Source organism: Nocardia sp. (genome assembly GCF_025465275.1).
Classification (GTDB): Bacteria; Actinomycetota; Actinomycetes; order Mycobacteriales; family Mycobacteriaceae; genus Nocardia.
This window is the reverse complement of sequence record NZ_JAODNK010000125.1, coordinates 1-47,159: the sequence shown is the minus strand read 5'-3', so window position 1 is coordinate 47,159 and position 47,159 is coordinate 1. Positions and strand designations below refer to the sequence as shown.

43 protein-coding genes and 2 pseudogenes are annotated in these 47,159 nt (G+C 66.0%); 27 read left to right on the top strand and 18 right to left on the bottom strand.

All coding sequences use genetic code 11. From position 1 onward, the window contains the following. Positions 1–499, bottom strand: a 499-nt coding sequence (locus tag JWN03_RS27365; RefSeq protein WP_441343064.1) for a gamma-glutamyltransferase, incomplete at its 3' end; no start/stop codon positions are given. Between the two features lie 173 nt (positions 500–672). On the opposite strand from JWN03_RS27365, the gene JWN03_RS27360 reads away from it, so the two are divergent. Next, positions 673–2,145 (top strand): amino acid permease, encoded by a 1,473-nt coding sequence (locus tag JWN03_RS27360; RefSeq protein WP_297621048.1) that lies wholly within the window; start codon positions 673–675, stop codon positions 2,143–2,145. 240 nt (positions 2,146–2,385) lie between these two features. After that, the gene (locus JWN03_RS27355) at positions 2,386–2,895 is read left to right on the top strand and encodes a hypothetical protein (protein ID WP_297621046.1); all 510 of its coding nucleotides are present in this window, start codon (positions 2,386–2,388) and stop codon (positions 2,893–2,895) included. A 156-nt stretch (positions 2,896–3,051) separates the two neighbouring features. On the opposite strand, the gene JWN03_RS27350 is transcribed toward JWN03_RS27355, so the two are convergent. Further along, the gene (locus JWN03_RS27350) at positions 3,052–4,716 is read right to left on the bottom strand and encodes an FAD-binding dehydrogenase (RefSeq protein ID WP_297621044.1); all 1,665 of its coding nucleotides are present in this window, start codon (positions 4,714–4,716) and stop codon (positions 3,052–3,054) included. 101 nt (positions 4,717–4,817) lie between these two features. On the opposite strand from JWN03_RS27350, the gene JWN03_RS27345 reads away from it, so the two are divergent. Continuing rightward, positions 4,818–6,053 (top strand): winged helix-turn-helix domain-containing protein, encoded by a 1,236-nt coding sequence (locus tag JWN03_RS27345; protein WP_297621052.1) that lies wholly within the window; start codon positions 4,818–4,820, stop codon positions 6,051–6,053. 13 nt (positions 6,054–6,066) lie between these two features. Here the strand turns inward: JWN03_RS27345 and JWN03_RS27340 are convergent, their stop codons facing one another. Together JWN03_RS27340 and JWN03_RS27335 are read right to left on the bottom strand one after the other, a co-directional pair. Next, a complete protein-coding gene (locus JWN03_RS27340; RefSeq protein WP_297621042.1) occupies positions 6,067–6,402 on the bottom strand; it encodes a hypothetical protein in 336 nt (111 codons plus the stop codon). A 110-nt stretch (positions 6,403–6,512) separates the two neighbouring features. Further along, the gene (locus tag JWN03_RS27335) at positions 6,513–6,725 is read right to left on the bottom strand and encodes a hypothetical protein (RefSeq protein WP_297621040.1); all 213 of its coding nucleotides are present in this window, start codon (positions 6,723–6,725) and stop codon (positions 6,513–6,515) included. A 186-nt stretch (positions 6,726–6,911) separates the two neighbouring features. Here JWN03_RS27335 and uvrC point away from each other — a divergent pair, with 186 nt between their 5' ends. From uvrC to JWN03_RS27290, 9 genes and pseudogenes are all read left to right on the top strand, one after another. Next, a complete protein-coding gene (uvrC, locus tag JWN03_RS27330) occupies positions 6,912–8,918 on the top strand; it encodes an excinuclease ABC subunit UvrC (protein ID WP_297621038.1) in 2,007 nt (668 codons plus the stop codon). 170 nt (positions 8,919–9,088) lie between these two features. Beyond that, on the top strand, positions 9,089–10,015 hold the full coding sequence (gene rapZ, locus JWN03_RS27325; protein ID WP_297621036.1) for an RNase adapter RapZ: 927 nt from the start codon (positions 9,089–9,091) through the stop codon (positions 10,013–10,015). Next, positions 10,012–11,082: a gluconeogenesis factor YvcK family protein gene (locus JWN03_RS27320; RefSeq protein WP_297621034.1), complete on the top strand. Its 1,071-nt coding sequence runs from the start codon at positions 10,012–10,014 to the stop codon at positions 11,080–11,082. Before rapZ ends, JWN03_RS27320 begins: the two co-directional genes overlap by 4 nt. Then, positions 11,073–12,056, top strand: a complete 984-nt coding sequence (whiA, locus tag JWN03_RS27315) for a DNA-binding protein WhiA (protein WP_067564519.1) — start codon at positions 11,073–11,075, stop codon at positions 12,054–12,056. Before JWN03_RS27320 ends, whiA begins: the two co-directional genes overlap by 10 nt. A 173-nt stretch (positions 12,057–12,229) precedes the next feature. Then, positions 12,230–13,246: a type I glyceraldehyde-3-phosphate dehydrogenase gene (gap, locus tag JWN03_RS27310; protein ID WP_297621029.1), complete on the top strand. Its 1,017-nt coding sequence runs from the start codon at positions 12,230–12,232 to the stop codon at positions 13,244–13,246. A gap of 5 nt (positions 13,247–13,251) precedes the next feature. Further along, complete coding sequence (locus tag JWN03_RS27305) at positions 13,252–14,499, top strand: phosphoglycerate kinase (RefSeq protein WP_297621026.1); 1,248 nt, start codon at positions 13,252–13,254, stop codon at positions 14,497–14,499. A gap of 3 nt (positions 14,500–14,502) precedes the next feature. After that, positions 14,503–15,288, top strand: coding sequence for a triose-phosphate isomerase (tpiA, locus tag JWN03_RS27300; protein ID WP_297621023.1), 786 nt, complete (start codon positions 14,503–14,505; stop codon positions 15,286–15,288). 96 nt (positions 15,289–15,384) lie between these two features. Next, positions 15,385–15,603 (top strand): annotated as a pseudogene (locus JWN03_RS27295) (hypothetical protein); the annotation flags it as partial. A 150-nt stretch (positions 15,604–15,753) separates the two neighbouring features. Further along, entirely contained in the window at positions 15,754–15,879 is a 126-nt protein-coding gene (locus JWN03_RS27290; RefSeq protein WP_297621020.1) for a hypothetical protein, read from the top strand. Positions 15,880–15,906: 27 nt separating this feature from the next. On the opposite strand, the gene JWN03_RS27285 is transcribed toward JWN03_RS27290, so the two are convergent. Next, a complete protein-coding gene (locus JWN03_RS27285) occupies positions 15,907–16,896 on the bottom strand; it encodes a dimethylarginine dimethylaminohydrolase family protein (protein WP_297621017.1) in 990 nt (329 codons plus the stop codon). 120 nt (positions 16,897–17,016) lie between these two features. Between JWN03_RS27285 and JWN03_RS27280 the strand changes: the two genes are divergently transcribed. The 3 genes from JWN03_RS27280 to JWN03_RS27270 all read left to right on the top strand — a co-directional run bounded on the left by JWN03_RS27280 (position 17,017) and on the right by JWN03_RS27270 (position 19,111). Next, on the top strand, positions 17,017–17,175 hold the full coding sequence (locus tag JWN03_RS27280; RefSeq protein ID WP_297621015.1) for a hypothetical protein: 159 nt from the start codon (positions 17,017–17,019) through the stop codon (positions 17,173–17,175). An 87-nt stretch (positions 17,176–17,262) separates the two neighbouring features. Continuing rightward, a complete protein-coding gene (locus tag JWN03_RS27275; RefSeq protein WP_297621013.1) occupies positions 17,263–17,952 on the top strand; it encodes a histidine phosphatase family protein in 690 nt (229 codons plus the stop codon). Positions 17,953–18,010: 58 nt separating this feature from the next. Further along, positions 18,011–19,111 (top strand): DUF5685 family protein, encoded by a 1,101-nt coding sequence (locus tag JWN03_RS27270; RefSeq protein ID WP_297621011.1) that lies wholly within the window; start codon positions 18,011–18,013, stop codon positions 19,109–19,111. Positions 19,112–19,121: 10 nt separating this feature from the next. On the opposite strand, the gene JWN03_RS27265 is transcribed toward JWN03_RS27270, so the two are convergent. Next, entirely contained in the window at positions 19,122–19,736 is a 615-nt protein-coding gene (locus JWN03_RS27265; protein ID WP_297621009.1) for a methyltransferase family protein, read from the bottom strand. A gap of 170 nt (positions 19,737–19,906) precedes the next feature. Further along, on the bottom strand, positions 19,907–20,284 hold the full coding sequence (locus JWN03_RS27260) for a hypothetical protein (protein ID WP_297621006.1): 378 nt from the start codon (positions 20,282–20,284) through the stop codon (positions 19,907–19,909). 136 nt (positions 20,285–20,420) lie between these two features. Between JWN03_RS27260 and JWN03_RS27255 the strand changes: the two genes are divergently transcribed. Both JWN03_RS27255 and JWN03_RS27250 read left to right on the top strand, forming a co-directional pair. Continuing rightward, the gene (locus tag JWN03_RS27255) at positions 20,421–22,757 is read left to right on the top strand and encodes a galactose oxidase-like domain-containing protein (RefSeq protein ID WP_297621003.1); all 2,337 of its coding nucleotides are present in this window, start codon (positions 20,421–20,423) and stop codon (positions 22,755–22,757) included. Positions 22,758–22,890: 133 nt separating this feature from the next. After that, positions 22,891–24,789 (top strand): potassium transporter Kup, encoded by a 1,899-nt coding sequence (locus tag JWN03_RS27250; protein WP_297621050.1) that lies wholly within the window; start codon positions 22,891–22,893, stop codon positions 24,787–24,789. Between the two features lie 15 nt (positions 24,790–24,804). Here JWN03_RS27250 and JWN03_RS27245 read toward each other — a convergent pair whose 3' ends face one another. Beyond that, a complete protein-coding gene (locus tag JWN03_RS27245; RefSeq protein ID WP_297621000.1) occupies positions 24,805–25,632 on the bottom strand; it encodes a TIGR02452 family protein in 828 nt (275 codons plus the stop codon). Positions 25,633–25,766: 134 nt separating this feature from the next. Here JWN03_RS27245 and JWN03_RS27240 point away from each other — a divergent pair, with 134 nt between their 5' ends. The 5 genes from JWN03_RS27240 to JWN03_RS27220 all read left to right on the top strand — a co-directional run bounded on the left by JWN03_RS27240 (position 25,767) and on the right by JWN03_RS27220 (position 28,906). After that, on the top strand, positions 25,767–26,255 hold the full coding sequence (locus tag JWN03_RS27240) for a hypothetical protein (protein ID WP_297620997.1): 489 nt from the start codon (positions 25,767–25,769) through the stop codon (positions 26,253–26,255). Positions 26,256–26,260: 5 nt separating this feature from the next. Beyond that, complete coding sequence (locus JWN03_RS27235) at positions 26,261–27,406, top strand: sensor histidine kinase (RefSeq protein ID WP_297620994.1); 1,146 nt, start codon at positions 26,261–26,263, stop codon at positions 27,404–27,406. Beyond that, on the top strand, positions 27,373–28,029 hold the full coding sequence (locus JWN03_RS27230; RefSeq protein WP_297620991.1) for a response regulator transcription factor: 657 nt from the start codon (positions 27,373–27,375) through the stop codon (positions 28,027–28,029). The genes JWN03_RS27235 and JWN03_RS27230 overlap by 34 nt, the downstream gene beginning before the upstream one ends. A gap of 31 nt (positions 28,030–28,060) precedes the next feature. Continuing rightward, complete coding sequence (locus tag JWN03_RS27225) at positions 28,061–28,426, top strand: ACT domain-containing protein (RefSeq protein ID WP_297620988.1); 366 nt, start codon at positions 28,061–28,063, stop codon at positions 28,424–28,426. Between the two features lie 105 nt (positions 28,427–28,531). Then, entirely contained in the window at positions 28,532–28,906 is a 375-nt protein-coding gene (locus JWN03_RS27220) for a BlaI/MecI/CopY family transcriptional regulator (protein WP_297620985.1), read from the top strand. Between the two features lie 199 nt (positions 28,907–29,105). On the opposite strand, the gene JWN03_RS27215 is transcribed toward JWN03_RS27220, so the two are convergent. The 5 genes from JWN03_RS27215 to JWN03_RS27195 all read right to left on the bottom strand — a co-directional run bounded on the left by JWN03_RS27215 (position 29,106) and on the right by JWN03_RS27195 (position 35,563). Beyond that, positions 29,106–30,071 carry a M56 family metallopeptidase gene (locus JWN03_RS27215; RefSeq protein WP_297620982.1) on the bottom strand — a complete coding sequence of 322 codons (966 nt, stop codon included), beginning with the start codon at positions 30,069–30,071 and terminating at the stop codon, positions 29,106–29,108. A 267-nt stretch (positions 30,072–30,338) separates the two neighbouring features. Beyond that, the gene (locus JWN03_RS27210) at positions 30,339–32,585 is read right to left on the bottom strand and encodes a thiamine pyrophosphate-dependent enzyme (RefSeq protein ID WP_297620979.1); all 2,247 of its coding nucleotides are present in this window, start codon (positions 32,583–32,585) and stop codon (positions 30,339–30,341) included. A gap of 152 nt (positions 32,586–32,737) precedes the next feature. Further along, positions 32,738–33,292, bottom strand: coding sequence for a 3'-5' exonuclease (locus JWN03_RS27205; protein WP_297620976.1), 555 nt, complete (start codon positions 33,290–33,292; stop codon positions 32,738–32,740). Positions 33,293–33,351: 59 nt separating this feature from the next. Continuing rightward, complete coding sequence (locus tag JWN03_RS27200) at positions 33,352–34,140, bottom strand: META domain-containing protein (RefSeq protein WP_297620973.1); 789 nt, start codon at positions 34,138–34,140, stop codon at positions 33,352–33,354. A 19-nt stretch (positions 34,141–34,159) separates the two neighbouring features. Next, positions 34,160–35,563, bottom strand: a complete 1,404-nt coding sequence (locus tag JWN03_RS27195) for a lipase family protein (RefSeq protein WP_297620970.1) — start codon at positions 35,561–35,563, stop codon at positions 34,160–34,162. 172 nt (positions 35,564–35,735) lie between these two features. On the opposite strand from JWN03_RS27195, the gene JWN03_RS27190 reads away from it, so the two are divergent. Together JWN03_RS27190 and JWN03_RS27185 are read left to right on the top strand one after the other, a co-directional pair. After that, positions 35,736–36,377, top strand: a complete 642-nt coding sequence (locus tag JWN03_RS27190; protein ID WP_297620967.1) for a TetR/AcrR family transcriptional regulator — start codon at positions 35,736–35,738, stop codon at positions 36,375–36,377. A gap of 678 nt (positions 36,378–37,055) precedes the next feature. After that, a complete protein-coding gene (locus tag JWN03_RS27185; protein WP_297620964.1) occupies positions 37,056–38,660 on the top strand; it encodes an MFS transporter in 1,605 nt (534 codons plus the stop codon). Between the two features lie 10 nt (positions 38,661–38,670). Here the strand turns inward: JWN03_RS27185 and JWN03_RS27180 are convergent, their stop codons facing one another. The 4 genes from JWN03_RS27180 to JWN03_RS27165 form a co-directional block, all read right to left on the bottom strand. Further along, complete coding sequence (locus tag JWN03_RS27180) at positions 38,671–39,315, bottom strand: response regulator transcription factor (protein ID WP_297620961.1); 645 nt, start codon at positions 39,313–39,315, stop codon at positions 38,671–38,673. 11 nt (positions 39,316–39,326) lie between these two features. Beyond that, positions 39,327–40,574: a sensor histidine kinase gene (locus tag JWN03_RS27175; RefSeq protein WP_297620958.1), complete on the bottom strand. Its 1,248-nt coding sequence runs from the start codon at positions 40,572–40,574 to the stop codon at positions 39,327–39,329. Between the two features lie 86 nt (positions 40,575–40,660). After that, positions 40,661–42,007 (bottom strand): erythromycin esterase family protein, encoded by a 1,347-nt coding sequence (locus JWN03_RS27170; protein WP_297620955.1) that lies wholly within the window; start codon positions 42,005–42,007, stop codon positions 40,661–40,663. Between the two features lie 162 nt (positions 42,008–42,169). Beyond that, positions 42,170–42,511 carry a hypothetical protein gene (locus JWN03_RS27165; protein ID WP_297620952.1) on the bottom strand — a complete coding sequence of 114 codons (342 nt, stop codon included), beginning with the start codon at positions 42,509–42,511 and terminating at the stop codon, positions 42,170–42,172. 473 nt (positions 42,512–42,984) lie between these two features. On the opposite strand from JWN03_RS27165, the gene JWN03_RS27160 reads away from it, so the two are divergent. Beyond that, positions 42,985–44,352 carry a transposase gene (locus JWN03_RS27160; RefSeq protein ID WP_297620949.1) on the top strand — a complete coding sequence of 456 codons (1,368 nt, stop codon included), beginning with the start codon at positions 42,985–42,987 and terminating at the stop codon, positions 44,350–44,352. A 584-nt stretch (positions 44,353–44,936) separates the two neighbouring features. Next, positions 44,937–45,425, top strand: coding sequence for a DinB family protein (locus tag JWN03_RS27155; protein ID WP_297620947.1), 489 nt, complete (start codon positions 44,937–44,939; stop codon positions 45,423–45,425). Positions 45,426–45,589: 164 nt separating this feature from the next. Here JWN03_RS27155 and JWN03_RS27150 read toward each other — a convergent pair whose 3' ends face one another. Continuing rightward, positions 45,590–46,114: a cytochrome C5 gene (locus tag JWN03_RS27150; protein WP_297620944.1), complete on the bottom strand. Its 525-nt coding sequence runs from the start codon at positions 46,112–46,114 to the stop codon at positions 45,590–45,592. Positions 46,115–46,516: 402 nt separating this feature from the next. Here JWN03_RS27150 and JWN03_RS27145 point away from each other — a divergent pair. Further along, a pseudogene (locus JWN03_RS27145) lies at positions 46,517–47,159 on the top strand (acetyl-CoA C-acyltransferase); the annotation flags it as partial.

The following is a 47,159-nucleotide window of genomic DNA, read 5'->3' as shown; positions in this document are numbered from 1 at the left end:
GGTCGGTGGCGCTGATCCAGTGCAGATAGTCCGGCGTGGCGGCGGCCGGCGCGGTTTCGCGGCCGTCATAGGCGTCGATCTGCTTGGTCGTGGCGTCGTAGTAGAGCATGAACGCGCCGCCGCCGATCCCGGTGGCCTGCGGCTCCACCAATCCGAGCACGGTCTGCGCCACGATGAGCGCGTCCGCAGCCGTTCCGCCGTTCTCCAGCACCTTGCAGGCCGCCTCGGTGGAGACCGGGTTCGCGGTGGAGACCGCGAAGGTATTGGTGTGCACGGGTTTCATCCCCGTGCGATAGCCGGTCGCTATCTCGGGGTTCAGGCTCAGATTAGTGCTGGTGGGGCCGCTACCCGTGGATGCGCTGAGCGGAGTGCCGTTGGGGGAGGTGGCACAGGTCGCCTGCTGCGAGTCCGAATCGGACGAGCAGGAGGTGGCCAGGCCGAGTAGCAGTAGCAGCGCGGCGCCGACGCCGCTCCAGGAATGCCTTCGCATGCGCCTCATGGACGGACTTTAACGCCGAGGCCCGGGCGGGTAGGGGTTTGGAACCCCAGTGGTGGGAGTGTTCGGTCGAGTGAACAGTTGTTTTCCCAGCTCGGAGCGGCGTTGTGGCTCCCAGCTAATGGCAAGGTACTCTCGGACGGCCCAATACACGATTGCGGAGGGTTAACCGGCGTATGACCGAGATCCGGACACAGGCCACAACAAATCTCACTGCCGAAGACAGCGGCTATCACAAGGCCCTCAAGCCGCGGCAGTTGCAGATGATCGCCATCGGTGGCGCCATCGGAACCGGCCTGTTCCTCGGTGCGGGCGGACGCCTGAACACCGCGGGACCGACATTGTTCCTGGTGTATCTGATCTGTGGCGTTTTCGTCTTCTTCATCCTGCGCGCGCTGGGCGAACTGGTGCTGCACCGCCCGTCCTCGGGCTCGTTCGTCTCCTATGCGCGCGAATTCTTCGGGGAGAAGGCAGCTTTCGTCGCAGGCTGGATGTACTTCCTGAACTGGTCCATGACCGGCATTGTCGATACCACCGCTGTCGCAACGTATCTGCACTACTGGGGGCCGTTCGAGCCTGTCGCACAGTGGATTCTGGCACTGGGCGCGCTGATCATCGTGCTGGGCATCAACCTGGCCTCGGTGAAGTGGTTCGGCGAGATGGAATTCTGGGCCGCCATGATCAAGGTGCTCGCCCTGGCCACCTTCCTGGTGGTGGGCACCGTCTTCCTGGCGGGTCGCTTCCAGGTCGAAGGCCAGAGCACCGGCTTCCGCATGGTGAGCGAGGCCGGCGGCTGGTTCCCCACGGGCATCCTGCCGATCATCACCGTCACCTCGGGTGTGGTGTTCGCTTATGCCGCAGTCGAAATGGTCGGTATCGCCGCCGGTGAGACCGAGAATCCGGCGAAGATCATGCCGCGGGCCATCAACTCGGTGATCGTGCGTATCGCGGTCTTCTACTGCGGTTCGGTGATTCTGCTGGCGCTGCTGCTGCCCTACACCGCGTACAAATCCGGCGAGAGCCCATTTGTCACCTTCTTCAGCAAAGTCGGTGTGGCACACATGGGTTCGATTATGAACTTCGTCGTGCTGACCGCCGCGCTCTCCAGCCTCAACGCGGGTCTCTACTCCACGGGACGCATTCTGCGCTCGATGGCGATGAACGGCAGCGCGCCGAAGTTCACCGCCCGCATGTCCAGCGCCGGTGTGCCCTACGGCGGCATCCTGCTCACCAGCGCCATCGCGCTCTGCGGTGTGGGGCTCAATTACGTTGTGCCCGACGAAGCCTTCGAGATCGTGCTGAATGTGGCTTCGCTGGGCATTCTGGCGTCATGGGCCACCATCGTGGCCTGCCAGCTGAAGCTGTGGTGGTGGTGGAAGCAGGGCACCGCGGAGCGTCCGGCGTTCCGCATGTGGGGCGCTCCCTACACGGGCATCGCGACCCTCGTGTTCCTGTTCGCCGTGCTGGTGCTCATGGCCTTCGATCACCCGGTCGGCAGCTGGACCGTCGGCAGCCTCGTACTCATCGTGCCCGCCTTGATGATCGGGTGGAAGTTCGCCGCGCCGCGGGTGCTGGCCATCGCCGAGGAGCGGGCCGGCTACACCGGTGAATTCCCGGTGATTCCGCCGATTCCGATGGACGACAAGTAGTTTCCAGCTTTCGGCGGTAGACTGAGATTTACTGACTCACCTGCACTTACAGCGGCCGCACACGGAAATCGTGTGCGGCCGTTATGTGTTCGAGATCACTGTTTGCGCTGCTTGCTATGCGCTGTGGCCATGGTCATAACTTCGCGAACTCGATTGTCCAGCACTGAAACATTTGGTTAGCGTCTGAATCTGTGCGTTCGCAGGGGGCGCGCAACCAGGGGTTACTCGATGAGGAGTGCTGTGAGTTCGCATTCGGCTGTGGTCGACGAGAGGGAAATCTCTCCGGCCCATGCGGGGAACGGTGTTCCTGTCACGATTTTCAATCGATTTATCGGTGTGGTCCGGAATATTCGCCGTAATAACTCCGAGATCGCCTTGCCCGTGAAGGTGCGGGAAACGCGGTACGCCGCGCTGGCCACAACGGGATTCGCGTTCATGCAGGGCCTGCTGGCGCTGCCGGACGGCGTCGACGGTGTGCTGGGGAGCGCCGGCCATTTCCTCGCCGCCTGGCTGACCGGCGGTGTGGCACTGCTTTTCGGGCTGCGCGCACCGTGGGTGTGGGTCGCGGCGCTGGGATTGGCCAGCCTGCAGGCATTCTTCGGCGTGTTCACGCTGGTATCGGCCGAAATGCCCACGGGGGTAAGCCCGTTCGGTGTGCTAATCGGCATCATGGCATCCGGCACCGTGCTGGCGCTCTTGCTCCGCAAGGACTGCTACGGCTGGTTCAATTCCGCCTCTCCGGAACTCTAGCGCGCGGCTCAGAGCCGTTGCCGGTCGCGGACGCGTAGTGGCGGTCAGGTGCCGAACCGATTTTGGGGGTACCCCGGAGTTACCCGGACCGCACGAAATCAGTTGTCGCCCACCGCCCGTTCCGATATCCGGGCGGCGGCGACCGAACTGATCCGGTTATTTCAGGGTGCGGCCAAGCGCCCGGCCGGCGGCCCGGCCGGAGAAGATGCAGCCGCCCAGGAACGTGCCCTCCAGGGCGTTGTAGCCGTGTACGCCGCCGCCACCGAAGCCGGCGACCTCGCCGGCCGCGTACAGGCCCTCGAAGGCGCTGCCGTCCGGGCGGATCACCTGCGAGTCGAGGTTGGTCTGCAAGCCGCCCAGGGTCTTTCGGGTCAGGATATTGAGCCGGACCGCGATGAGCGGGCCGTGCGCCGGATCCAGGATCTTGTGCGGGGTCGCGACGCGGCCCAGCTTGTCACCGAGGTAGCGCCGCGCATTGCCGATGGCCATGAGTTGGCCGTCCTTGCTGAACTTGTGCTCGGTATCGCGGTCGCGGGCGACGACCTGGCGCTCGATATCGGCGAAGTCCAGATGCGGTCCGCGGGAGATCTTGTTCATGCCCGCAACAAGATCCGCGAGAGTGTCCGCGACCACGAAGTCGACGCCGTGCTTCTTGAACGCCTCCACCGGGCCCGGCGCACCCTTGGCGACCCGGCTCTTGAGCGTGAGTTTCAGGTCCTTACCGGTGATGTCGGGGTTCTGCTCGGAGCCGGAGAGCGCGAACTCCTTCTCGATGATCGACTGATCCAGGATGAACCACGAGTAGTCGTAACCGGTGGACAGGATCTGCTTCATGGTGGCATTGGTGTCGAAACCAGGGAAACACGGTGCGGGCATACGCTTTCCATTGGCGTCGAACCACAGCGAGGACGGTCCGGGAATGATGCGGATGGCGTGATCGGGCCAGACCGGATTCCAGTTGTGGATGCCTTCGGTGTAGTGCCACATGCGATCCCGGTTCACGATGCGCCCGCCCGCGGCCTCGGTAATGCCGAGCATGCGACCGTCCACATGGGCGGGTACACCCGAAATCATGTACTCCGGGCAGGGTCCCAGCCGATCCACCGGCCAGTTGGCGCGAATCAGGTCGTGATTGTGGCCGATGCCACCGGAGGTGACGATGACCGCCTGGGCCGCGATCTCGAACTCGCTCACGATATTCCGGGACGAGGCCACACCGCGTTCGGCATCGGAGGGCTCCAGGATGCTGCCGCGCACGCCGGTCACGACGTCATCGGTGACCACGAGTTCGTCGACGCGATGCCGGAATGCGAATCCGACCTGCCCGCGCTTCTCGGCGGCGAGCACCGGCTCCAGGAAGACGCGCACCACTTCGGGCCCGGTGCCCCAGGTGAGGTGGAAGCGCGGTACGGAATTGCCGTGGCCGTCGGCGAACTCACCGCCGCGCTCGGCCCAGCCGACCAGCGGTGTCACCCGCAGCCCGAGGTCGTACAGGTACTGCCGCTTCTCGCCGGCGGCGAATTCGACATAGGCCTTGGCCCACTGGCGACCCCAGTGGTCCTCGTCCTCGCGGTCGAAGCCCGCCGAGCCCAGCCAGTCCTGCATGGCCAGCTCGAGGGAGTCCTTCACGCCCAATCGCCGCTGCTCGGGACTGTCCACGAAGAACAGGCCGCCCAGCGACCAGAACGCCTGCCCGCCCAGATTGGCGCGGTTCTCCTGATCCACCACCAGCACCCGGCGACCCGCCTTGACCAGTTCGTGCGTGGCGACGAGACCGGCCAGACCGGCGCCGACGACGATGACATCCGGGTTCTCGATCATGCCTGTTCCCTAGGGTTGTAGAAACTCGATACACGACTGTATCGAATAATCTTGTCGGTCGGACATGGCATGGTCTGAGTGTGCCGACTTCTCCGAGTGGGATCCCGACCCTGACCGTCGCTGCGGCGCGTCGCACTGCCCTGGCTGCCCAGGGGTTCGCCGCCGCCAAGCCCAGCGGTCCGGCGACGCGGCGGACGGTGTGGAAAGCGCTGGAGAGCACAAAGCTATTGCAGCTGGATTCGGTGTCGGCGGTGGTGCGGGCGCACTACGCGCCGGTGTTCAGCCGGATCGGCGCGTATGACACCGCGCTGCTGGACGAGGCGGCCTGGAGCGATACCGCTCGCCGCCCGCGCAAGCTGGTCGAGTACTGGGCGCACGAGGCGGCGCTGATTCCGGTGCAGGATTGGGCGCTCATGCGCTGGCGCATGGTGGAGTACCGGCACGGGCGCTGGAACGGTATGCGCCAAGTGGCGCAGCGTAATCCGGGGCTGGCCGATGATGTGAAGGGTGTGCTGAAGGAGTTCGGTGCGAGCACCGCCGGTGAGGTGGAGCGGCATCTCGAGCTGGATCGTCCACGGTCCAAGGATCATTGGGGCTGGAACTACAGCGATACCAAGGTGGTGTGCGAGGCGCTCTTCGCGGCGGGGGAGCTGTCGGCACCCAAACGTGTTGGCTTCCAACGGCATTACGACCTGACCGAGCGCGTCATTCCGCCCGAGGTGTTCGCGCGCGAGGTCGGCGAGGCCGACGCCGTCCGGGAACTGGTCCGCCGGGCCGCGGCCGCGCACGGGATCGGCACCGAAACCGATCTGCGTGACTACTACCGGTTGAACCGCCGTCAGACCGAGCCCGCCATCGCGGATCTGCTCGACGCGGGTGAGCTCACACAGGTCACCGTGGCGGGCTGGGACAAACCGGCCTACCTGCATGCCGAGGCGCGCACCCCGCGCAGCATCACCGGGTCCGCGCTGCTCTGCCCCTTCGATCCGCTGATCTTCTTCCGCGCCCGCACCGAGCGTCTCTTCGATTTCCACTACCGCATCGAGATCTACACGCCGGAACACAAACGCGTGCACGGCTATTACGTCTTCCCGTTCCTGCTCGACGGTGAACTGGTGGGCCGGGTCGACCTACGCGCGGACCGTAATTCCGGCGTGCTGCGGGTGCCCGGCGCCTTCGCCGAACCCGGCCGTGGCACTGCCCGGGTCGTGGCGGAACTTGCTGGGGCACTACGGGAAATGGCCGATTGGCTCGGGCTGGACACCTTCGAGGTGGGGGAGCGCGGCGAGCTGGCGGCCGCGTTGAGGCGCGAGCTGAGCCCGCGCCTGCGCGTCTAGCCGGGATACAGCGTCAGAACGGGCCGTCGGTGTAGGCGTTGAGCACAATGCCCTTGCGGCCGTCGCCGGTGCACTCGATGGTCATGGGCATGAGCGGCCGCGGCGAGTCACCCACGATGTAGGTCGGGGCCTGCTGGCCGTTGCCGACCTCCCGCGTGCCCAGGCACTGCACCACAGCGGCATACCAGTGCCCGTCGGCGGGACAGGTGTAGGTGGCGGTATCCAGCGTCCGGTCGATGCGGCACGCCTCCTCGGCCTGCGAGGCCGGGGCGACAATCGTGACCAGGGCCGCGGCTCCGAGACCCAGGGCCGAGCCGACCGCGAGCGATCGGCGGTAAGGACGGTTCATCTTCAACTCTCTCCTTGTGCGTGGATAGATCGTCCGATGACAGTGCGGCCCCCATAGTGGCCTCATGCGCCGCTCCGGCGTGGGAGTACACGCGCACAGACCTGCGGCGGCTACGCGACGAGGAGCTGCTCCGGCGCGGCGGCCACCGGCCCGGCGCACACCAGTGTGTTCGATGTGTGCCGGAGGTAGTCCCCGGACACGACGGTCGACGCGTCCTGCGATTCCGCGGTGGCCGGCATGGACACGGCCACCAGCGCGGCGGCCGCCAAGGTCACTGCGGCTCCGATCGCGAGCCACCGGCGGCGAAGGCGAAGGCGGATCATGTCACTGCTCCCATCTGTCAGCTGATCTTGTCGATACCTTCGTCACCGCGCCCCTCCCGGATGCACTCCCCGGCGCGCCGCCGATCCCGGCCGTGTCGCAAGGAGATTCCCGCCGCGCGGCTCGTGCGCGGCGCCGGAGGGAGCCGGTGCCGCCGGGCTGTCGGAGGGGCTGGTTAACCTGTGGGCGTGGCAGATCCCGCGACGTACCGGCCCGCGCCGGGGACGATTCCTGTTGAACCCGGTGTGTACAAGTTTCGCGATGTGCACAGCCGGGTCATCTACGTCGGTAAGGCGAAAAGTCTGCGGAGCAGACTGAACTCGTACTTTGCGGACATCACATCGCTGCATCCGCGCACCCGGCAGATGGTGACCACGGCGGCCAGCGTGGAGTGGACCGTGGTGTCCACCGAGGTGGAGGCGCTGCAGCTCGAGTACAACTGGATCAAGGAGTTCGATCCGCGATTCAATGTGCGGTATCGGGACGACAAGTCCTATCCGGTGCTGGCGGTCAGCCTCAATGAGGAGTACCCGCGAGTCTTCGTCTACCGGGGTCCGCGCAAGAAGGGGGTTCGGTACTTCGGGCCGTACGCGCACGCCTGGGCCATTCGCGAGACGCTGGATCTGCTGCTGCGGGTATTCCCGGTGCGCACCTGCTCCGCGGGAGTCTTCAAGCGGCACAACCAGATCGGCCGTCCGTGCCTGCTGGGGTACATCGACAAATGTTCCGCACCGTGCGTCGGCCGGGTGAATGCCGACGAGCATCGGCAGATCGTCGAGGATTTCTGCGACTTCCTCTCGGGTAAGACCGACCGGCTGGTCAAGGAGCTGGAGCGGAAGATGCATTCCGCCTCCGAGGAACTCGAGTTCGAGACCGCAGCCCGGCTGCGCGACGACGTCCAGGCGCTGCGCCGGGCCCTCGAAAAGCAGGCGGTGGTGCTGGGCACCGGTACCGATGCCGATGTGGTCGAGTTCGCGATCGATGAATTGGAAGTCGCGGTGCAGATCTTCCACGTCCGCGACGGCCGGGTGCGCGGTCAGCGCGGCTGGGTGGTCGACAAATCCGGTGACGCCATCGACGAGGTCGAATCGGGCGGTGAGCTGCCGGTTCTGGTCGAACAGTTCCTGACCCAGTTCTACGGCGAGCAGTCGACCCTCGCGGCGCAGGCCGGTGAGGAACAGCCCGGTGCGGTGGTGCCGCGCGAGGTGCTGGTGCCGGCGCTGCCCCGGGATGCCGAACAGGTGCAGCAGTGGCTGGCCGGTATCCGCGGCTCCGGCGTGCAGCTGCGGGTGCCGCAGCGTGGCGACAAGAAGGCCCTCGCCGAGACCGTGCAGCGCAATGCGCAGGAGTCGCTGCAACAGCACAAGCTAAGGCGCGCAGGCGATCTCACCGCGCGCTCGGCCGCCCTGCAGGGCATTCAGGATGCACTCGATCTGGACAGCGCGCCGCTGCGCATTGAATGTGTGGATATCAGCCATGTGCAGGGCACCGATGTGGTGGCCTCCCTGGTGGTCTTCGAGGACGGTTTGGCGCGCAAGTCCGAATACCGGCACTACGCCATCAAGGAAGCCGCCGGCGACGGCCGCTCCGACGATGTGGCCAGCATCGCCGAGGTGACCCGGCGGCGCTTCGGCAAACTGCGCCGCGACCTGGACGCTGCGGAGGCGGCCGACCTGGCCGCACTCGAATCCGGTTCGGACCCAATGGAATCGGGCCTTCCGGGCATAGACCCGAAGACGGGCAAACCACGCCGCTTTGCCTATCCGCCCAACCTCTACGTGGTCGACGGCGGCGCACCGCAGGTGAATGCCGCCGCCGAGGTGCTCGACGAGCTCGGCATCACCGATGTCGCGGTCATCGGCTTGGCCAAGCGCCTCGAAGAGGTCTGGGTGCCCAATGAGCCGGATCCGGTGATCATGCCCCGCACCAGCGAATCGCTATATCTGCTGCAGCGCGTGCGTGACGAGGCGCACCGCTTCGCCATCACCTTCCATCGCAGCAAACGCTCCCGCCGCATGACCGCTTCGGCACTCGACGCCGTCCCCGGTCTGGGTGCGGCCCGCAAGACCGCTCTGGTCACGCACTTCGGCTCTGTCGCGAAGCTGAAGGACGCTACGGTGGAGCAGATCACCGAGGTCCCGGGCATCGGTGTGGCCACGGCGAAGGCGGTATTGGACGCCTTGCACACCGAGTAGGTCACATTCGGCGCCCGCGCGACACGCCGAGAGCATGTTGCGCGACACGCCGTCTGTGCAGGTGGAGCGGGAGAATTACAGCTGTGTCTCTCCTCGCGCGTGCGCCTGCGATGTTTTGGGTTATCGGTGCAGGATGATCGAGGGAACCCCAGACACGAACCCGGTAGGACATGACGCGCGTCGAAGCCAGTAGTAAGAACCTCGGTGAGCCACAACAGGTCGAGGTGGTCATCGTCACCGGTTTGTCCGGGGCGGGTCGTGGTACCGCTGCCAAGGTGCTCGAAGATCTCGGCTACTACGTTGCCGACAATCTGCCACCCGAGTTGATCGGCCGCATGGTCGAACTCGGTGACAGTGCCGACCCTCCGATTCGCAAGCTCGCCATGGTGATGGATGTGCGCAGCCGCTTCTTCACCGGAAATCTTTCGGCGGTAACCGAACAACTGCGCTCCGCGGGCGTGCGCACCCGCATTCTTTTCCTGGAGGCCTCCGACGATGTCCTGATCCGTCGATACGGGTTCGCGCGGCGGCGTCATCCGCTGCAGAGCGAGAGTGCCGACGGCACGCTGACCGCGGGCATTTCCGCGGAACGCCGCCGTCTGGCTTCGGTGAAGACCGCGGCCGATCTCGTCATCGACACCACCGCACTATCGATTCACCAGCTGCACCGAAAGCTGGAAGAGGCGTATGGCGGGGATGCCAGGACCGCCTTGCAATTAACAATCCAATCGTTCGGTTTTAAGTACGGAGTACCACTGGACGCCGATATGGTGTTGGATTTGCGTTTCCTGCCCAATCCGCATTGGGTCCCGGAACTCCGCGAACAGACCGGACAGGATGCCGCGGTCAGTGAGTATGTGCTGTCGCGTCCGGGAGCCCAGGACTATCTGGGTACCGGTCGCCACCTCATCGACCTCACCACCGAGGGCTACCGCCAAGAGGGGAAGCGATACATGACCGTGGCAGTGGGCTGCACGGGCGGTAAACACCGCAGTGTGGCGATAGCGGAGGCTCTGGGTGAACTACTCGGCGCCGGCGCGAACCCCGGATCGGGGGACGTGATCCGCGTGGTCCATCGGGATTTGGGGCGAGAATGACTGCGCGCGAAACGAATTCGGCGGCGAGCCGGCAATCCAATCCAGCGATTGTCGCGCTGGGTGGCGGCCACGGTCTGTACGCGACACTGACAGCGGTGCGGCGGCTGACCCGCAAGATCACGGCGGTGGTGACGGTCGCCGATGACGGTGGGTCCTCCGGGCGACTGCGTTCCGAACTCGGCATGCTGCCTCCGGGCGACCTGCGCATGGCGCTGGCGGCCCTGGCCGAGGAGTCCGACGGCATCTGGGCGCGCACTCTTCAGCATCGCTTCGGCGGTTCCGGAGCACTGGCCGGGCATTCGGTCGGCAATCTGATTCTGGCGGGCTTGACAGAGGAATTGGGTGATCCGGTGGCCGCGCTCGACGAGGCCGGCAAGATCCTCCGCATCACCGGTCGAGTGCTACCGATGTCGCCCATCGCTTTGACCATCGAAGCGGATGTGGCGGGGCTGGAAGGCGACCCGCGCGTGAGCCGTTGCATCCGGGGTCAGGTCGCGGTCGCGACCACTCCGGGCAAGGTCCGCAGGGTGCGCCTGATTCCGTCCGATCCGCCCGCCTGCACGGAGGCTACCTCGGCAATCGAGCATGCGGACGTTGTTGTTCTCGGTCCCGGCAGCTGGTTCACGAGCGTCATTCCGCATGTGCTCGTGCCCGATTTGCACGAATCTCTACTGCACACTCGGGCCCGGAAAGTGCTGGTGCTCAACCTCGCTGCGGAACCGGGCGAAACGGCCGGATTCTCCGCGGAACGGCACCTACATGTATTGTCCCAGCACGCACCGGATTTCACGGTGGACCATGTTTTGGTGGATTCAGGATCCGTACCCGAGGGTAGGGAACGCGAACATGTAGCAAGAGCTGCCGAACAGCTGCGAGCACGAGTAACCTTCGCTGATGTTGCCGAGGCCGGGACAGACCGGCACCACCCCGGAAAGCTTGCCGCCGCACTGGATCAGGTGATCCGGCAACCTCGGCCGGAATCAGCAGGTCTTCGAGTCGAAGGACGGCATATGGGCCAACACGTGCGGTCCGCGTTGGGTGGAAAGGAGCGCGTCTCGTGGCGATGACAGCGGAAGTGAAGGACGAGCTGAGCCGACTCACCATTTCACAGGTGAGTTCGCGCAAGGCGGAACTGTCCGCGCTACTGCGGTTCGCCGGTGGATTGCACATCGTCGGTGGTCGAGTGATCGTAGAAGCCGAAGTGGACATGGGTTCCATTGCCCGGCGCCTGCGTCGGGAGATCTTCGAGCTGTACGGCTACGGCTCCGATGTGCATGTCCTTGGTGCGGGCGGGCTCCGTAAAACCTCCCGGTACGTCGTACGGGTATCCAAGGAAGGCGAGGCGCTGGCGCGCCAGACCGGTTTGCTCGATGTGCGCGGTCGTCCCGTGCGGGGTTTGCCCGCTCAGGTGGTCGGCGGCAGCATCGGTGATGCCGAAGCCGCTTGGCGCGGAGCGTTTCTCGCGCACGGCTCGCTCACCGAACCGGGCCGGTCTTCCGCGCTGGAGGTGAGTTGCCCCGGTCCGGAAGCCGCGCTCGCGCTAGTCGGCGCGGCCCGGCGTATGGGCATCTCGGCCAAAGCACGCGAAGTACGCGGAACCGACCGCGTGGTCGTGCGCGATGGTGAGGCCATCGGTGCACTGCTCACCCGCATGGGTGCGCAGGACACTCGGCTCACGTGGGAGGAGCGGCGCATGCGCCGCGAGGTCCGCGCCACCGCCAACCGCCTCGCGAATTTCGATGACGCCAATCTGCGTCGCTCGGCCCGGGCCGCGGTAGCCGCCGCAGCCCGCGTGGAGCGCGCACTGGAAATACTGGCCGACGATGTGCCCGATCATTTGGCCGCCGCCGGCAAGTTGCGTGTCCTGCACCGTCAGGCGTCACTGGAGGAGCTCGGCCAGCTGGCCGATCCGCCGATGACCAAAGACGCTGTGGCAGGCCGTATTCGACGCTTGCTCTCGATGGCGGACCGGCGCGCAAAGGAATTGGGCGTACCGGACACCGAATCCGCCGTCACCGCGGAGCTGCTCGAAGAAGCGTGACCTGAACCGAGGCACCGCAACCCCCATGGGTTGCGGTGCCTCGGTCGTAACTGGAAGCAAACCGACCGTCTCCGCCCTCACATGGGGCAGGGGTGTGTCTGTGACGTTTCCGTTACGGGTTTAGGGTGAGACAACAAGGGAAACGATCCGCTTGATAGCTGAGGAGCGATAACGTGACTGTCCGGGTAGGTATCAACGGCTTCGGTCGTATCGGACGTAACTTCTTCAGGGCCGTCGAAGCGCAGAAGGCGCTCGGCACCACTGACATCGAAATCGTCGCGGTCAACGACCTCACCGATACGAAGACGTTGGCGACCCTGCTGAAGTACGACTCCATCCTCGGCCGGTTGCCGCAGGACGTCTCGGTCGACGGTGACTACATCGTGGTCGGCGATCAGCGCATCAAGGCGCTGGCCCTCCGTGAGGGTCCGTCGGCACTGCCGTGGGGCGATCTGGGCGTCGACGTGGTCGTCGAGTCCACCGGCATCTTCACCGATGCGACCAAGGCGAAGGGCCACATTGCGGCCGGCGCCAAGAAGGTCATCATCTCCGCGCCCGCCAAGGGCGAGGACATCACCATCGTGATGGGTGTCAATGATGACAAGTACGACGGCTCGCAGAACATCATCTCGAACGCCTCGTGCACCACGAACTGCCTGGGTCCGATTGCGAAGGTGCTCAACGACTCCTTCGGCATCGAGCGTGGTCTGATGACCACCATCCACGCCTACACCCAGGATCAGAACCTGCAGGACGCCCCGCACAGCGACCTGCGTCGTGCGCGTGCCGCCGCGATCAACATCGTGCCCACCGGCACCGGTGCCGCCAAGGCCATCGGCCTGGTGCTCCCGGAGCTGCTCGGCAAGCTGAACGGTTACGCGCTGCGCGTGCCGGTTCCGACGGGCTCGCTCACCGACCTCACCGTGGATCTGGCGCGGGTCGCGTCGGTCGACGAGATCAATGCCGCCATGAAGGCTGCCGCGAACGGCCCGATGAAGGGCATCCTGAAGTACAACACCGATCCGATCGTCTCTTCCGACATCGTGACCGACCCGCACTCCTCGATCTACGACGCGCCGCTGACCGTTGTCATCGACAACCAGGTCAAGGTCGCCTCGTGGTACGACAACGAGTGGGGCTACTCCAACCGTCTGGCCGACCTCATCGGTCTCGTCGGTAAGTCCCTGTAAGCGCGATGACGATCAAGACACTCCAGGATCTCCTGAACGAGGGTGTCGAGGGCCGGGGCGTGCTTGTGCGCTCCGACCTGAACGTTCCCCTCGACTTCCCTGTTTCGAGCGACCCGCAAGCGGTCGCTAGCGGCGGCGTAATCACCGACCCGGGCCGCATTATCGCGTCGGCGCCGACCATCAAGGCGCTGGCCGAGGCCGGCGCGAAGGTGGTTGTCACCGCGCATCTGGGTCGCCCGAAGGGTGAGCCGGACCCGAAGCTTTCGCTCGCTCCCGTAGCCGCGCGTCTGGCCGAGGAACTGGGCCGCAATGTCCAGCTCGCCGGTGACGTGGTGGGTCAGGACGCGCTCGCGCGTTCCGAGGGCCTCACCGACGGTGATGTGCTGCTGCTGGAGAACATTCGTTTCGATCCGCGTGAGACCAGCAAGGACGAGGCGCAGCGGGCCAAGTTGGCCGCCGCGCTGGTCGAGCTGGTCGGCGATGACGGCGCGTTCGTCTCCGACGGTTTCGGTGTGGTGCACCGCAAGCAGGCGTCGGTCTACGACGTGGCGAAGTTGCTGCCGCACTACGCGGGTGGGCTCGTCGCGGCCGAGACCGAGGTGCTCGAGAAGCTCACCGAGCAGTCCGAGCGCCCGTACGCGGTGGTGCTCGGCGGTTCCAAGGTCTCCGACAAACTGGCGGTCATCGAGGCGCTCGCGCCGAAGGTGGACACGCTGGTCATCGGTGGCGGCATGTGCTTCACCTTCCTTGCGGCGCAGGGTCTTCCGGTCGGCGGCTCGCTGCTGCAGGCCGAGATGATCGACACCTGCAAGGATCTGCTCGACAAGTACGCCGACGTGATCCACCTGCCGCGCGACATCGTGGTGGCGGACAAGTTCGCCGCGGATGCCGAGTCGAAGGTGGTGCCCGCCAACGAGATTCCGGACGGCTGGATGGGCCTGGACATCGGTCCCGAATCGACGGCTCGCTTCGGGGCGCTGCTGACCGAGGCCAAGACGGTGTTCTGGAACGGTCCCATGGGCGTGTTCGAATTCGAGCAGTTCGCCGCCGGTACCCGCGGTGTTGCCGAGGCGATCGTCATCGCCACCGGCAAGGGCGCGTTCACGGTGGTCGGCGGCGGCGATTCGGCGGCGGCCGTGCGGTCCCTGGGCCTGCCGGACGACGGCTTCTCGCACATCTCCACCGGCGGCGGCGCGTCGCTGGAATACCTGGAGGGCAAAGAACTCCCGGGCATCGCCGTCTTGGAGGACTGAGCCATGGCACGTAAGCCTTTGATCGCCGGCAACTGGAAGATGAACCTCAATCACCTCGAGGCCATCTCCCTGGTGCAGAAGATCGCGTTCGCCCTGCCCGAGAAGTACTTCGCGAAGGTCGATGTCACGGTGATTCCGCCGTTCACCGACCTGCGCAGCGTGCAGACCCTCATCGAGGGTGACCGCCTGCTGCTCACCTATGGCGCGCAGGATGTTTCGACGCACGACGAGGGCGCCTACACCGGCGAGATCAGCGGCTCCATGCTGGCCAAGCTGGGTTGCAGCTACGTGGTGGTCGGCCATTCAGAGCGTCGCCAGTACCACTTGGAAAGCGACGCAACGGTTCTGGAGAAGGCCAAGCAGGCGCTGAAGTTCGGCATCACGCCGATCGTCTGCATCGGTGAGGGTCTCGGCGTCCGTGAGTCCAAGACCCACGTCGCCTACAACCTCGAACAGCTCCGCGGCTCCCTCAAGGGCCTGACCGCCGAGGAAATCTCCAAGGTCGTCATCGCCTACGAGCCCGTCTGGGCCATCGGCACCGGCAAGGTAGCCACCCCCGCCAACGCCCAGGAAGTCTGCGGCGCCATCCGCAAGGAACTCGCCGACCTGGCGAATCCCGAAGTGGCAGCAGGCGTCCGAGTCCTCTACGGCGGCTCCGTCAACGCCAAGAACGTCGGCGAACTAGTCGGCCAAACCGACATCGACGGCGCCCTCGTCGGCGGCGCCTCCCTGAAGGGCGACGAATTCGCCACCCTCTCAGCAATCGCCGCCGGCGGCCCCCTGCCGTAACAGTTTTCACCCCCGAAAAGGCCGGACATCCGAGTGGATGTCCGGCCTTTTCGCATCGTCCCGCGCGACACCGTTGGGCGGCGTACTTTCGAATCTATGTCCAGTGACCGGAATCGGTTTGTCCCGTTGCCATTTACGATCGTGCGCAAGGGGTATGACCGGGACGAGGTTTTGAACTACTTCGATCGATTCGATGCGGAATTGCGGGTTGTGGCGGCGGATCGCGATGCTGTGGCTGCGCAGGTGAAGAGCTTGGCGGAGCAGTTGCGCGATGTGCAAGCTGCATTGCAGTCTGTGGTCGCGGAGCGAGATCGGGCGGTTGCTCAGGTGCGGGAATTGACCGCGCGGCTCGGAGGGGAACAGACGCCTCGTAGTCCCTGACCAGCGGTCGTGAATCGACACTCGCTGTGGCAGCGCGGGCAAAGACGTACGTCTTTGCGCGCGGGGCAGGAATCAATGCCGGGAGTGGCTGCCTCGCTTGGCCGCCGTAGCGTGATCAGTGCTGGGGGCGGTGGCGGCTACCTGGCTGCGGCCTTCGTGCTGCTGGGGCTGCTCGCAGCCGCACTGATTCCCCAGCCAGCGCACCTCTGACCATTCGCACGAACTGCGGCCGACAGCTCAGTTCGTGCGATTCAGCGGTTGGGTGGAGCAGCGGAACGCACCGCCGAAACTGCGGGATACCGCGAAATCGAGGTATTCGACGGTGATTCCACGTGCCTGCAACGCACTGCCGACCCGCTCGAACTCGGGATCGATGATGTAGGTGGAGGAGTCGATGGGCAGGCCGTTGGTCGCCATAGCGGCGGCCTCGTCCTCGGTGACCTCGATATGTTCCCAATCCTGCAGCGGCTCAGGCAGACCCGCGGGCAGGCGGTCCGGGCACGTGATGATCAGTCCTTCACGAACCAGCCCGAGTGCGCAGTCCAGATGCAGGACGTGCGGTGGCATCGAAACAACCGTCACCTTGAAACCATGGGGCCGAAGGTATTTGGCGAGCCACTCGCGCCCGGCGGTATTGGTGGCCATACCGGATTCACCCACGAACACGTGTTTGCCCAGCACCAGCACATCCCCACCCTCCAAAAAGGGCCCGGCACCGTTCTTCTCGCCGCCGGCCTCGAGTATCGCAGGGGAGGGCAGCGCCACATACGCCGCCGCACTGGGCATTACCCGCTCCATCAGCAGCTCCCGGCTGGTCAAGACCTCGTGCCGTCGATGCGGAAACTGCAGCACGCCTTCGATGACATGATCGCCGACAGTGAACCACGGGTCGCGCACAAAGAAATTCGCGTACCCGGTGCTGCCACCGGCCGCCTTCTCCGCGTCCGTCAGCAGCCGCGGCCGCAATACCTCGACCCCGTACCTACGCAGCACCGCAGCGAGATTCTCCCGCTCCGCCTCCCACGCCGCCTGTTCCCGGGGAAACACCTCCCCGAAATCCTTCCCGGCAATGGACAGGATCTCGCCCCGCGCGCTCTCGGACACCGGCGGCGGATGCCCGATGGCCGCCACCTCGTCCGGCGCCCGCACCTGCGACTGCGCCACGACCACCGTCCGCAAGGTCGCGAATTCGCTATCCACCCGGACCAATCCACCGTCGGACACCATTGGCGCAACGTTAACCACACTGCCGGAGGGGGTCGGATAGACACGCCGACCCCGGCTGCTGCCACAGGGCCGTCAGTGCGCCGTTAGTGCCTGGCTAGCTCCCCTGCGGATCATCACCGTATGCCCGATAAATACCTGGTCAGATCCATCTTCCTGATCGCCGGTGCGACGCTCGCCATGCTCCCGGCGCAAGCGCACGCGGACAATGACGTACACACCCACTTCCTGGGCTCCTCGACCTGCTCGCCGTGGTCGGAGCAAACCCTGACCACGCAGTAGTGCTGCCTGCAGCACTTTCTCAGGGTCGTTTGCCAGACTCGGGACCAAGTGGACGGTGCTCGGGAAGGGATGTCGATGGGACCACGGATGAATCGTCGATCGATGCTGGCGGCCGGGGCGCTGGGCGGGCTGGTTCCGGTGCTCGACGCGTGCGGCGGAAAGGATAAGCATCCCAAGGCGGTTGCGCCGACAACGCCCGCACCATTGACCGGTCCCGGCGCGGATATCGTCATGATCATTCGGCACGGCGAGAAGCCGGACGGCTCCGGGAGTCCCTACGGAATCACCGCCGATGGTGACCACGACGAGGAATCGCTGACTGTACGCGGCTGGACCCGGGCGGGCGCGCTGATCGGCCTGTTCGATCCACGCACCGCCGATGCCAAGCCCGCTCCGATCCGTGCGGGATTGTCCAGGCCCGCAACACTATTCGGCTCGGACCCGGGGTCCAGTGGCAGCAAGCGGCCGGTCGAGACGGTGACTCCACTGGCGGAGGCGCTCGGTCTGACGGTGGATCAGCGCTTCAAGAAGGGCCAGGAGGCACAGCTGGCCACCGGACTCGCACACGCGACCGGACCGGTCCTGATCGCCTGGGAGCATCAGAATATCGGCGAGATCATCGCGCACCTGGGGCCGATCAGCCCGAATCCCCCTGCCGCCTGGCCCGGTTCGCGCTTCGACATGGTGTACGTCTTCACTCGCGCCGGCAATGGGTGGGCCTTCACCCAGGTCCCGCAATTGCTCCTGTCCGGCGACGCGCCGACGCCGTTCGGCTGACTCACACTGCTGGCCATTCCATCGGTCGAGCGCCCGCAAAAGGCTTACCGTTATTGCTATGTTCGGCATTATTCGGCCCTGCCGTCACCGGCTGGGTGAGGAACTCGGACGGGCTTGGCTGGCGCAGCTGTGCGGACTGTGTCTCGCGCTGCGCGACGATCACGGGCAGAGTGCCCGAATAGCAACAAATTACGACGGCTTGATCGTCTCCGCACTGGTGGAGGCGCAATCGCCGAGTCCGCCCATACGCCGGGCGGCCGGTCCCTGTCCGCTGCGGGGCATGCGGCGCGCCGATGTGGCGACCGGCGATTGTGTGCGGCTGGCGGCGACGGTCTCCCTGGTGCTCGCCGCCGCCAAGGTGCGCGATCACGCGGACGATCACGACGGCGTCGCAGGAGCAGCCGGTATGCGACCCGCAGCCCGTCGCATCGCGCAGCGGTGGGCTCGGCAGGGTGAATCCTCCGGTGCGGGTCTGGGTTTCGACACGGCAGTGCTGCTGACCGCCGTGGACCGGCAGACGGCAATAGAGGCTGCAGCTGGTCCGGGTACCTCTCTGCTCGAAGTCACCGAACCGACCGAGACCGCGACCGCCGCGGCCTTCGGGCACACCGCGGTGCTGGCGGGCCGCTCGTCCAATGCGGAGCCGCTCGCCGAGGTCGGCCGGATGTTCGGCCGTATAGCGCATCTCGTGGATGCGGTGGAGGATCTGAGCGACGATCTCGACCACGGTAAGTGGAATCCGCTGGCCGCCACGGGAACCGATGTCTCCGAGGCGCACCGCCTGTGCTCCGATGCCCTGCTCGGCATCGAATTGGCGCTGGCGGAAGCGGAATTCGCCGACGGACGACTGATCCACCGTTTGCTGACCCATGAGCTGCGCCGCTCGGTCCACCGGACCTTCGGTGCGGAGTCGGGCTGCAGCGGCCACGGCGCGCCGTCCATAGTCGAAAGTCGCTGGCGCCGCCGCAATCCCGGCGGCTACCCACCACCGCAGGGCTACTACCCGCCCCCTGGCTACCCTCCGCAGGGTTATTACCCGCCCCAGCGCCGCCGCGGCTTCTGCGTCCCGTTCTGCGAGGGCGTGGCCTGCTGTGAATGCTGCAACTGCACTGACGACTGCTGTTGCTGCGGCTGTGACGACAGCTGCTGCGACTGCTGAGCGGAGACCGTCACGCGCGAATCAGGGTGCGGGGGAGCGGAATCAACGCGCCCACCTGCTTCTGGTAATCCCGATACTGATCGCCGAAGGTGGCGATGAGCATCCGGTCCTCGACGTGCACCCGCCACCCCAGCCACGCGATGACGAATACCAGAATCACCGTCTCGGAGCCGAATCCGGCGACCAGCGTGAGACCGGCGATCGCACCGAGAATTCCGGTGTAGATCGGATGGCGCACAAGCCGATACGGCCCGCCGGTGCGCAGCTCGTGATCCTGCTGGATCATCGGCCGCCCCGCCCACATGGTGCCGAGCGCGAGTCGCGCCCACACCATCAGGGCCGCACCGGCGATCACCAGTACCGAGCCCACATCGGTCAGCGGCGTCGATTTCCAGGTGACCGAGTCCCACATGGTGTGCGGGAGCAGATCCAGCACTACGACCAGCACCGCGAGACCGAGAATCATCCAGGGTTCGGGCAGCAGTGTGCGCAGGAAATGCCAGATCTTCCCCCACAGCGTCGTTTGCCGTACCGCCGCGAACCACACGGCGGTACCGACCCACACCAGTCCCACGATCGAAAAACTCCAGCCCGCGGCTGCCTGCAGGAAATCACTAACGCCCATGCCCTCAGCATGCCGCCGACCTGTCGCCCGGACCACCACCCCAGGCGCAATCCGCCTCCACCCGAGGGTGGATTCCTGGCCTCAGACCCCAGCGCGAAGCGTCGACAAGGAACTGGTGGCGGTGACCACTCGCACGATGCCGCCACCAGTTCCTGGTGAACTTATAGGGCCTAGGAGGACATGGTGCTGGAGCCGGTGCCGAGGGAGCCGGTGCCGACGGTAGTGGTGGTTGTCAGCGTCCAGGTGCCGCAGCCGGCGGTGTAGAAGGCGATATCGCCGGGTTTGATCTCGACCTTGACGTATCCATTGATCGCGCCGCCGCTCTGCAGGACGGCGCTGAGGTCGTCGGTAATCGCCGACAATCGAGCCCAGGCGCAGATGCTGGCAGCGGTCGTGGTGGTGTAGACACCGGGCTGAATATCGATGCCGACCTTGAAGGTCGAATCGGAGCCCATACTGCTGGCGGCGGTAGCGGAGGCGGGTCCCGCCGCGCTCAGCAGGGCGACAGCGGTGAGCGCTACACCATTGAGCCACAGGGTCTTACGCATGAATACCGGTCCCGTCGAATATGTGAAATGAAAGTGTTTCGCAGGGTAGCGGGTAGGAGGCCCCGCCGAAGCGATTCGGTACGAAAAACCGGACATCGCCGGGCGGATACCGGTCCGGAGGGCCATGATTGCCGGTGTGACAGGGGAATTCGTGGCCATTCCGGACTGGTTTTCGCAACAGAATCAGGACTGTGGGATCGCCGTCGCCGATCTGAGCGGTAACGGAATATCAGACATCGTCGTGCTGATGGTGGACGATCCGGCAGGCCAGAACACGGGCAACTATCGGGTCGGCACCGGACTGAACGACGATGGCACGGCCTCCGCCTGGGGCCCTTGGCTTTCGGTGCCCGACTGGTGGGGCTGGGAGAACCAGGGCGCAGGCATCGCCCTCGCCGATCTGGACGGCGACGGTCGCCTCGATCTGGTGGTGTTCGTGGTCGACAATCCTGTCGGCCAGAATCAGGGCTACTACCGCGTCGGGCGCAGTCTCGCCGCCGATGGCACGGTCACCGGCGGTTGGACGCCGTGGCAACAGGTTCCGGACTGGTACGGCTGGGAGAACCAGGGCGCCGATATCTGCCTCACCCGGATCGACGGGCAGCACGTCATGGTCATGATGACGGTCGACAATCCGCCCGGGCAGAACTCCGGCCAATTCCGCCTGGCCAAGGGTCTCACCGCCGACGCCACCGTCGCGGAATGGACACCGTGGGTGGAGATTCCGGATTGGTGGGGGTGGGAGAACCAGGGCGCGGGCATGACCGTCGCCGATCTCGATGGTGACGGCCGCCCGGAGCTGATCGTCTTCGCGGTCGACCATCCCGACAATGGCAATGGCGGGGTCTACACCGTCGGCTGGGGTCTGGACGGCACCGGGCACTGTGTGGACGGGTGGAGCAGCTGGTCACACGTTCCGGACTGGCGCTTCTTCCAGAACCAGGGCGCGGCAATAGCTTTGCTGCCCAGCGCCGGAGCGGTCCCGCAGCTGGTCGTCTGCACCATCGACCATCCGGACGGCGGCAATGCCGGGTATCTGCGAGTGCTGGACCTGGAAACCGATCTGGCACAGGCCCCGACCGCAGGCGTCTGGCGGATTCTCGATTTCGGCACCGAGATCAATCCGGTGCATGCCGCCCTGCTGCACACCGGCGATGTGCTGTTCTTCGCGGGTTCGGGCAACGACCCGGATCGAGAGAACGCGCACGACTTCCGCACTCGCGTATGGCATTACCCGAATGCGGGGCTCGACGCACCGGCGACGCCCATCGATATGTTCTGCTCGGGTCAGGCGTTCCTGCCGGACGGCCGCCTGCTCGCGGCCGGTGGTACCGCGCAGTACGACCCCTTCTACGGCCTGCGTGATTCGCTGCTCTTCGATCCGGCCACACTCACCTGGAATGCCCAGCCGGACATGATTTTCGGCCGCTGGTACCCGACCCTGGCGGCACTGCCGACCGGTGCCGTGGTGGCGGTGTCCGGGCTGGGCACGGACGGATACCTTTCGGAGACACCGGAATTGTTCGATCCCGCCACCCTGACCTGGTCGCAGTTGCCGATCCCCGGGCCGATTCCGACCTACGCCCATCTGATCCTGCTCGCGGACGGGCGAATCCTCTACACCGGCGGTCAGTTCGGCGTCAACAACGGTATGCACCCGTCTATCTGGAACCCCGAGACGGGCGCCCTGACCCAGGTCGCCGGCATGGTCGATCCGGAGTCGCGCAGTCAGTCGACCAGTGTGCTGCTCCCGCCCGCACAGGCCCAGCGGGTCATGCTTCTCGGGGGCGGGACCGTCGATCCGCACGGTCCCGGCACCGCGTCGGCGGACACCCAGATCGTGGACCTGACCGCCGCGACGCCCGTCTACAAGCCCGGACCCTCCATGGAATTCGCCCGTATGCATCTGAGCGCGGTGTTGCTGCCCGACCGCACCGTGCTGGTGGCCGGTGGTTCGGCCATGGAGGAGATGGCCGATATGGTCCCGCCGCACGCCGAGATCCTCGACGCCGGTGCGACCGCGTGGATACCCACCGCGCCGGAACGTGTCGCCCGGCTGTACCACTCGGTGGCGATGCTCATGCCCGACGGCAAGGTCCTGACCGCAGGCTCGAACCCGCTGCGCAAGACCGAGGAGCTGCGCATCGAAATGTTCTGGCCGCCCTATCTTTTCCGCGGCCGTCGCCCCGAACTGGAGCTGGCAGCCGGGACCGTCGGCTACGGCGGCACGCTCACCGCGACCACGGACGGGACACCGCGCGAGGCGAGCCTCATGCATCCCAGCTCGTGCACGCACTCCTGCGACAACAATCAGCGGCTGATCGATCTGCCGTTCACGGTCACCGCGCCCGGCACGCTGAGCCTGACCATGCCGTCCGGTCCGGGCCTCGCACCGCCCGGCTGGTATCTCGTAGTTGTCGTGGATATGAACGGCATACCGTCGCTGGGACGCTGGGTGCGCCTGACCGCCTGAACACTCGCTCCGGCGCGGCCTGTGCCGCGTCGCTACCGGGCATGACGGGTAGCGACGCGATAGGTTCGGGGCCGCAGACGGAGGAGTGTGCATGAACACCACGGAGCCCCGGGTCGTTCCATCGACCCATCTGATGGTCGGGCGGATGCCGGTCCGGACCGCGGTCGTCGTCGGCGCGCTCGGCGTCGTCTTCGGCGATATCGGTACCAGTCCGATCTACACCATTCAGACGGTATTCAATCCCGACGATCCGCACCCGATACCGCTCGATTCCGCGAATGTCTACGGCGTTGTCTCACTGATCTTCTGGTCGGTGATGGCGATTGTCACCCTGACCTACGTCACGCTGGTGATGCACGCCGACAATGACGGCGAGGGCGGCATCATGGCGCTGATCACGCTGCTGCGGCGCACGGGCGGGGGCAGCGGCCGGACCGCCGTACTGCTGGCCGGGCTCGGAATCTTCGGCGCCGCACTGTTCTTCGGCGACAGCATGATCACCCCTGCCATCTCCGTGCTGTCCGCGGTGGAAGGTATGAAGGTCGTCCGGCCGGGGCTGGCCGATTTCGTGGTGCCAGCCACCGTGGTGATCATTCTGGTGCTGTTCCTGGTGCAGCGACTCGGCACCGCGGCCGTGGGCCGACTCTTCGGGCCGGTGATGATCGCCTGGTTCCTGGTGATCGGAGCCTGCGGCGTGGGCGGGATCGTCGACCATCCGCAGATCCTGAAGGCGCTGTCGCCGACCTATGCGCTCGGATTCATGTTCGGGCACTTCGGCATTGCCTTCTTCGCCCTGGCGGCGGTGGTCCTGTCGGTCACCGGCGCGGAGGCGCTGTATGCCGATATGGGCCATTTCGGCCGCCGCGCGATCACGCGTGGCTGGCTCGGTCTGGTGCTGCCGGCGTGCACCCTGAGCTATCTCGGGCAGGGCGCCCTGCTGCTCGGTGATCAGTCCGCGGTGAACAGCCCGTTCTTCCTGCTCGCCCCCGGCTGGGCGCGGCTGCCGATGGTGCTGCTCGCGACGGCCGCCACGGTGATCGCGTCACAAGCGGTGATCACCGGCGCGTATTCGGTTGCGGCACAGGCGGCCCACCTCGGTTATCTGCCGCGATTGCGCGTGGAGCACACCTCGGAGTCGACCATCGGGCAGATCTATGTGCCGTGGATCAACTGGGTGCTGATGGTCTCGGTCATCACCCTGGTATTCGCCTTCCGCAGCTCGGCGGCGCTCGCGTTCGCGTTCGGTATGGCGGTGACCGCGACGATCACCATCACCACGCTGCTGTTCTTCTATATCGCCCGGACCCGGTGGGGCACCCCGCTGTGGCTGGTAATACTGGGCGCGGTTCCGCTGCTGGTGATCGATCTGCTGTTCCTGGCGGCCAATCTGACCAAGCTGGTGCACGGCGCCTGGCTGCCGCTGCTGATCGGCATCTCCACCTTCACCGCCATGACGACCTGGCGGCGCGGGCGCGAAATCGTCACTCGCGCAAGGGAGGAGAAGGAAGGCCCGCTGCCCGAGTTCATCGATGCGCTGCACGAGAAACGATTGCCGGTCATTCGGATCCCGGGTACCGCGGTATTCCTCAGCCGCAGCAATGAGACCGCGCCCCTGGCGATGCGAGCCATCGTGGAACACAATCGCGTGCTGGCGGACCACGTGGTGATCGTGTCCATCGTGACGCTGCCGGTGCCGCGAATTCCCGATTCCGAGCGCACCGAGATCGACGAGCTGGTCTACGCCGATGACGGAATCATCCACGTGACAGCGTCTTTCGGGTATATGGAGAAGCCGAATATCCCTGGCACGCTGCGCACGCTCGATCCGGCGAAGACCGAGGGCCCGATATCCGTCGACGACGCCTCCTACTTCCTGTCCAAGATCGAACTGAAGAAGGGCGACGCGCCGACCATGGCGGCCTGGCGCAAGAGCCTGTTCATCGCGACGTCGCACATCACCGCGGCCGCCGATGAATACTTCGGCTTGCCCGGCGAGCGTACGGTACTCATCGGGTCACGAATCGAGGTGTAAGGCAACGGGAGTGGGCTACGCGACGGGATTGCGCACGCCGAATCGGTCTTCGAAGGCCGATCGGTTCGCTGAGACGGCAGCGCGGTCCCAGACCGCGAAGACCACCCGGTCGAAGGCGGCCCCGTGGATGCGCAGCGCCTGGTCGAACGCTGCGGCGACGTCCGCGGGGTCATTGCGGAAGACTCCGCAGCCCCAGGCCCCGAGCACCAGCTCGCGGACCCCGTGCCGAGCGGCTATGGCCAGCACACGCTCGGCCCGCTCGTTCAGCACCTCGCGCACCGAAATCGGTTGCTGCGCACGCAATGCCAGCTGACCGGCATTGGGAGCGGGTGAGGTCAGGAACGCGACCGGATACGGATCGGCCCGGAGTGCGCCGCGGCGATCGCGAATGACGGGCACGGCGGGGGAGAAGATGACCCGGTGGCTGTAGTGCAGATCGTTCGAAGCCCGGTGCGCCGCATAGTAATCAGGCGCCTCGAGCAGGCAGCGATACAGCAGCGCGCTGCGGCACAGATCCTCCTCCTGCGCTCGCGCACCGCCCAGGTACCCGCCGCCGGGATTGCGCGCCGACGCGAAATTGAGCACGCCGATGGATGTTCCGCCGCCCTCGCTCAGCCGCCGCGCCGCTTCGATACTGCCCTCGGCGGTCACCTCCGGCGTGCCGCCGAAAGGACCGTGCGCCGCACCGATGACGGTGCCGCCGGGAGCGTAGGAGACCGTTCCGGCTCGCGCCTCCGCCAGCGCTGCCCCGATCTCGACCTCGATTCCGGTGTCGGTCCGGTAGCTGCCGCGTTCGGCGATCTCCTCGTTCTGCACGGCAATGTATTTGGGACTACTACTCATTCCAGTGACCGTACGGACTGCGCCGCATTCGAGCATCCGAATTTTGGTCACCTCTACTAAATCGGCCGAGGATCCACCCGGGTTCCACCCGCGGGTGGTGGGGCCAGGCCCCCGCATCGCCGAATGTTGAAGGCATGAACTTGCAGAACGCGGTAGTCGAAGGCGTCGTCGTGGTGCTGGTGGTCGGCTGGATCGTGTACCGGCAGACCCAGTGGCAGGTGCTGGATCCGATGCGGATGTGGCGCGGGCCGATCATTCTCGGCGTGGTGGGCGTGCTCCAGATGAAGACGGTGCTCGCGAGCAATACCCTCGGCGGTGCGGCAGTCGGGCTGCTGGTGCTGTCCGCAGTCCTGAGCCTGGGCGTCGGCCTGGCCATGGGCTCGGTATCGCAGGTGCGCTGGATGGACGGTAAATGGCAGGCGCGCACCGGATGGCTCGGCTCGCTGCTGTGGTTGGTCCTGCTGGCGGTGCGTATCGGGGTCGAGGTGTGCGCGCGGTCGGTCGGCGCGGGGGTGGTCGCCTCGGTCGGCGCCATTCTTCTCATGCTGGCGCTCAATCGTGCCGGTCGCGGCGTGGTCCTGGCCCGTCGTGCCGGACTCTCGCGGATGGTTGCGGCAGACTGACATCGATGATCGTCGCAACGTCCACCGGAGCCACCACGGGCCTGACCAGGCTGTTCCGCCTGGTCGGGCTCATTGCCGTGGTGCTGGGGTCCGTCGATGCGGTGTCGTGGCACCCGCTGTGGGTGTCGGTGCTCATCGTGCTGTCGTGGATCGGCTGGGCGGGATGGGTGACGACCCCCGCCGACGCCTCGAATGGGGCATTGAATATCGAGCGAATCTCGTTGTGCGCCATGGCTATCGGAGGCGGCGCGACAGCTGCGCAGTCGAACGGCTCGATGATCACGGCGCTGGCGACGGTGCTGGGGGCGACCGCCCTGCTGAGTAAGCCGGCCTGGTTCGGTTACGGCTTGGCCGCGCTGACCGTGGTCCTCATGTTCGTTTCGAGTCTTGTGGTGGCGGGCGAGCGGCCGCGTTCGCTGCTGGGCCTGCTGACCGGGGTGGTGATCCTGGCACTGATGGGCTGGGCCCGCCGGCAGACGCGCATTGCCGCCGAGCAGAATCGATTACTGGTCGAGCAGAACCGGGTGATTCGCGCCGAACGTGATCGCGCGGCCGCCATGGCCGAACGCGGTCGCATCGCCCGCGATATCCACGACGTACTCGCGCACACCCTCGGCGGGCTGGTCATGCAGCTCGATGCCGCCGACGCCCTGCTCGAAGCCGGTGCGGTGGAGCAGGCAGCCGAACGGGTGAAGGCCTCGCACACGCTGGCGGTCTCCGGATTGGCCGACGCTCGCCGGGTGGTCGGCGCCCTGCGGTCGGAGGGATTCGATCTCACCACCGAATTGCCGCGCCTGGCCGGGGAACATCGTGCGGCCGGTGGCGAAGTCGAGCTCGCGGTGGATGCGGCCACGGGCCGAGCGAGCGAACAGGTCGAGATGGCGATCTCCCGGGTGGTGCAGGAGGCGCTGACCAATGCCCGCAAACACGCTCCCGGACAGCCGGTTACGCTCACCCTGCACGGCAGCGCCACCGAGGTGGAACTCGTGGTCTCGAATCCGCTTTCCGCACACGGGGGTTCGCTGCGGCACTCCGGATCGGGAGCCGGACTGCTGGGTATGGGTGAACGGATTGCCGCGGTCGGCGGCACGGTGCGGGCGGGCAAGGAGGACGGTCGATGGACAGTGCGAATCCGGGCGCCACGCCGGTGATCACGGTGGTGGTCGCCGATGATCAGACCACCGTGCGCGACGGACTCACCACGGTGCTGTCGCTGCTGCCGGATATCGAGGTGGTGGGCGAGGCCCGCGACGGCGCGGAGGCGGTCGAACTGGTGCGCCGCCTGGAACCCCGTGTGGTGCTGATGGATCTGCGCATGCCCGGTGTGGACGGAGCATCCGCCACGGCCGCCATCACGGCCTCACATCCGGGCACTGCGGTATTGGTGCTCACCACCTACGCCGACGACGCCTCGATCGCCGGTGCGCTACGGGCCGGCGCCCGCGGCTATCTCACCAAGGATGCGGGCCGCGCCGAGATCGCCGCCGCCATTCGCTCGGTCGCCAGCGGGCACACCACCCTGGCCGCCGATGTCGGCCGTCGCCTGGTCGCCGTGCTGGACACCCCGGCCACACCCGCCGTGGATCTCACCGATCGGGAACTCGAGGTATTGCGCCTGATGTCCCAGGGCCGCAACAACACCGAGATCGCCAAGGAGTTGTTCATCGGTGTCAGCACGGTGAAGAGTCACATCAATTCGCTCTTCGCCAAGCTCGGTGTCCGCGATCGCGGACAGGCCATCGCCTACGCGCATCGCGCCGGTCTGGCCCGCTGATGCTGTCGCCGCACCGGCATACGATGTGCGGATGACTCGCAGTCAACGTTTGCGCATTGTCCCGTCGCAGTTCGCGGTCGAGCATCTGGCCAATTCCACTTTTCCGGAGGACGACGAGTGGATCGCGCTGGTCCGGGCGCCGGAGGGGCTCACCGTACTTCGTGATGCCCCGGCGTGGGTGGACGGTGAGCGGTGGAAGGGTTTCTACAGTGACGGCGACAGTCACGGCCTGGACCAGCCGGGCATGCTCGCCGCTGTGGTCGGCCCACTGGCGGAGTCCGCGATCCCGGTTTTTGTCGCCTCGACCTATCACGCCGATCTGGTGCTGGTGCCCGACCATCGGCTGGAGGAGGCGACCACGGTACTGCGCGAGGCCGGGCATCGGATTGCCGATTAGACCCCGGCCCGGTTGCGCGGACCGGACCACGGGTGCACCATACTACTGTCTACGTACGTAGAACGTATGCGAGCGGCCGTGCCGTGCGGTGAGGAGGCGTCAGAAATGACTTCGCGAGGATTCGGCGATCTGGAAGCGGTCGTGATCGAACGGATTTGGGATCACGCCGGGAAGACGACGGTCCGCGAGGTGTTCGACGGTCTTGCCGCCGAGCGCGAAATCGCCTACACCACCGTCATGTCCACCATGGACAACCTGCACCGCAAGGGCTGGCTCGAACGCGAGCGGGTCGGCAAGGCCTACCACTACTGGGCGACCCTGAGCCGTGAGGAATACAGCGCCCGGCTCATGAGCGAAGCCCTGGGCAGCGGTGGCCGCTCCGATCTGGTGCTCGCGCACTTCGTGCAGCAGATGAGCCCGGAAGATTCCGAGGGGTTGCGCGCGGCGCTGCTCAAGCTGGCCCGGGGTAAGACTCGCTAGTCGATTCACCGACCGGTGCCGCCCCTTCCGAATGTGCTCCGAATTCACTTGAAACCTGGACTCGCTCTTCAGCGTACCAACTAAGTACGTACGGAGATAGTTGATTGTTTCCGGGTGATGTCGATCAGGTGGACGCAAGGTGAGCGGCGGGTATCGAAAACGTAGGCGGGCGAACCGATTCGGCGCCGAAATCCGGAGCTCAGTTTTCGAGCGGTGAGCAGATCGTGATCGCGATGACGGCCGTCACGACCGACGCCAGGGGAACGAGGATGGCCGCCGCCGCCCCGGCCGTCAGCGCCAGCCGGGCCCGCGTGCGCACGATCGGGGCGCTGGGTTCGGACAGGCGTTGCAATCGGGTGGCGAGTCCTTCTTCGGCCGCCCTGAGCGCTCCGGCCGGGCCGGTCGTCAGGCCGGAGAGGGCCAGCAGTGCCTGAAAGACCGTGGCGCGGCCGTGGATTCGCGCGGCGGCGTCATCGGCGAGCATTTCGAGCAGCCGTGCGATCTCGATCGCTCCGACGGCGAACAGATCGATGCGGGGCATCACCGTCGTCAGGCCGCGAGTCACCGCCAGCAGCAGGTGGTGGCGTCCGGTCAGATGGGCGCGTTCGTGGCTGAGCACCGCGGCGACATGCTCGTCGCCGAGTGCGTCGAGCACGCCGCGGCTGACCACCACCGTATGTGGTTTTCCCGCAACGCAATACGCCGCCGGCTCGTCGACCTCGAGGATGATGGCATCGAGCCCACTGTGGTGCCGCCCCACCAGGCGGGCCATGCGCCCGTGTTCGAGGGTGGTGCGCCGGGAGCGCAGTAGCGAACGGCCGAGCCGGATTGCCACTGTGGTCGCGGCCAGCGCCGAGAAACCGGCGAGCAACAGGAGTCCGGCCTGGATCGGCGAGCCGTAATCCCCGACGACGGCGTCGTGCAGGTGGACGAGGCAGGTGTCCATGAATCGGTGCGGCACGGTCCGCACCTGGTGCGTCACCAGGTCGAGAATGAGAATCACCAGCGCTACCGCCCAGGCCAGCACGGTCGAGGCGATCGAGGTCAGCCAGGCGGCGAGTGCGACATGCGGCGCCGCGCTGCCATGACTCACCCGGAGCAGGAGCCGTGGCGCGAGCACGGCGACCGCGAATCCGTAAAGCGACAGACACGCGGCAACGGTCATCGCCGCACCTGCCCGCTACCCGTCCGCATGAAGCTCCTCCCGTTCGATCGGGCCGACTGTACGTAAGGAACCTGAGGGGAGCCTTACTTCTTGTGGTGTTGCGCGGACCCGCCCCGGTCCGGTATTACTATCTACGTACGGAGATAGTAGATAAAAGCTTGTGCCGCCCCCTCATCGGCACAGGGGCGCCGACCGGACCGGCGCCGGTGACGAGCGGAATGGGTGACCACCCCTCATCGGGCCTGTTCCGCTCGTTGCCATCCGTCCTCAGGACGAAGCGAGGAGTTTTTCCGCCGCCGCTTCGATGCGCGCCTCGTCCAGCAGCACCGTGCCCGCCGCCGGGCCGAGTGGAATGAAACTGTCCGCGCTGGTGACCCGGGCGATGTGGCCGTCGAATCCGGCATCGAGCAGCGCCGCGTAGATTCCTTCGGAAACCCCTCCGCTGCGGCGGGTTTCGTCCACGATGAGCACCCGGCCGGTGGCGCGCGCATTGTCCAGCAGATCCTCGATGGGCAGCGGGGCCAGCCAGCGCAGGTCCAGCACGCGGGCGTGCACGCCGCGCTCGCTCAGTCGGCGCGCCACCCGCAGGCTCATCGGCACGCCGTTCGCGAAGCTCACAATGGTGAGGTGGGTGCCGATGCCGTGCACCCGCGCCAGCCCGATCTCGGCATGTCGCACCGCGGAAACCGGTGCGAGCCAGCCGCCGTCGCCGGAGCGGTACAGATCGCGGGTGTGATAGAGCGCGATGGGTTCGAGGAAGACGCACACCCGGCCGTCCACCCGGGCCGCCGAGACGCAGGTGCGCAGCATGGCGGCCGCATCATCGGCGCGGGACGGGGACGCGATCACCAATCCGGGGATATCCCGCAGTGCCGCAATGGAATTGTCATTGTGGAAGTGCCCGCCGAAACCCTTCTGATAGGCATAGCCCGCGATCCGCACCACCATCGGATTGCGGTAGCTGCCATTGGAGAAGAACGAGAGGGTGGCCGCCTCACCGCGCAGCTGATCCTCGGCATTGTGCACATAGGCGAGGTACTGGATCTCCGGGATGGGCACGAACCCGGCCAGCGCCGCACCGAGCGCGGTGCCGAGCACACTCTGTTCGTCGAGCAGGGTGTCGAAGACGCGGCGGATGCCGAAGGACTGCTGCAGTCCCTTGGTGACGCCGTAGACGCCGCCCTTGCGCCCGACGTCCTCGCCGAAGACGAGCACATCGGTATCGCGGGCCAAGAGCTGTCCGAGCGTGTGATTGACGGCCTGCGCCAACGTCATCGGGTCGCCGGTGTCCACGGGCGGCGCGGCGACGGCGTCGGTCCACGCGGACCACGCTTGGGCCGGGTCCGGCTGTGCGGGTGCGGTGCGCAGCGCATCGGTGCGCACCACGGTCGGGCGGGAGGGCGCGAGCGGCGCCATGACCGCTTCGGCCGAGGTGAGTTTCGCTTCACCGCACACGGATTCGGCAATCGCGGCGACCCGTGCACCGATATCGCTGTAGCGCCTGAGGATTTCACCGGGCGTGGCGATGCCCGCCGCGACGAGCATGCGCCCGGTCCTGGTCACCGGATCGCTACGCAGGTCGGTGGCCATCTCGGCGGGCCGGCGGTAGGCCGCCTCGACATCGGAGCCCGCATGCCCGAGCAGTCGCACCGTCCGCAGGCGCAGGAAGGCCGGTTTACGTTGTGTGCGTACCCAATCCGCCGCCGCCTGTGCGGTTTCCAGGGCCTCGAGCAATTCCGCGCCGTCGGTGTCGAAGTAGCGCAACCCGGGCCGGGAGCCGTAGGCCTGCTCGATCCAGGTGCGCGGTGTCGGCACGCTGATGCCGATTCCATTGTCTTCGCAGACGAAGAGAATCGGCATGGGCACACCCAGGTGGGTGGTGTGCACGGCGGTATTGATCGCCCCGGTAGCGGTGGAGTGATTGGCGGACGCATCGCCGAAGCTGCACACCACCACGGCATCTCCGGGCCATTGGCAGGCCACCCGCAACTGGCTGGCACGCTCGAGCGCGAAGGCGAGTCCCACAGCACGCGGCAGGTGGGAGGCGATGGTCGAGGTCTGGGGGATCACATGGGCGGGCTTACTGCCGAAAACCTTGTGCCGCCCACCGGAAATCGGGTCTGCCACGGCCGCGACGACGCCGAGCAGTACATCGCGGATCGGATCGAGTCCGGGCACCTGCCGGGCGCGATGGACGAAGAAGGCCGCCGACCGATAGTGCAGCAGCGCCGGATCGGTGGTCCGCAGTGCGGCGGCCACCGCCACATTGCCCTCGTGGCCGGACGATCCGATGCTGTAGTAGCCCTGCCCTTCTCTGGTCAGCCGCCGGGCCGCCAGATCGAGGTGCCGCGCTGTCGCCTGATCCTCGAAGAGTTCGAGGCAGCGGGCGCCGGTCAACGTGCCGCCGGGAGTGAGCGGGTCCTGTGGTGAGCGGGACTTTCCGGGTCTCGTGGCGGCAACTTCCGCCCGGAACCACTGGTCTAGTTCTGCCTCCCGCTCGTTGATACGACCCACCTCTCCCCATTTGTCCCAAATGTCGTGTACGCCGGGCTATCAGCGTAGATGTGAAATAGGCGTCTCCTCCGGATCTTCGAATTCCTCGGCTGGTCGCGGCGCCGGCCGATCAGGTGGGGCGCCGATCTGCCATTGTCGCGCAGCGGTACCGGTTATTCCGGCCAACCGCGCTGCCGCATCATGTCGATGATGAGCGCGGCGATATTCCAGGCGTCGTCCCCGCCACGGTGGTGGGTGCCTTCGAGCGGAAGCTCCGCCGCTTTCAAGGCCCCGGCCATGCCGAAGCGATGCTCGGTCCCGCGCGCCGCGGAGAACGCCACCTTGGCATTGGTGTGCTTGCTGCCGAAGGGGTACGGGACTTCGGTTGCGGCGCACTGGCGTTCGAACTGCTGGCGGTCGTAGTTGCCCCAGCTGGCCCACCTTCGGGAATCGGCGTGGAATTCCTCGCGCAGCAGGGCGCAGGCCTCGGCGAAGGAAATGCCGGTCGCCACCAGTTCGGGCGTGAGGGTGGTCAGCTGCGTGCAGAACTCGCTGACGGTGGAGCGATCCGGGCGCACCAGAATGCTGTGCTTGCTCACCCGCTCCAGTGTTTCGGTATCGAGCACGCACAGCCCGATCTCGATGATCTCCATCGGCTGTCCGGGTGGATTGGGTCCCTGCCAGCAGGTGGCCTCCACGTCCACCACATTCAGATATCGCGTATGCATAGCGCCGGACGGTACCCCCTCGGATACCGCCCGGCGACAATGAGTTTCGTGCGATAACGCTATTCGGTGTGCAGTGTCAAACCGGTGCCGGTGCTCGCATTGCGCAGCGTCAACGTGTCGGAATCGATGGTGGCCGTGGCCTTTCCGTTGAGGACGGCGAGCACGTCACGCTCGACATCCATGACCTGGGGATCGCAGAGCATCCTGGTGGTGGCGACGTGGAAACTGACATCGCTGCCGGCGATTTCGGCGCGACCGGTCATCTGATTGCATCCGGCGCTGCCGGTCAAGGTGCCGTCGGGGGCGATGGTGAGCGCCGGGCGCACCTCGTCGAGGGTTTGCGACCGCACCTCCGCATCGGTGTGCAGCAGCGCCGTGACAATCCATGTGGTCCCGGTGAGCGGCTTATCGGGCTGGGCGACCTTGCGGTCCTGCAGTGTCACGGTGATGCCGTTGCCGGTGAGCGTCAGGTTCGGTCCGGCGAGTTTCCAGCTGGGGGCGGAGTGCAGCAGGCCGTCCACCCAGCCGTCCGCCCCGGCGGTATCGCCGGGGCAGCCCATCAGCGTGGTCGCCATCTGGCCGACCTCGAGCGTATCGCCGTCGAGGGTGACGGGCCCGGTGGCGGTATTACAGCCCGCGGCGGCGCTGACCCGGCCGTCGGCGAATTTCAGCGTGAGCGGACCGCCGCCGGGAATCGCCGTACCCTTGACCTGCGTGGATACGAACGATCGGCCCATGGGCGTGATATCGGGCTGCTGCGTGGGTTCCGACTTCTGCGACGAGCACCCGGCGACGGCCCCGACCGTCACGGCGAGCAGCACACCACACCATCTGCGAGTTGCTGACATATAGCCGATCGTACGGTGATCACATCGGCAGGCCGAGCGCCGACGCGAGCGTCCCGCCGATCGCACCGACGAAGGTGGACAGTGCGCCCGGGTCCAGGAATTCGGTCGGCACATCGCGCTGATGGCAACCGTTCGCGGCGGGCACGCCGTTCAGCCGGTCATCGAGCCACAGCACTGCGCTCGCGGTGCCGGCGACGGCCGCGATGCCGTGCTCGCTGAGCAGATCTCGGGTGTAGGAGACGCGGGCGTTCGGATCCGTGCAGTAGGTGTCGTAGAGGTTGTTCACCGCATTGATGGGCATCACCTCGTCGAGCGGGGCCTCATAGATATAGAGGGGCGTACTGGGCGTACCGCGGCGGCCGAGGCTGAGTTCGTCCAGCACGGGCTGCATTTCGGGTGAGCGCATGGGATCGCCGGGGTAGTCGAACAGGCCCTTGATGTTGATGAACGGGAAGCCTGCGAATTGCAGTGCCACGCACTGGTTTTCGTGCATCAGGCGAACGGCTTTGCCCAGCGGATTCATATGCTGGTCGATGAACTGCGCGACCTGCGGATACTCGCGTGCCACGCCGAACAATCCGCCCAGCACCGCGCCGCCGAAGGTGGACGTGCCGTTGTTGTAGTCGACTGCCATTCGGATATCGGCCATCAGGCCGCCGGTCGCGGAGCCGACGAGATTGAGCTCCGGCGCGTACTCCGATTGCAGCTCAGCGGCATGCTCGGTGGGAATGGCGCCGCCGGAGTAGCCCCACAGCGCGACCCGGGTGTCCGTGCCGGGCAGCCCGGCGGGCTCGAAGTTCTCCGCGGCGCGAATGCCGTCGAGCGTGATGCGCCCGCCCAGCGGGCCGACCGCATAGGCCGCGTTCGGACCCTGATGGTCGGGGATCACCACCGCGTGACCGCGTTGCAGCATCGCCTGCACTTCCACGAATTCCGCGGAGATGACCGGGTTCAGGGGATTCGGCAGCGAACCCATCTGCAGCGTGTAGGAGGGTGCGCAATTCTGTGACAGCGAATCTTCGGCGAACTGGAAGGAGAGCAGACCGCGCTGTCCGCTCGGCGGGGCGGCGTGCGGGACGATGACGGTGGCTACGGCCGCGATCGCCTCGCCGTGCGTATTGGTGCTGCGGTACGACAGCTGCCAGGCATTCACATTCAGCGGAATCAGCCACAGATTGGCGAGATTCACCTGCCGGGCCGACAGGATCTCGCCGGGCTGCGCGGCCGATACTCGGGCCGGATCCGGTTGGTAGAAGTTGGGATCCAGGTACGGCGGCGCGGGCGGAATCGGGAACGGCAGTGCCGGTTCCACGGAAACAGGTTGTGCCGCAGCCATATTCGTTGCCGCCGGGCAGATGCCCACCGTCAATCCCGCCGCCACGGCCAGGCATGCCTGGGCAATCGTCCGGGTCCCCGCTGTCATATCGAACTCCTCCGTGCCGCCCGAGGCGGCGGAGCGCTCATCCCCTGCAAAGTTAGAGAGCGCTTGGTTTCTAAGTTGCGTGCCGACCCTATGATGCAGGCATGGAATGTGTCAACGGTCACGTCGGGCCACTGGTTCGTCACTCCCGCTGGACACGGCAGGATGGTGCGACGTGAGTGAAGTTTCGCGTCCGCGCCGCACCCAGCAGGAGCGCCGGACCGCCACGGTGAGCAAACTGGTCGACGCCACCATCGATGCCATCGGTGAGGTGGGGTATCAGCGCGCCACGGTGCAGGAGATCTGCGGGCGCGCAGGGCTTTCCGCGGGGGCGATGTTCCGGCAGTTCGATACGCGACTCGATCTGATCGTGCGCACGGCGGAGGAGGCGTTCACCCGGCAGCTCGATGGCTATCGTGCGACGATGGAACACCTTGGTGCGCAAGACAATGCGCTGGACACTGCGCTACGGTTCCTGCGCGCCGCGCAATCCTCCAACCTCACCCATGCGCTACGTGAGACATATCTGGCGGCCCGGTCGGATTCTGAACTGCGCGAACGCATTGCGCCCATCGCCGATCGCTACTACAGCGAGATGATCGCCACCCTCGATCAGACCGGGCTCTTCGACGATTTCCCGAGCGAGATCCGCGAACCTCTGTTCTTCATGATGCTGCACCTGTTCTCCGGCGAGGCCGTAGTCCGCGGCGTCTACCCCCGGCCCGACCTGGACATTGCAATCCTGTCCCTGGTCGAAGACCTCCTGGCAACGTACGCCGCCCGTGTGGCGCCATCATCCGAGCGCGATCGCGCCTGACGGCGCGCCGGGCTAAGGCCCAGAGACAAAGAACAAAAGACTAAAGACGCCCGGACGAGAACCAGCGAGTCCAGCTCGAACAGCCGGTCCGGCGAGCGCCGCACGGCCCGCCTCAAGACCGCAGTCCGCATCGGGCACGGCACAGCCTTTGTCGAGATGGCGCAGCCCGCATTGGTGCTGTCCGGTGTGGAGATGCGCTGTTCGGTCCTGTTGCAGCTGGCCGGGAGGGACCGCACAGCCCGTACGCGTGTTGTGCGGTGGAGAGACGCGCCGTTCGGCTCTGCGGGGCTGTCCGGAACCGGCCGCGCAGCCCGAGTCAAGACCGCGCAGCCGGGATCGAGAACACGCAGCGCGCATCGAGAACGCCACAGCCCATGTCGGGATCGCACAGCCCGTACGCGTGGTGTGCGGTGGCGAGATGCACTGTTCGGTTCTGCGGGGCTGTCTGGAAGGGGCCGGGCAGGCTGAGTCGAGACCGCGCAGCCGGGATTGAGACCACACAGCGTGCGTCGAGAACGGCACAGCCCGTGTTGGGATCGCGCAGCCTGTACACGTGTTGTTCGGTGGGGAGATGTGTTGTTCGGTTGTGGGGTGGGGGTGTGATTTCGGTGGGAAGGTGGTGCCGGCTGTCCGCGTGGCCTGTCTTCGGATTAGGCGGGCGCGCATAGGGTGCGAATGGTGAGTTCTGTTCGGATCGAAGCTGGGCCTGTTTCCTCGTGGGCGCCGTTTGCGTCGAAGGTGTATCGGGCGCTGTGGGTGGCGCAGTTGGTGTCGAATTTGGGCACCTGGATGCAGACTGTGGGTGCGCAGTGGCTGTTGGTTGATCAGCCGCATGCGGCGTTGCTGGTGTCGCTTGTGCAGACTGCGACTACCTTGCCGGTGGTTTTGCTGGTGATTCCGGCTGGGGTGCTGGCTGATCTCATTGATCGGCGGCGACTGTTGATCGGTGCGCAGTCGGCGATGGCGTTGATCGCGCTGCTGCTCGCGGTGACGACTGCGCTTGGGCACATTACGCCGCCGGTGTTGCTGGCTCTGCTGTTCGCGATGGGTTGCGGGCAGGCGCTGACCATGCCGACCTGGCAGGCGATACAGCCGGAACTGGTTACGCGCGAACAGATTCCGGCGGCATCGGCGCTGAATGGGTTGAGTGTCAACGGTGCTCGCGCGGTCGGGCCGGCTATTGCCGGTGTGCTGGTCTCGCTGGCCGGGCCGACGTTCGTGTTCGCGTTCAATGCCGTGTCGTTCATCGGCATTGTCGCGGTGTTGATTTGGTGGCGGCGGCCGATTCGTGAGTCGGTGTTGCCGCTCGAGCGTCCGCTGGCGGCATTGCAGGCCGGGATGCGGTATGTCCGGTCGGGGCCGGCGATTCGCCGAGTCTTATTGCGGTCGGTGCTGTTCATCATTCCGGCCAGCGCGCTGTGGGCGCTGCTGCCGATCGTGGCGCATGAGCGGCTGGGGTTGTCGTCCTCGGGCTACGGCTTGATGCTCGGCGCCTTGGGAGTGGGAGCCGTGATCGGCGGGCTCTCCTTCGCCGCATTGCGCCGCAGGCTGACCGCGACCCGGATGCTCACCCTGTCCGCGGTGTTGTTCGGTGGCGCGACCATGATCTCGACATTGGTCCAGCAATTGCCCCTGGTCCTGATCGCCCTGCTGATCGCCGGCGTCGGCTGGCCGCTGGCCATGTCGACGCTGAATTCGACCATGCTGCTGATGTTTCCGGCCTGGGTGCGGGCGCGCGGGATGTCGGTCTACACGCTGGTGTTCATGGGCGGGCAGGCGATCGGTTCGCTGCTGTGGGGTTCGATCGCCGGTGCCATGGGTGTGGTGTTCGCCCTGCTGACGTCGGCGGTGCTGCTCGCGCTGTGTGCGGTGAGCACGCTGTGGTGGCCGGTCAATCAGGATGCGACAGGATTCGATCTGACTCCGACGGCTTTCTGGCCGGAGCCCTACGTCATCTGCGAGCCCGATCCGGCCGACGGTCCGGTGCTGGTACTCCAGAGTTATACGGTCCCAGACGAATTGGTCGAGCAATTCCTCACCGCCATGGCCCGGGTGGGGCGTTCCCGTCAGCGCACCGGCGCCATGGAGTGGCGGGTGTACCGCGATGTGGGTGTGGCAAACCGGTTCGTCGAGGCGTTCGTGGTCCGGTCCTGGGCCGAGCACATGCATCAGCATCAGGTCCGGCTCACCGCGCAGGATCAGCGCAATGAGCAGGACATGGCCCAGTACACCGTCGGTGAACCGGAGATCAGCCATCTGATCGCGGTGGAACAGCCGAGGTAGCTGATCGTGGTTAAGACTGCAGCCAGGTAAGCACGGCCAGAACGCGGCGGTGGTCGTCATCGGAAGGCGGCAGGTTCAGCTTGGCGAAGATCGAGGAGATGTGCTTCTCCACCGCTCCCTCGGTGACGACCAGTTGCTTGCTGATCGCCCGATTGGTGCGTCCCTCCGCCATCAGGCCCAGCACATCCCGCTCCCGTGGAGTCAGGTCGTCCAGTGGGCCGCTGCGCCGCCGGGCGAACAGCCCGGCTACCACCTCGGGGTCGAGTACGGTGCCGCCGTCGGCCACCCGGCGCAAGGCGTCGGACAGGTCCTCCAGCTTGGAGATCCGGTCCTTGAGCAGATAGCCGACGCCGCCGAGTCCCGCCTCGGCGAGCAGGTCGGAGGCATAGCTCTGCTCGACGTATTGGGACAGCACCAGCACCGCCGTACCGGGCACCAGACGCCGTGCCTCCAGTGCGGCGCGCAGCCCCTCGGTGCCGAACGACGGCGGCATACGCACATCGGTGACCGCGATATCGGGCCGGTGTTCGACCACCGCGCGCACCAGCGCCTCACCATCGCCGACCGCCTCGACGACGGTGGCGCCCGCCTCGTCGAGCAGTCGAACGAGGCCCTCCCGCAGCAACACTGAATCCTCTGCCAGAACTACACGCATGATCGGTGAGCCTAGCGGGGGAGCAGGATCTCGGCGGTCAGCACGGTCGGCCCGCCCGGCGGGCTGTGCACGTCGAGCTGTCCGTCCACACCGGCGAGCCGATCGGACAGACCGGCCAGTCCGTGCCCCTTCCCGATATGAGCGCCGCCCACTCCGTCATCGGTCACCCGCAGCCACAGGCTCGTCGCATCCGTGGTCACGGTCACCACGCAACGGCTGGCCCGCGCGTGCTTGGCAACATTGGTCAAAGCCTCGCTGACCACGAAATACGCTGCGTTCTCTACGGATTCGGCCAATCGTCGATCCTCGCTCAGATCGCATTCGAGCGAGGTGGCGACCGGGCAGCGCGCGGCGGCAGCGGCGAGCGCGGCAACGAGACCGCGATCGATCAGGATCGGCGGCGCGATACCGCGCGATACCGCACGCAATTCGTTCAATGCCTCGTGGCTCTGCGCGAGCGCTTCGTCGACCAATGTCCTTGCGGCTTCGGGGTTGTCGTTCATGCGGCGGCGCGCCGCCTCGAGGTCCATGGTCAGCCGGACCAGCCGCTGCTGCGGTCCGTCGTGAATATCGCGTTCCACCCGCCGCAGCGTCTGTGCTTCCGCCTGCACCGCGGCGCTGCGGCTCACGGTGAGTTGCTCGGTTCTGGCGCGCAGCACGGCCTTCTCATTGGTCAGCAGAGCGCGCGCCAAAGCGGTCTGCACAATGGTGAGACCACGCAGTACGGCAGGAGTCGTACCCAGAAACACAAGCCCCAGGGCCGTATTCACAACGATATTGGCCGGCAGGCCGTGCAAGCCCATGAGGTCGGCCAGGCCCTGACTGTCCGGATAACCAGGAACCAGCCATCCGAAGAGCGGGTACAGGGTCCCCACCACCGCCGCGCACACCCAGATCACGGTGACGCCCCAGGTGAACACCCACACCGGCATCGCGAGGATCCCGTGTGCCAGATCCCGCCAGTACTGCGGGCCCTTCAATACCGTCCAGATACGCCGCGATCGGCTCCCGGTGCTGCTGGCGTAGTAGACCGGCGGCAGTTCGCGCCCGATCACCGCCGCCACTCGCCGCCGTTCGAGCCCGGCGAACATTCTGGCCGCTCCCAGCGTGGCGATCAGCACGGGTACGCCGACCCACACCACCAGCGCCCCGATGCCGAGCAGCAAACCGCAGATCAGCGTGACGAAACTGGCGAGTCCGACAACGATGCCGAGAAGCAGGTAAGCCAGGTCCCGCCGCGCCTGTACGAAATCGAACATAAGACCACCATTCCGGTTCGGGTACCCGTCACTCCATCCGGGGAGCAGGTATGGCCACAGTGGGGCTATCCCCACCCCTCGTGCTGTCACGACTTGCGTTGGTCGGCTTCGCGGACCTCATGAAGGTGGATGAGGACATCGAAGGAATGAGCGATCGCGACATTCTCGGGATCGACGGGGTACTGCGTGCCGATGTCGCGCATGGGCCGCGCGACGTCCAGCCAGGCGCGCGCTGCCGACGGGGCGTTGCGGACATCGAGGTAGTAGTCCTCGGAATTGACCTGGTCGAGGGTGTATTCATTCGAGCCGGGTGCGGCGGCGGCCACGGTGAACTTCTTCCAATCGCCACCGAGGGCAGCGTCCTTGGACAGGAACGAGCCCCGGTTGAACGTGGAGCCGATGGCCAAGTAATCAGTACCCATCGTGTCGTGCAGGAACGATCCCTGAGTCTTGGGATATGTCCCGGGATCGCCGGCGATGTAGCCGACGTGGTCGTCGTGCGCCGACAGCAGGATCTTGCCGCCGATGCGCTGCTGCCACCAGGTGATGTTCTGAGCCATGACCTCATCGCGGAAGCGCTCGGAGGTGGTCAGCGAGTCCTGATTGTTGACGTCCATGGTGAAGAATGCGGCGGTCTGGGCGATGGATCGCGCATTCTGCTCAGCCCAGTCGAACGCTTCTCCGCCGCCGCCCTTCAGACCTGTGATCAGATCCAACGCCTGCTGCGCCTGAGCGGCCAGCCGTTGTCGTTCCGAAAGCGGCTTGTTCAGATAGGCGAAGGCGTCGTCGATCGGCCGCAGTCCGGTGTACAGCGCGGTGAGCTGAGGCAGTGCGTCCGGATGGTCGTTGTGCACATACCCGGTCACTCGCCCGAAGAACTCGTCATCCAATGAGGGTGCGCCGATGTCATCGCCCATGAAGTGGACGGTGTGCCCGGGGTGTTGGCTGTTGTACTCCCGCATCCATTCGATGAGGCTCACGAACTCCTCACGGTCCCAAGGAGAGTCGGTCAACGTCTCCTTCGCGATAGTGCGAGCATCGCCCGCGCCGGTCTGCAGGTAGTCATCGATCCGAAGGCCCGCCGACCAACTCAGCTCGAGGGCGAAAGTGCTGAAGCCTTTGTCCTCCACCAGATAACGAAAGACTCGCTGCTTCAAGGTGAAGAACTCATGAGACCCGTGGGTAGCCTCGCCGAGGCCGACCACCGTGGCATCGCCGATCATCGAGCCCAGGCCTCGCAGGTCTTCCGCATCCGTCCCGGGCTCGGTCGACCGCAGTGGCTGCGCCGCCTGCTGCAGCGCGTCGACCACCGAATCCTGCTTGCCGGCTGGTGCCACCTGGCTCGCTACCACCGCGATCACCGCCCCCACCGCGATCACCGCCGCAACCGCCAGCAACCCACGTCGGCTGATGCGTTTCCGGACTCCGGCCATGCCTGCCCACTCCTCGACTCGTGTGATGCAATCCCACATGAAGCCTGGTCCACGATGGTGTTGCCACGCCTTGGCGCCAGCCGCCGACCGCGCCCTGGGGCTACCCCCACCTCGACACAGGGGATGGCCGTAGGACATCCGTTCAGGAGCTGGGCGGGCCCGTCAAGCCCTGCCCTCAGCGGACCACGGCGGCAGCAGCCAGCGCGCATACGTTCGCTCCGGATCGACGGTGATCACCTCGGCAACTTTCACCAGCGGTGCCGGGATCTCTGCACCATCGAAGTGCGTTGCGCTCGGCACGATCACGGCGTCGGCATCGACTCTGCGGACCACGTTGATCAGCCGCTCGACCGGAGCGTCAGTGTCCGGGCCGAATACGACGATCTTCGCCAGGTCGTATCCGAGACGCTTTGCGCGGCTGCGCACCTGAGTCTCGTCCCAGTTCTGCCGGATACCGGACACATCGCGGCGCAGGTACCCGACAGCGGTCGGGATGTCCCTCATCACGCACACCTGCGTGTCGACGGTGCTCGCAGGGGTTGCAACGTGGACAGCGCCCCAAGCGCTTTCGCTTCCAGTCCGGTCAAAGCGATCGTCGTCGCCTCCGTCGGAGGTGATCAGGCGCGTGCACTGATCCGCAACGCGATCGCCGCCCGCGGAAGTAGCGATCAGTAGCGGTCATCAGCACTGGGAACTGCCGACCCGCGCGAGTTGAACCTTGACGAGCCGCGCCGACCGGTTCGAACAGCGCAGTATGCGGAGCCCGCAGCATGTGCGGATATCTCCTCAGTCCAGGCGATATGGCGTGCCGCCGAGGGGGCTCTGACGGTGGCCCTTCTCGGCGTGTTGCCACCATGAGAGCCCGCTCGCTGTCGGTTGGCCTGGAGGAGAGCAGAATTCGGGCGGGCACGACCGTGGGCGCAAAACCCCGGCGTGATCACAAGCCTGTGTGACGGCGACCCTGGGTCGATCCACCGGTGTCTGCAGCCGTTCTTGCACCGTCATCGGCGGAAGCGTGCATTGCGAAATCCGCTGCCGGGAAACACATCCGGCCTGATCGTGCACTGGGCGGCCTCAAATGGCGGTTCCGGGCTGTTGCGAAGGCCGCGAACCGCAGCGCGGACGGACTTCGCAAGGCCGCCGCTGATCAGGCCGCCAGAGACACCGCGCATGCGGCCCGCGATGCCGCCGAGGATGCCCGGTTCGGGCCTGACGGACGTGCGGACGAGGTGCCGACCGAGCTGACCGAGCCCGGGGCGCGGGCCGTGCGGATCAGGACGGCATTGGCCGAACTCGAAGCCGACACCGCCGCCGCACGAGCAGAAGCCGAAGCGGTCGGCGCGCGCAAAAGCCGACGGGCACAGAAGAAGACAGCCCGCCGGGACGAGTTGATCGCCGAGCATCGTCGACGCCGCGAGGAGTCGGGGGGACCGGTGAAAGGGAAACCGCCCGCGGAGATCCGTGTCGAGGTCCTCACCAGGAATCTGGCGCAGGCGCGCGCGGGCCAGCAAGCCAAGATCGATGCCTACGATCCGCGCCGGAAGGGGCGCGCACCGACTCCGGTGGAGGAGTACGCGATGGTGAAACGGGTTCGCCTCGCCTGGGAACGCGCCGTGGCCGAAACAGCTGCCACGCACCAGGAATCAGCGTCCGCGGCGGTGGCCACGGCCCCTGATTCGACCGAGAAACCAGCTCGTCGTGGTGGTGAGCCCAAACGCAATATCACCGATCCGGCCTCGCGGATCATGCCGCTGCGCGGCGGGGGCTGGTTGCAGGGCTACAACTGTCAGGCCGTGACCAGCGGCGACGGATTGATCATCGCCACCGGTGTCGGGAACAATCCCAACGACGCCACCGCGTTCGCCACCACCCTCGATGCCGCTGTCGCGGGGGCCGCGCTCATCGACGCGCGCCGACCGGATCGATCCGAACACGTTGGCCCACAAGCTGATCGGAACGGCATCGGGGTTGTTCTCGCCGACACCGGCTACCTCGATCACGACAATCTCACCCTGACCGGCCCGGACCGGTTGATCGCGGTCGGCAAGTCCCGTGCGGTCCACAAAGCCGCCGCCGAGGAACCCGTTCAAGGGCCGCCCCCACCCGAAGTCACCCCGGTCGAAGCGATGGCCCACCGCCTGCGGACTCCCGAAGGACACGCCCTCTACAAACAACGCAGCCACCTCGCCGAAACCCCGTTCGGTCACGCCAAACACAATCTCGGATTCCGCCGCTTCACCAGCCGCGGAATCCACCGCGCCACAGCCGAGTTCGCCTTCCATGCCCTGGTACACAACCTGTTCAAAGCCATCGGCACCGGCCACTTGGCCCCCACAGTCTGTTGAGGGTGGGCCGGGCCAACCACCAGCCATTTCGCAACAGCCCGGTTCCTACCGTAATCGCGGCGAAAGTGCACGAATAGGCCGGATGGGCTGTCACTCGATCTTCTGGAGAGCGCTGCGGCCGTTTCGAGCGGGCGGCAGTAGCGGATGTTTGACGCTTGCCCGGCGGCAGCCTGAATTCGTCGGCCTCGGTTAGTTGTTGCCAGTCAGCGCCATACCCGCACCGACTCCGAAAAGCATCGGCCCGCCGGTGCTGCCGACAGTTCGCGGCGACGTGATCATCCTGTCCGACAAAACTGTTCGGCGTCACGAGTTCCGCCGCAGCGTGCGATATACACTGACCCAGGCGGCAACGCCTCCTGACAGGGCCTGGGCCGCGGTGTTGACATCAGCCCGCCTCGCCACGCTCCGTGCGCAATCCGCACGACGAGCGCATCGAACGCCTCCTTCTTCCCTGCCGTTCCCCTGACACCGGACGTTTCGTCCCTCCCCCGCGATCGATCGCCGCACTACCGCCTTGCCTCATCCAGCCCGACCTATACGCACTGTCCGGCCTCGGCCCCACCACAGAATGGAGTGAAACCCCCATGAATACCAACCCAATTATCAACGGCACCGAGCGAGCGATCATCGAGGATATGCTCGATCGCAACCGCGAAGCGCTCATCGCGACCGCACGCGGGTTGTCTGATATTGACGCCCGCCGGCGTCTCGTCTCGTCGCTGACCACGCCGGTCTCATTGATAAAGCATGCCGCTGCCGCGGAGCGGATCTGGTTCCAGCGGTTCTGGGCGGGACTCGACGAATCCGAATGCGATGGATACTCGCGCCGCGACGAAGGTACGTTCGCCGTCGCCGACGACGAAACGCTGGAAGAGGTCATCGGCGAGTTCGAGCGCGCAAGCCAGCGATCACGTGTGATCGCGTCCCGCTTCGACCTCGACGCCACCAAGGACAATCCCCGCGAGGGAAACGTCAGCATGCGATGGACACTGCTTGCCATGATCCAAGAGTTCGCCAGGCACGCAGGTCACGGCGACATCCTCCGCGAACAGATCGACAAGCCCATCAGCTGAACACACGGAATTCGGCAGGTGAGTGCGTTGGCCGGGCTGTTCTGTAGACACGTGCGGACCGCGCTTTTGATCGCGCTCGCAGTCGTCGGGTTGCGTGTGGTGGTCTGAGTGGCGGTGAGTTGGGCCGCAACCTCAGGTGAAGGCTCTCGAAGGGAAACGGCGTGCTAGTGGTTCTTGGCCGCGCTGAGGTGGTTGAGGAGGTCGTCGTATGACTCGAATTCGACGACTTCGATCGCGTCGTCGTTGTCGTCTACAACGACATCGACAACGACGAGATCCTCATCGAGCTGGGCTCGGATCCAGCTGTCGGGGAACTGTTTCGGCGCGGCGAAGGACAGCAGGAACGCATCGTGGAAGACCACGGTGGAGGAGAGGGTCAGGTCGTCACGCAAATCGGTGGTTTCCTCGAGGCTCTGATTGCCGACTGCCTCCTCGATCTCCTGCGCGATCGAGTCGATGATCAGCTGCCACTGTGCCGGAGTGATCGCGAGCAGTCGCTCGATCGCGGTAAGCAGCACAGCGGAATCCAGATCGGACCGATCATCGAGTTCGGGATCGACATTCGCCATGATGTCGATCCCGACAGCGCGGATCCGAGCGGCCCCGTGGACGAATCGGTCGTCGGTCTGTGCGGCAGTATGCAGCCCGCTCCGCACGATCTCGTTCTTCAGCTGGTCGATCGGGTCCATCGGGTTATGCCTTTGCCCGGTAGTGCCTTTCAAGGGTCCATCAACCCCCGCTCACGAACAACGCTCGCACAGCGAGGCTACCGGAACCGTTGATCCGCAGCATGTTTCGGCCGACGGCTGGCGATATACGCCCCGGCCGGCTGCGGCCGATGAACTCAACGGCCGCCCTCGGCAAACCCTCGACTTCAGAACGCCATCAGAAGCACTAGATGAAGTGTTGCGATGACCGCCTGAGCCCGCAGGCAGTTGCGGATTCGAGCGGCCCAGTCTCGAAGGCCAGCGGTTTCGGCGCCGCCGATTGTGCGTTGATGTGGTGGATTTTCTCGGAATCGGGGCAAGATCGGAAGCGGCAACGGCGGCTCGCTCGTTGAGACTCTGAGGACACTGTCGAAGGAGATCGTGATGGCGGAAGCGTTTGTGCTCGGTGGTGTTCGGACCCCCTTCGCCCGGTACGGGGGTTCGCTGTCGCACATTCGGGCCGACGACCTGCTGGGGATGACGATGAAGGGTGCGTGCGAGCGGGTCGGCGTGGGTCTCGATCAGATCGAGGACATTGTCGCGGGCTGCGTGAATCCGGCCCACGAAGGGATGGGTGATGTCGCGCGGTGGGCGGCGCTGGCGGCGGGATTCCCCGACACGGTGGCCGGGGCGACGATCAACCGGTTCTGCGGGTCGTCCCTGAGTGCGACCGTCAATGTCGCGCATGCGATCAAAGCGGGGGACCTGGGCGCCGGGATCGCCTGTGGCGTCGAGTCGATGTCGCGGTCGGGGTGGGCGTACATGAAGGGCGACAGCCCGTTCGGCCCGCGTGGCCCGGTCATCCTGCTCGACACCATGTGGGCGGGTGCGGGCGGTCCCGCCAATCCGGCGCTGCTGGCGCGCAATGCTTACATCGGAATGATCGAGACAGCACAGAATGTGGCCGACCGCTACGGGCTGACCCGAGCGGAAATCGACGCGTTCGCGCTCCGGACGCAACGAAATGCCAAGGCGGCCAGGGATTCCGGGCGGCTGGCCAAGGAGATCATGCCGGTGCAGATCGCCG

Excerpts from the sequence above, each read along its gene's own strand:
- JWN03_RS27360 (WP_297621048.1), top strand. The coding sequence starts at position 673 with ATGACCGAGATCCGGACACAGGCCACAACAAATCTCACTGCCGAAGAC.
- JWN03_RS27350 (WP_297621044.1), bottom strand. The coding sequence starts at position 4,716 with ATGATCGAGAACCCGGATGTCATCGTCGTCGGCGCCGGTCTGGCCGGT.
- JWN03_RS27340 (WP_297621042.1), bottom strand. The coding sequence starts at position 6,402 with ATGAACCGTCCTTACCGCCGATCGCTCGCGGTCGGCTCGGCCCTGGGT.
- JWN03_RS27335 (WP_297621040.1), bottom strand. The coding sequence starts at position 6,725 with ATGATCCGCCTTCGCCTTCGCCGCCGGTGGCTCGCGATCGGAGCCGCA.
- rapZ (WP_297621036.1), top strand. The coding sequence starts at position 9,089 with ATGACGCGCGTCGAAGCCAGTAGTAAGAACCTCGGTGAGCCACAACAG.
- JWN03_RS27320 (WP_297621034.1), top strand. The coding sequence starts at position 10,012 with ATGACTGCGCGCGAAACGAATTCGGCGGCGAGCCGGCAATCCAATCCA.
- JWN03_RS27305 (WP_297621026.1), top strand. The coding sequence starts at position 13,252 with ATGACGATCAAGACACTCCAGGATCTCCTGAACGAGGGTGTCGAGGGC.
- tpiA (WP_297621023.1), top strand. The coding sequence starts at position 14,503 with ATGGCACGTAAGCCTTTGATCGCCGGCAACTGGAAGATGAACCTCAAT.
- JWN03_RS27285 (WP_297621017.1), bottom strand. The coding sequence starts at position 16,896 with ATGGTGTCCGACGGTGGATTGGTCCGGGTGGATAGCGAATTCGCGACC.
- JWN03_RS27280 (WP_297621015.1), top strand. The coding sequence starts at position 17,017 with ATGCCCGATAAATACCTGGTCAGATCCATCTTCCTGATCGCCGGTGCG.
- JWN03_RS27275 (WP_297621013.1), top strand. The coding sequence starts at position 17,263 with ATGAATCGTCGATCGATGCTGGCGGCCGGGGCGCTGGGCGGGCTGGTT.
- JWN03_RS27270 (WP_297621011.1), top strand. The coding sequence starts at position 18,011 with ATGTTCGGCATTATTCGGCCCTGCCGTCACCGGCTGGGTGAGGAACTC.
- JWN03_RS27265 (WP_297621009.1), bottom strand. The coding sequence starts at position 19,736 with ATGGGCGTTAGTGATTTCCTGCAGGCAGCCGCGGGCTGGAGTTTTTCG.
- JWN03_RS27260 (WP_297621006.1), bottom strand. The coding sequence starts at position 20,284 with ATGCGTAAGACCCTGTGGCTCAATGGTGTAGCGCTCACCGCTGTCGCC.
- JWN03_RS27250 (WP_297621050.1), top strand. The coding sequence starts at position 22,891 with ATGGTCGGGCGGATGCCGGTCCGGACCGCGGTCGTCGTCGGCGCGCTC.
- JWN03_RS27245 (WP_297621000.1), bottom strand. The coding sequence starts at position 25,632 with ATGAGTAGTAGTCCCAAATACATTGCCGTGCAGAACGAGGAGATCGCC.
- JWN03_RS27240 (WP_297620997.1), top strand. The coding sequence starts at position 25,767 with ATGAACTTGCAGAACGCGGTAGTCGAAGGCGTCGTCGTGGTGCTGGTG.
- JWN03_RS27235 (WP_297620994.1), top strand. The coding sequence starts at position 26,261 with ATGATCGTCGCAACGTCCACCGGAGCCACCACGGGCCTGACCAGGCTG.
- JWN03_RS27230 (WP_297620991.1), top strand. The coding sequence starts at position 27,373 with ATGGACAGTGCGAATCCGGGCGCCACGCCGGTGATCACGGTGGTGGTC.
- JWN03_RS27225 (WP_297620988.1), top strand. The coding sequence starts at position 28,061 with ATGACTCGCAGTCAACGTTTGCGCATTGTCCCGTCGCAGTTCGCGGTC.
- JWN03_RS27220 (WP_297620985.1), top strand. The coding sequence starts at position 28,532 with ATGACTTCGCGAGGATTCGGCGATCTGGAAGCGGTCGTGATCGAACGG.
- JWN03_RS27215 (WP_297620982.1), bottom strand. The coding sequence starts at position 30,071 with ATGACCGTTGCCGCGTGTCTGTCGCTTTACGGATTCGCGGTCGCCGTG.
- JWN03_RS27205 (WP_297620976.1), bottom strand. The coding sequence starts at position 33,292 with ATGCATACGCGATATCTGAATGTGGTGGACGTGGAGGCCACCTGCTGG.
- JWN03_RS27200 (WP_297620973.1), bottom strand. The coding sequence starts at position 34,140 with ATGTCAGCAACTCGCAGATGGTGTGGTGTGCTGCTCGCCGTGACGGTC.
- JWN03_RS27195 (WP_297620970.1), bottom strand. The coding sequence starts at position 35,563 with ATGACAGCGGGGACCCGGACGATTGCCCAGGCATGCCTGGCCGTGGCG.
- JWN03_RS27180 (WP_297620961.1), bottom strand. The coding sequence starts at position 39,315 with ATGCGTGTAGTTCTGGCAGAGGATTCAGTGTTGCTGCGGGAGGGCCTC.
- JWN03_RS27175 (WP_297620958.1), bottom strand. The coding sequence starts at position 40,574 with ATGTTCGATTTCGTACAGGCGCGGCGGGACCTGGCTTACCTGCTTCTC.
- JWN03_RS27170 (WP_297620955.1), bottom strand. The coding sequence starts at position 42,007 with ATGGCCGGAGTCCGGAAACGCATCAGCCGACGTGGGTTGCTGGCGGTT.
- JWN03_RS27165 (WP_297620952.1), bottom strand. The coding sequence starts at position 42,511 with ATGAGGGACATCCCGACCGCTGTCGGGTACCTGCGCCGCGATGTGTCC.
- JWN03_RS27155 (WP_297620947.1), top strand. The coding sequence starts at position 44,937 with ATGAATACCAACCCAATTATCAACGGCACCGAGCGAGCGATCATCGAG.
- JWN03_RS27150 (WP_297620944.1), bottom strand. The coding sequence starts at position 46,114 with ATGGACCCGATCGACCAGCTGAAGAACGAGATCGTGCGGAGCGGGCTG.